The following is a 52,585-nucleotide window of genomic DNA, read 5'->3' as shown; positions in this document are numbered from 1 at the left end:
GCTGAGTTTTGAAGACCAAGCGGCGCAAGAGAAAATCTACCTACACGCGCAAAAAGACTTAGATGCTTTGGTGCTCAATGACGCCACGGCGCACATCAAGCACGACCAGCACCTCACGGTGGATAACGACCAATTCACGCACGTTAAACATAACCACCTCACGGTGGAGGGCGAAAGCCGCGATAACATAACCAAAGATAGCAGTGTAGAGATTAGCGGGTCATTACAGCATAAAGTGGCCAAACTGACCGCGATAGAAACAGGGCGCGAAATCAGCCTTAAAGTGGGAGCTAAAATCGTTGTAGAAGCTGGGGCTGAAGTGACTTTAAAAGCGGGTGGCAGCTTTGTCAAAGTGGATGCCGGTGGCGTGCACATCGTTGGTCCTGCGATTAACCTCAATGCTGGCGGAAGTGCGGGCAGCGGTAGTGCTTATGGTGGGCAATCCGCCATGTTGGCAACCCCACTACTTGATATGAAAGCTCCGGCCGAATTACAAGCGAGTGCTATTAGCGCGACCATGCAAAGCGGCCAAGCGAATGTGATCACTCATTTTGAGGCTGCCGCAGTACAATCCGTTGCGCAGAAATCATCTGCATCACCACAAAAGCAGTCAGAATCTAAGGCGGCAGAAAAGAGCGCTCAGGAAGAGAGCCCAAAAGAGGATGCACAAAACGAAGATAAAGCATCACTGCTACAATCGGATGTGTTGAAACCTTCAGAAGAGCTGGAAAAGTTAGCGAAGAAACAAGCCAGCGCTTTCAGAAAAGGCAACAATGGCGAAGAAGTGAGCTTGATTCAGCAAGCGTTAATCAAAATGAAATTTGATTTGCAAGCCGATGGTGATTTCGGTAATAAAACCAAAACGGCCATCGAACAGTTCCAAAAAAGTTATCAACCCAGCCATCAAACGCATCCGTCATACAGCATTGGCCCCGTTGATGGTATTGTTGGCCAAGGGACATTGTTAGGTTTAGATGAAGCGCTGGTCGATGGATGGGTTTATGGTGTGGTTATTAAAACTACAGTAATTAAGCTTACACGGAAGTGGCAAACATCTGAATCTACTATCGGAGAGTACTTTATTGAAGGAACAGATGTTAAAGGTTACATACTTGAAGAAAAAGGTCCAGATACAACGGAAGCCGGAAAAGAACAAAGAGTTCCTGAAGGGGAATACGCTCTTGAGTTACATTATGGGAGTAGGTTTAAAGGTGTTTTAAAGCTGTCTAATGATTCTGTTTCAAGATCAAGAGCAATCCTTATCCATTCAGGGAATACAGCAAGAGATACGGAGGGTTGTTTGTTGCCTGGAAAAACAAAAGGTAAAAATTTTGTTGGAAACAGTAGAATTGCATTAGAAGAAATTATCAACATTGTTAACGCCAATGGAGTTGAAAATGCAAAAATCATTATTAGCTCTAATTATGAGGAATAAAATGAGAACCAAGATATTAGGATGGTGTTTATTAGTTATTTCGTTAAGCGTTCAAGGTGCTCAATCGATTGATCCAAATAGCAAATGGTTTAAGCCTTATGGTGCTTCATATGATTCAAGCTGTTTGTTAGAAACTTATGTAAAGATTGAAAATAATATTGATCTTATAAAAAATAATAGATTATTCATTGATTGTTTTCCTAAAAACTTTGACCGTTTTGTGGATATTTTTGGCTATCAAGTTAGTAGCTATTTCGATGTTGAAAAGCACAGCGGATTCTTAGCTGAGAATGAAAAATCACCAGATATTATTAGCCATTTTTTTAAACTTGGAGGTAATGATGACAATATTTATCAAATCTTGTCTATAGGTGTAAATGGCTTTTGGCAGTTAGATAATGTGGGTTTGTATCAATATTACTTGAGAGATTTTATAAAAGAGAATCAGAGTGAGTCGTTTAATTTTTTGGATGATCTAAGTCAGAGAGACTTAGATAGTTTTTGGTTCTTTTTCTTTGATGGCAGATATCCTGATAAAGAGTTACCCCATTATCTTAATAATAATCAATATATATCTAAAAGAGTACTTGATTCAGCTACTAAAGCATATAAAAACTCGCTCGAAAAATGATTACTATTGTTTTAATTATTATGTAAATAGACTGCCTAGTAAATGCTAGGCAGTCTATTGAAACCAATCCTAAAAAATACAATGCTTAGCGAAGTCGCCAGCCTCATTCGCTGTCCAATCACCTTTTGGCTTGTCTTTCATATCTTCACACCACGCGTCGCTGCCAATTTGTGATTGGAAGACACAGTGCTTTGCATAATCCACCGCCTGCCCGGCGTTCCATTCGCCTTTTGGTTTCTCTTTCATATCTTGACACCATGCTTCGCTGCCCACTTCTGAGCAGGCGGCGAGTGAGAATGCAGTAAACAATACCAAGGCTATTTTTTTCATGTTTGAGTTCCAAATGGATGCGATTTTTGTTCGGAGTGACTATACCGAAAATCACGGTCTCAGTGTTAATCCTATGCTAAAAATGGGCATCTAATGATAAATCACTCAGTGATGGTCCTCACTCTTTTTTACTCCTCAGCTCACTAATCAACGATCAAAATCACATTACCTATTTTCGCATCGTGCAAATTATTTTTGCTACGCTAGGATTCATCGAAACGTTTCGATGAGATTTTCTTGAACGATTCAAGAGTGATAGAAAGGTGTCAAAAAGCGAAACATAAAGCCTAACGTGAAGGTATAACAATGAAAAAAAGTACCCTATTAAACTCAGAACTCTCTTACTTGGTGGCTACTTTAGGGCATACCGACGAAATCACAATTTGTGATGCAGGTTTGCCCATTCCTGATGAAGTGCAGCGTATTGATTTAGCATTAACTCACGGTATTCCCGGTTTTATTGACACGGTCCGCGTGATTCTTTCTGAATCTCAAATTGAAGGTGTGATCATTGCTGAAGAGTTTGCACAAGTAAGCCCTGAGCATCACAAAGCGCTGCTTGCTGAGCTGAAAGCGGAAGAGGAGTTGTGCGAGAAAGCGATTGCTGTCACTTACCTCTCTCATCAAGATTTTAAAGAGCGCACTATGCGTAGCCGCGCCGTGGTAAGAACAGGCGAATGTACGCCGTATGCGAATGTTATTTTTCAAGCAGGCGTCGTGTTTTAAGCCGCGATTGAGGATCCACTATGACTCAAGCAATTTTAGCGCTCAGTGAGATTGAAAAAGCGTTCCCCGGCGTGAAAGCGCTCGATAAAGCTAGCCTCAATGTTTACCCCGGCCGCGTGATGGCGTTGATGGGCGAAAACGGCGCGGGTAAATCAACTTTAATGAAAGTGTTGACGGGTATCTATTCATTGGATGCGGGTTCTATCACTTACCAAGGAAAACCAGCCGCCTTTAAAGGCCCACGAGATTCACAACAAGCGGGCATCAGCATTATTCACCAAGAGTTGAATTTGATTCCGGAATTAACCATTGCTGAAAACATTTTTCTGGGTAGAGAGATAACCGGTGCGATGGGGCGAATTTTATGGAATGAAATGTACCAAGCAGCCGACAAACTACTGGCTCGCTTAAATGTTAAACACAGCTCCAAGACCTTGTTGGGTGACTTAAGCCTTGGTGAGCAACAGATGGTTGAGATTGCAAAAGCGCTCTCATTTGAGTCGAAAGTGATCATCATGGATGAGCCGACGGATGCGCTGACGGATACCGAAACTGAATCGTTATTTAATGTGATTAACGAGCTGCGTGAACAAGGTTGCGGCATTGTTTATATCTCACATCGGTTGAAAGAAATTTTTGAAATTTGTGACGACATTACTGTGTTACGTGATGGCAAATTCATTGGCCAGTGCAAAGTGTCTGACACCAATGAAGATGGCCTGATTGAGATGATGGTCGGCCGGAAATTAGAAGAACAGTACCCACGTATTGAGGTAAAGCACGGCGACACTTGTCTTGAAGTGATAGGCCTTACGGGCTCAGGTGTGCATGACATTAATTTTACGCTCAAACGAGGTGAAATCCTCGGTGTCTCGGGTTTGATGGGCGCAGGGCGCACTGAATTAATGAAAGTGATTTACGGCGCGCTGCCCAGTGAGCGAGGCGTGATTAACCTTGAGAACAAAACCATCAACCCAGTCAGCCCACAAGATGGCCTTGCAAACGGTATCGCGTATATTTCAGAAGATCGCAAAGGGGACGGTTTGGTTCTTGGCCTGTCGGTGAAAGAGAACATGTCACTGTGTGCGTTGAATAAATTTAGCAAAGGCGTACAGATTCAACACAGTGATGAAGTCATCGCAGTGGAAGATTTCATTCGCCTATTCAACATCAAAACGCCATCTCGTGATCAAATCATTGGCAATTTATCCGGTGGCAATCAGCAAAAAGTAGCGATTGCCAAAGGGTTGATGACACGCCCTAAAGTCTTGATTTTGGATGAACCCACACGCGGTGTTGACGTGGGAGCCAAAAAAGAGATTTACCAATTGATTAACCAATTTAAAGCCGAAGGGATGAGTATTATTTTGGTTTCGTCAGAGATGCCAGAAGTGCTAGGGATGAGTGACCGAATTTTGGTGATGCATGAAGGTCGAATCAGCGGCGAATTCAGTGCCAAACAAGCCAACCAAGAGATTCTACTCGCCTGTGCGGTAGGCAAAAAGATCAATGAGGAAGCAGCATGAGCAGTAACAGCATGAGTAATTCAACCCAAACTAACCGCAGAAAATGGATCAGTAAAGAGTGGCTCATTGAGCAAAAATCACTGATTGCTTTGCTTTTTTTAGTGGTCGTTGTCTCTTTTTTAAACCCCAATTTCTTCACGGTTGACAACATACTGAACATTTTGCGCCAAACCTCAGTCAACGCCATTATCGCTGTGGGGATGACCTTGGTTATTCTAACGGCAGGTATCGATTTGAGTGTTGGCTCGGTACTGGCGTTGTGCGGCGCTTTTGCTGCAACCATGATTGGTCTTGAGATTCCTGTCATTATCGCAGTCCCTACAGCGTTACTTGCTGGCGCGGCACTGGGTGCGATTAGCGGCATCATTATCGCCAAAGGTAAAGTGCAGGCGTTTATTGCCACCTTAGTCACTATGACCTTACTGCGTGGTGTGACCATGGTTTATACCGATGGGCGTCCAATTTCGACAGGTTTTACCGATACTGCAGATGCTTTTGCTTGGTTTGGTACAGGTTACGCGTTGGGTATTCCCGTTCCGGTGTGGATGATGATGGTGGTTTTTGCTGCGGTTTGGTACTTACTCAACCATACACGTTTTGGCCGCTATGTTTACGCGCTAGGTGGCAATGAGTCTGCGACTCGATTGTCAGGTATTAATGTGGATCGCGTGAAAATTGGTGTGTACGCCATCTGTGGTCTATTGGCTGCGCTGGCTGGCATCATCGTCACGTCTCGCCTCTCTTCTGCGCAACCGACTGCTGGTATGGGTTATGAACTGGATGCCATCGCTGCCGTCGTACTTGGTGGTACCAGCTTGATGGGTGGTAAAGGACGCATTATGGGCACGTTAATTGGGGCGCTGATCATCGGCTTTCTTAATAACGCGCTGAACCTGCTTGATGTCTCTTCTTACTACCAAATGATTGCGAAAGCCGTGGTTATTTTGCTCGCGGTACTCGTGGATAACAAAAATAAGTAACACGATAGAAAACCTCCGTTTTAAAGCGAGCCATATTAGCTTTAAAACGGCCCCTACAAAAAGGACTATAAAGATGAAAAAACTTGCAACTTTAATCTCTGCTGCTCTACTTTCCACCACTGTCTCTGTGGCTGCGCATGCGCAAGACACCATGGCGATTGTACTATCCACTCTGAACAACCCATTTTTTGTCACCATGAAAGATGGCGCAGAAGCGAAAGCAAAAGAGCTAGGCTACAACCTGATCGTCTTGGATTCACAAAATGATCCAAGCAAAGAGCTATCAAACGTAGAAGACTTAACCGTTCGTGGCGTTAAAGCGATTTTGATCAACCCAACCGATTCTGATGCCGTCTCTAACGCCATTCGTATGGCCAACCGCGCTAAAGTGCCAGTGTTGACACTGGATCGCGGTGCAAGCCGTGGTGATGTTGTGAGCCACATCGCTTCTGATAACGTAGTCGGTGGTGAAATGGCCGGTCACTTTATCGTCGAAAAAATCGGTGCAAAAGCCAAAGTCATTCAACTGGAAGGGATTGCCGGCACATCGGCCGCTCGTGAGCGTGGAGAAGGTTTCATGAACGCGGTGAAAGGCAGTGAAATGGAACTGCTTGCTAGCCAGCCTGCTGATTTTGACCGTACTAAAGGTTTGAATGTAATGGAAAATCTGCTAGCGGCAAACCCAGATGTTCAAGCCGTATTTGCCCAAAATGATGAAATGGCATTGGGTGCACTTCGCGCCGTTCAAGCATCAGGTAAAGAGGTGATGATCATCGGTTTTGATGGTACCGACGATGGTATCGCGGCGGTAGAACGCGGCCAACTTGCTGCGACTGTTGCTCAGCAACCAGACATGATCGGTGCACTTGGCATTGAAACGGCCGATAAAATGCTAAAAGGCGAACAAGTGGATGAGTACATTCCGGTTCCTCTAAAAATCATCAGCAAATAATCTTTGCTGTAGGTAGCTCTTTACTGGCTCGTAGAGAGCTACCTCTTCTCTATAACCCCTCAGCCATTAATAACCAGTAATCAGGCTCGATAGGTTTGTTTTTTCAGGTGAAGCCACAAAAGCCAAACCTCTCCAGCTCTATTTCAAACATGTTCACTCATGAACAAAGGACAAATTATGAATCAGTTAGTGGTATTAGGTAGTGTTAACGCTGACCATGTTTTGCAAGTGCCTTCATTTCCTCGCCCGGGCGAGACGCTGCATGGTCGTCATTATCAAGTTATTCCCGGTGGTAAAGGGGCCAACCAAGCTGTAGCGGCCGCGCGATTAAAAGCGGACATCGGTTTTATTGCCTGCGTGGGTGACGACGCATTCGGTATCAATATTCGTGAGAATTTTAAGCTCGATGGTATCAACATTGCGGGAGTTAAAATGCAGCCCAATTGTCCGACGGGCATTGCGATGATCCAAGTCTCGGACAGCGGAGAAAACAGCATCTGTATTTCGGCAGAGGCGAATGACAAGCTGACGGCTGATGCCATTGAACCGGATTTAGCCGCCATTGGTGCGGCCAAATATTTATTGATGCAATTAGAGACGCCAATCGATGGCATTATTAAAGCTGCGCAAATCGCCAAACAAAATCGTACCAATGTGATTTTAAACCCAGCGCCTGCCAGAGATCTGCCTGATACTCTGCTAGAATGTGTCGATGTGATCACACCAAACGAAACGGAAGCGCAGCGCTTAACGGGGATCACGGTTGATGATGATCACTCGGCGCAATTAGCGGCCAATGAACTGCATAAAAAAGGGATTGAAATCGTCTTGATCACCTTAGGTGCAAAAGGCGTTTGGCTAAGCCAAAATGGGCGTGGTCAACTGATTGCTGGTTTTAAAGTCGATGTGACAGACACCACTGCGGCAGGTGATACGTTTAACGGTGCTTTGGTCACGGGTTTGTTGGAAGATATGCCTTTAGAATCAGCCATTAAATTTGCGCATGCTGCGGCAGCCATTTCTGTTACCCGTTTTGGCGCGCAAACCTCAATACCCACCCGAGTAGAAGTGGACGCGTTTCTCGCTCAGCATCAATAGAATAGGAAAAACAGACATGGCGACAATGAAAGATATTGCAAGATTAGCCGGCGTATCCACGTCTACCGTCAGCCATGTCATTAATAAATCTCGCTATGTGAGCGATGAAATTGCTGAGCGTGTCAATAAAGCCGCGCAAGATCTGAACTATGCCCCGTCAGCATTGGCTCGCAGTCTCAAAATGAACCGAACGCGCACCATTGGTATGTTAGTGACCACTTCGACGAACCCTTTTTTTGGCGAAGTGGTCAAAGGGGTAGAGCGCAGTTGCTACCACAAAGGTTATAACCTTATTTTGTGTAATACCGAAGGGGATAGCCAGCGAATGCAAGCCTCTATCAACACGCTGCTGCAAAAGCGCGTTGATGGCTTACTTTTGATGTGTTCCACCTTAGAAGGTGAGCGGATTGACGTTTTTGAACGCTACCCAGATATCCCTGTCGTGGTGATGGATTGGGGCCCAATGCTCTTTCCTAGCGATAAAATACAAGATAACTCTTTACGTGGTGGTTATATTGCGGCGAACTATTTGATTGAGTGCGGTCATAAAGAAATCGGTTGCATTACCGGGCCATTGATTCGACATCAAGCTCAAATGCGTTATGAAGGCTATAAGCGCGCTGTCTTGGAAGCAGGTTTGGACATTTATCCCAATTGGATTGTGGAATCCGATTTTGAATGTGAAGGTGGCTACGAAGCGTTCAATAAAATGTTAGCTAAAGGGCCATTGCCGAGTGCGATTTTTGTCTCTAATGACATGATGGCAATGGGTGTGATTAATGCAGCTAATGAAAAAGGGATCCGCATTCCTGAAGATCTTTCGCTGATGGGGTATGACGATATTCACATCGCCCGTTTTATGTCGCCAGCTCTAACCACTATTCATCAACCCAAATATCGTTTAGGTAAAGCAGCAGTTGACACCTTACTTGCCCGTTTAGAAAACGAAGCGCTCGAACCGCAAATTGTCCAATTAGAGCCGACTTTAGTGGTGCGTAAAAGCATCAAAATGATGAACAAGTAGATGGAAAAATCCCTCTCTTTAGTCAAGAGAGGGATGAGGCACTAATTACTGAGTCATATTTTTCCAGAAATCAGCCCATTGCTGCGGTCGATTATAGAAATGGCTAACAGATACGGTTCGCCATTGCCCCTCTGCTTCATACACAATCGAGGGAAAACCAGAAAGCTGATATTGCGCCATTAAGCTTTGCGTCTGCTCTAACTGCTCTGGTAACTGAGCTTTGGCTTGCTCCATCGCTTGTTCCCATTGATTTGGCTCTAGGTCAAGCGATTGGGCTAACAGTGCCAATGTGTCAGTATCGGCCACAGGCAAACCTTGCTGGTAGTGCGCTTGTTGAATGCTTTTGAGCATAACACTTGGCGATACACCGAGTAATTGCGCTGCAATAATGGCTTGAGCAGTAACGTATGAGTCCAATATCACGGTTTCGCCACTTTTGATTTTGGCGATGTAACCTTCCCCAAATACGGCTCCTGTTTGCTGAGCAATGCGCTGATCAGCTTGCAGTACATGTTGGCGAAAACCATCTGAAAGAGGCGATCGCTCGATCATTCCACCCGGATGAAGGTGCAGTTTTACTCCGCTCATTTCATTCAACTGCTGAATCAGAGAGGTTGCTCCGTAACACCAGCCACACATTGGGTCGAAAATATAGTGGACGTTTACCATTTCATCTCACCCATGTGAACTTTGGCACCAATTTCTAAAGCCATTGGTAGGCCAGCATTAGGGTAAAGGTTTTGCATGGTTTGAATTAACTGAGCGCTGTCTTTGCTGTTTGCTTTGGCTTTAGCAAAATCCATAAGATATTGTTGTGCAAATTCAATTGAAGAAGCATCAAGCGCTGTTCCAGAAGTCATATGCCCCGGGATCACTACGTTTGGTTTGAGTGCTTTCATTTGATCAAGTTGTTGCGCCCAAGCTTGGCGGCTCGCATCACTTTGTGCATCGGCCATCCATAAATGAACATTTCCGTATACCGCGACGTTACCTAAAATCGCTTTATTGGCTGGTATCCATAAATAAGGACGATGCGCTAATGCTCCATCCGCATCGCGAATTTCAATAGTTTGCCCATCAATGGTTAAGGTTTTGCCATTATAAGCTGTTGGTAGTATCGGTTTTACAGGGGCATTTGCCCCCATTTTTGGAGCCCAAAATGCCAGTTTACCTTCGAGTTTTTCTGCAATCGTTGCACGTACGCCAGGAGTCGTCAGCACTTCCGCTTGTGGAAACATGTCATGCAGTACTTCAGCGCCAAAGTAGTAATCAGGGTCAGCTTGGCTAATAAAAATCGTGGTTAAGTTTTTGCCAGAGTCGAGTACTTTTGCTGCAATACGGAGTGCGTCGGCTTTAGTAAAGCCAGTGTCAACCACCATCGCTTCTGTTTCGCCATAAACCAAAGTGGAGTTGACATGGAAGCTATTGCCACCTGCATTGTAGACGTCAAGTGTCAAAGGTTGTTGTGCTGCAAACGCGGTGCTGCTGATGAGTGTGGTTGCTGTAAATAGAGTCAGTGTTTTCATGATTATTTATCCAAAGAGTATGTTATCGGTTCGGGAGCTATCATACGAATTAGATTGGTTCGGATATATAGCGAATAACCAACATCATTGTTTCTTAATTTGAACTAATGAGGAATAAATTAACCAACAAACGAGAGTTTTTGGATATAGAATTCGCTTAACGCGTTCGTGCTATAGCTACAGTTAAATGGCAGAGGTTTATCGCTAGCAGTACAAGCTTTGATTGAATGTCAGAAAGAGTATTTCATGAATCATGATTGGCAAACGATATGACTATAGGTGAGGTAGAGAGGAGTGATAAGCAGAGCGTGTTGCCACACTCTGCTTATGGATTATGCTACTGCGCCTTGTTTCTGCGCTTGTTGCACTAATGCCTGACGTTGAGCTTCCATAGCAGATTGAACTTCATTTTCCCTATGAGTGTCTTCTTCCACAGCCTGTGGGACAAGTACATAGAACTTATTGATGGTCATCTTTGGATCTCATGTAGTTTTGGAAACAAAAAAATAGAGGATGTTAACCTAGTTAACATCCTCCATGACGGTCAAATTATAGGCGTAGATGAAGGGGCTTAGCTAGTCCTTTTTTCATCGTAAGCCGAATTTTTTATACGTCGTAAGTGGTAGACGCCGTATTTCCGCCTGTACCAGTCCAGTTTGTGTGGAAGAATTCACCACGTGGACGGTCAGTACGCTCATAAGTGTGAGCACCAAAGTAATCACGTTGGGCTTGCAGTAAATTAGCCGGTAAGCGAGCGGTAGTGTAGCCATCTAAGAAAGTGAGCGCGGAGGTCATACATGGCATTGGAATGCCGACTTCCATTGATTTGGCCGCTACTTTACGCCAAGCCGCTAGGCAGTTATCCAAAATGCCCTTGAAGTAGGCATCTGAACCTAAGAAGGCGATTTCTGGGTTAGCTTCGAACGCATCACGAATGTTGCTCAGGAATGCGGAGCGGATGATACAACCACCACGCCACATCAATGCCACGTTACCGTAGTTAAGATTCCAACCATTCTCGTTAGACGCTTGGCGCATTAGCATAAAGCCTTGTGCGTAAGAGATGATCTTAGACGCAAGTAGCGCTTGACGAAGTGCGTCAACCCACTCTTGTTTATCACCTTCGATCTGCATATTGCTCTTACCAAACAGCGCTTCGGCAGCAACGCGCTGATCTTTCAATGCTGAAAGGCAACGAGAGAAAACTGACTCAGTGATCAGCGTCAGCGGAATACCCATATCGAGTGCGTTAATGCCCGTCCATTTCCCTGTGCCTTTTTGGCCAGCAGTATCGAGGATTTTCTCAACCAGAGCTTCACCATCTTCGTCTTTGTAGCCTAAGATATCAGCGGTGATTTCCACTAGGTAGCTATCGAGCTCGGTCTTATTCCAATCAGCAAACACTTTTTGCATTTCATCATGGTTTAAACCCAAGCCGTCTTTCATAAACTGATAAGCTTCGGTAATTAGCTGCATGTCGCCATATTCGATACCGTTGTGTACCATTTTAACGAAGTGGCCCGCGCCGTCGTTACCCACCCAATCACAGCAAGGTTCACCAGCTTCGGTTTTTGCTGAGATACCTTGGAAAATTGGCTTCACGGCTTCCCAAGCTTCAGGTGCGCCACCTGGCATGATAGATGGGCCAAAACGTGCCCCTTCTTCGCCGCCAGAAACGCCTGTACCGATAAAGTGAATACCTTTTTCACGCAGTGCTGCAACACGGCGGTTGGTGTCTGGGAAGTTCGTGTTACCACCGTCGATAATGATGTCACCTTTATCGAGTAGCGGAACCAGTTGGTCGATGAAATCATCCACGACTTGGCCCGCACGCACCATCAGCATCACTTTGCGAGGTGTCGCCAGTTTATCGACTAACTCTTGCAGTGAATAAGCACCAACAATATTGGTGTCTTTCGCTGGACCTGCTAGGAACTCATCGACTTTTGCCGCGGTACGGTTGTGAGCTACCACTTTAAAACCGTGGTCGTTCATATTTAGGATAAGGTTTTGGCCCATCACTGCTAGGCCGATTACACCGATATCACCTTTCATTTATTTCTCTCCTTCACGCAATCTTTGTTGCGGCATCTGAATCTAAAAACCACTCTGTTTCGCCAGTTGTTGATTTAACTTTGGCAGCCGGATAAGGAAGATCCTCGGCTTTCGTGGTGTGAATTTCGTGTACGATCTCGGCTTTACCTGAGCCAAGAACGAGGTAACTAATGCGTTTTGCAGCTTCCAACACTTTCGCTGTTTTAGAGACACGAAGTTGGCCTGATTCCGGATGCGTTGCCACTAAAGATAAATTCTCATCCTCGTAGTCGGTCACATTAGGGAACAGGGATGCCGTATGGCCATCTGCGCCAACACCGAGCAAAATCCAATCAAAAACAGGAGTACCGTTGACGGATGGAATGACTTTTGCCATCTCATCGGCAAAGCGCTTAGCTTCGGTTTGTGGATCATCTTCGCCGCGAATACGGTGAATATTTTGAGGTGGAATGTTCACTTGGCTAAACAGCAGTGTATTGGCTTCACCAAAGTTGCTTTCGGCATCGTCAGGAGCGACACAGCGTTCATCACCCCACCAGAAATGCAGGTTTTGCCATGCAATCGCCTGTGCATAAGGTTCACTGGCCAATAATTTGAACAGCATTTTGGGTGTGCTGCCACCGGAAAGGGAGATATGAACTGGCTGACCTTGCTCGCTATAGCGTTGCATTTCATTGGCGAGCGTTTCAACCACCTGTTCTGGGGTTTGAAAAATTTTATGATTGATCATAATTCGCAGTAATCCGTATCGGTCAAGTTTTTACACGGGAAGCGCCACGCGCGGCCATCATTGTGTAGCAGCAAATCGGACTCTTTTGGTCCCCACGTGCCACAGGCATAGCCAAACAGCGATTGAGGGTCTTGTTTAAAATCCAAAATAGGTTGCACGAACTTCCAACACGCTTCTACGGCATCGGTACGCGCAAATAAAGTTGCATCACCGTTGAGCGCATCCAAAAGGAGCCGTTCATAAGCGGTCAACATCTTGGTTTCTTCCAGTGATGTGTAATGGAAGTTCATAGAGACTTCTTTGGCTTTAAAGCCCGCACCCGGCTCCTTCAAACCAAAGCTCATTTGAATGCCTTCATCGGGCTGAATGCGGATGATGAGCTTGTTTTCAGGGGCATTTTGTCCAAAAACAGGGTGTGGCGTACGCTTAAAGTGAATGACCACTTCGGTGACGCGCGTTGGTAAACGTTTACCTGAACGCACATAAAATGGCACACCATTCCAGCGCCAGTTATTGATAAACATTTTCAAACCGACATAGGTTTCAGTGCGCGAATCTGCTGCCACACCATGTTCATCACGGTAACTGGGTAAAAACTGGCCACGAACTTCCGATTCCGTATATTGCCCCAGTACGAGGTTGTGGCGTAGGTCATCATCAGAGAGCGGTTGCAGGCTTTGCAGCACTTTATTGACTTCGTTACGAATTGAATCGGCATTAATGGCGGCTGGTGGTTCCATGCTAACCATAGCTAACACTTGCAGTAAATGGTTTTGGAACATATCACGCACCGCACCAGAACCGTCGTAATAGCCACCGCGTTCTTCGACGCCCAAAAATTCTGCGCCTGTAATTTCGACATAGTCAATGAAATTGCGGTTCCACAAAGGTTCGAACATCCCGTTAGCAAAACGGAAAACCAACAGGTTTTGTACCGTCTCTTTGCCTAAATAATGGTCGATACGGTAGATCTGGTGTTCTTGGAAATGGCGATGAATTTCGATATCAAGGCTTTGAGCCGATGCGAGGTCATAACCAAACGGTTTTTCGATGATCAAACGCTTCCAACCTTGCGCTTCGCTATTTAATCCATGCGCTGCGAGATTGGCCGGGATGACGCCATAAAGGCTCGGCGGCGTCGCGAGATAGAACAGAGTGTTGCGTTGCGTGAATTGGTATTGCTCAGCCAAAGAGTCAAGACGCGTGGCGAGCTGCGCGTATTCTGCAACATCTGAAGTATTGATCGCTTGATAATGCAAGTGCTCGCAAAAGGCGTCGAGAATATCTGGGACGGTCTTTTCCATTTCCTGAAGAGAGCGCTTTAATTTTTCACGGTATGACTCATCGCTGTATTGGGTTCGGCTGACACCCAGAATAGCAAAGGATTTCGGCAGTTGATCACTGGCGAACAAGTGATACAGAGCAGGTATAAGCTTGCGATAGGTTAAGTCGCCTGAAGCACCAAAAATCACAATACTGCTGTTTTCAGGTATTACCATCATCTTTCCCTTAAAAACGAGGTATTTAGCATGCGCCAACGGTAGCAGCGTCATGCAAAAATAGAAAATAGGCTCTAACTATAATGTCGATAGTTAAAACCAATGCGCTCCTCCAAAAGTGCAGAACGCAGTCTAGGGATCGCCCCTAGACTCGGGTGCGTATTGTCTACGACAATTTGACATACATCAACTATTGATAACGCAATCGATTAAATTCTCATGCCATCTCGACACATTTTCAGGGTGAGAGGTTACGTTCTGCCTAAGTCTCATCCCCTGACCACAGCACGTTACTTATAGCGGCTGTGAATGATGCTAGGTGGTCAGTCTTATCCGGAATGGTAACTCTATGGTGATTATTCAGTTGAACAATGACAGTTTGACGACGGAACTTGAGCCTGTACTTGGTTATAACGTTTGAGTTGGTTGAAATAGTGGTGCGCTTTTTGTACGTGTTCGAACTCCAACATCCAAGTCGCACTGCGCTGCGCTGAACAAAAAGCACCCATATGTTTGAGCAAGTCATCGCTTTGTTTGGTGAGTACGTTGGCAAGGCGGTTAACCAAGGCGTTGGGCTCAATCGCAGTAAACTGCAGCAGAGCATAAGATTGATTTAAGACATCAAAGGCTTGTTTATGCTGGCCCAAGTGGTTGAAAATTTCAGATTGAGAAACAGCAGCATCACATAGCCCAGAGATCAAGCACACCAACTGGCAAGGTTTTGTATGTTCGCAGTTTAGCGCTGATTGAATATGGCTTGGTATATGATGCAGTACATCTTCAAACAAACAGTGTGCTTGTGGCCAATGCCCCTGCGCTAATAGTTGTTCAGCCTTGAGATAGCTTGTCCAGCACTGTTGTAAGTCCATACTCAATTCTCCAGAATGACGGCGTTCACTTATTTAAATGCAATTTATTATCAATTGCAAATAATTGTTATTTGCAATTTTAAGTGTGGCGATTGTTTATTATTTGTTCGGTTAAACGCGAATAAGGTGTAACTCGCTAAAATATAAATGAATTGCTTCTACACTTAGGTCAAACTACAACAAGAATCCAAAAGCTAAGGAGCGGAGTGATGGCGATTCAACGATTGAATGCAGAGCAGCTCTACCACGTTGCCCAGTTAGAAAAACTCCCTTGTAAATCAACTAAGGAGTTAGACCCAGTTGATGAGATTGTGGGGCAAGAACGGGCGCAAAAAGCGGTCGAATTTGCAATGTCGATCAAAGAGAAGGGTTACAACATCTACGCTATTGGCCGTAATGGGTTGGGCAAACGTACGATGATTTTGCGCTATTTAAACCGCCATCAGCATGATGTCGATGCGTTGTTTGATTGGTGTTATGTGGCCAATTTCAGCGATATTCGAACCCCAAAAGTGCTGAAGTTACCTTCGGGTATTGGGGTTAAACTCAAGCAAGACATTGAAAAGTTAATGAATAAGTTGGTCAATGCGATCCCGTTAGCTTTTGATAACGAGATTTACTTTGCTCGTGCCGATAAACTGAAAAATCAGATGGCACAAAAACAGCAAAGTGAATTGGATAGCATCAGTAAAGAAGCCAAAGATAAAGGCATTAGCTTAACCATCACCACTCAAGGCGATTATCAATTTGTTGCGATGAACGGTGAAGAGATGCACACCGAAGAGTCCTTTGACGCCTTGTCTAAAAAAGAGCAAGAGCACTTTAGCCATACCATTGATGAGCTAGAAATCAGCCTACGCAATATGGTACGTCAACTGACAGAATGGGAAGACTCCTACAGTGAGAAGATCAAAAAGCTCAATGATGAAGTAACGCTTGGCGTCATTACCCACTTTATTAAGCAGCTTAAGCAAGATTATTCTGGCTACCCAGACATCAAAACGTATCTCACGGAGTTACAAAAAGACATCGTCGATAATGCAGACATTTTCTTAGATGAAGACAGTGAGCAAGGCGAAGTCGCGACAGCTTCTTTAGATAAGCGTCTGCCGCGTCGCTACAAAGTCAATGTGCTGGTCAGCCAGCCTTCAGACAAGCTACCGATCGTGGTGGAAGAGAACCCGAACTACCACTCTCTATTTGGTTATATCGAAACGGCGACTTTTAAAGGCACAGTATTTACCGATTTTTCGTTGATTCGAGCGGGTAGTTTACATAAAGCCAATGGTGGTGTGCTGTTGATGGATGCGGTGAAAGTGCTTGAACAGCCCTATGTTTGGGACGGTTTAAAGCGTGCTCTGCGTTCACGTCAAATGAGTTTTACCTCTTTGGAAAAAGAGGTCACGCTAACAGGGACGGTTTCACTTGACCCAGAGCCTATCCCGCTAAATGTGAAAATCATCCTATTTGGTGATTACCACACCTATCAGCTGCTGACTCATTACGATCCTGAATTTAGCGAATTGTTTCGAGTAACGGCCGATTTTGAAGATGAAATGAAACGTACGCCCGATACCGAGCTACATTACGCGCGTTTTATTTCGAGCATAGTGCACGACAACAATATGCTGCATTGCGACCGTAAAGCGATTGCACGCATCATTGAACACAGTTCACGTACAACGGGCGATCAAGGCAAACTGTCACTTCATTCGGCGCATATTGCCAATTTGCTACGCGAATCTAACTATGTGGCGAAGCAGGCGAATTCAAACATGATCCGCCAGAATCATGTCGAAGAGGCGCTCAGCAACCAAGAGATGCGTGTGAGCCGCCTGCAAGACAGTGTGATGGAGTCGTATGTTAACGGTACAACGCTAATCCAAACGCAAGGCATGGCGGTCGGGCAGGTGAATGCGCTGTCGGTATTGAGCACCAGCGATCATATGTTTGGTGCGCCAAACCGTATTACCGCCACCACTTCCTATGGCGATGGTGACATTATCGATATCGAGCGCAGTGTCGATCTGGGTGGCAGTATCCACTCTAAAGGTGTGATGATTTTATCCGCGTATCTCTCTTCGGTATTTGGCCGTACGGCGCGCGTACCACTCACCACGACCATCACATTTGAGCAATCATACGGTGGTGTGGATGGTGATAGTGCCAGCATGGCCGAATTCTGTGCGATTGTGTCTGCGTTTTCTAAACGGCCTAATCGCCAAGATATTGCGATCACAGGTTCGATGAACCAATTTGGTGAGTCGCAGCCGATTGGCGGTGTGAATGAGAAAATTGAAGGTTTCTTTGATGTGTGTGCAATCAAAGGGCGAACCAGCCAGCAAGGTGTCATCATTCCTCGTTCAAACATGCACAATCTGATGCTACGCGCTGACGTTGTTAAAGCGGTCGAGAAAGGGGAGTTCAATATCTGGGCTATTGAACATGTCACTGAAGCGGTTGAGCTCTTTACTGGCAAACCCGCAGGCGAAGCAACAGAAGATGGCAGCTACCCGGTTGATACCATCTTCGGTTTAGCACAAGCCAAACTGAATGCGCTTAGAAAATAGCCTTATCGAAGAATAAATTCTTCAGTACTAACCACCTCAATGACCACCTAGCAAGTGGTCATTTTTCTTCATAAATCATCATAATTTAACTTATATTGTCTTATTGGTATCTAGTCATTGTGTTGACGACTATATGCTCATAACTATATGAATTGCATTATATTATTTCATGGACAAAAATGTGAATTTTGTCTATTGTTTGCTCTTGTTTAGTCCGTGGGATTAGTCCCAAGGCATGGATGCGAATGTTATTTTAATCGAGGCTTTTAAATGCATTTTTCACTGAAAAATTTGTCAATTCGCGTACAAGTTTTATTACCCGTTTTGTTAACCACTTTCGCTTTACTTATTGCATTGTGGATAACCAAAAGTAATCTCCAAAATGAACAAATCAAAGTGTCGAACAGTACTGATCGGCTCGTTGAATATAAAGATGCTCTTGCCAGTGTGGACGATACCGTTTATCCGCTGCGTATTAGTGCGGTATACGCTATTTATGATCCCGCTCGTCGCGCTACATTCTTAGCTGAGTTAAAAAATGGCCTGGAAGAAGTAGAGCGCAATTTGAGCAAAATGCGACAAGATGAGCTTTATCGGAGCGATGTTGAGGTAGTTCATAAAAGCATCGGACATTACGTTGATATGTCGACGAAAATGGTGGAATTTTTTAACCGTCGCGATCAAGGGATGGCCTCTGAAGCTGAATACACAGCATTTATTGCGCAATTTCGTCAAAGTGGTGAGCAAATGGTCAATGCGATAAATGATCTTTCGCAGCAAGTGAACCAACAAGCGATGCAGTCATTGGCTCAAAGCGACAAAGACAACATTCGTGTTATGAACACGGCTATGGTCACTGTTCTGTCTGTACTTTCGCTCTCTCTTGCGATGGCTTGGATCCTTTCAAATATGATTGTGGCCCCGATTCAGAAGTTACAAGCTGTAATGCGTGAATTAGCGCAGGGGAACTTAACCATTCGCGCTGATGCGGATGGCGAGAATGAAATCTCAAAGTTGGGTAAAGATGTCAATACGACTACCTCTCAGTTACATGCTACGGTAGATCATTTAAACCGTATTAGTGAAGAAGTGGCGTCAGCTTCAACCGAGCTGGCTGCGGTGATGACGCAAGCAGAGTCAAATGCACAACAAGAGTTGAGTGAAATTGAACAAGTTGCTTCGGCGGTGAATGAACTTGCGAGCACAGCAAACAACGTGAGTGATAACGCAACGGTCGCTGATTCAACCGCTCGCGAAGCGGATGAACTTGCTAAATCAGGCTTAGCTATTTTTAAAGAGAGCGCCCAAGCGAGCTTACAAATGTCAGAAGCGCTGAATCATGCTGCGAGCGTAGTTCTGCGTCTAAAAGAGCAATCAGAGCAGATCAACGATGTCGTTGAAGTGATCCGAGGTGTCTCTGAACAAACCAACTTATTGGCACTGAATGCGGCTATTGAAGCGGCACGTGCAGGTGAGACTGGTCGTGGTTTTGCGGTCGTGGCTGATGAAGTTCGCATGCTTGCTGCACGTACTGAGAGTTCAACTAAAGAGATTCGAGTTATCATTGAAGAGCTGCAAAGCCAATCGATTCTTGCAAACGATAGTATGCAAACCAGCATTGAGATGCTTGCGCGTAACGGTGAGCTAACGCAACGAGCAAATGATGCACTCGTTGGGATCACGGAATCGGTTTCAGACATCAATGATTCAAATACCCAAGTGGCGACTGCGGCAGAAGAGCAGTCGCAAGTCACGCAAGATATTAACCGTAACGTGGTTAATATGTCTGAGCTTGTAAATCAAAACGTAACGGGTATCAGCCAGAGCGCCAGTGCCAGTGCCGAACTGTCACAATTGGCCGAGAAGCAAAAAGCGCAGCTCGCCTTCTTCAAACTATAAATCGACTACTATTTCCTAGTCTCAACCGCATAACTCGAAAGGTTATGCGGTTTTTTTATGAATCAAAGAATATCTAACCATCCGAAATAACTAGGTTTTTTGGGTTTATCTGTTTGTTTTTATGATTCGATCTCCCTCGTATAAAAAACACTATCTTTATTAACATTATCTTCATATATTGACCCAATAAGAACTAGAAATGTGATGTTCATCGTGTGAACGCATGGTCAAGTGGCTGAAAGTAAGGAGTGTTTTTATGGCGAAAGAGGAAAGCTTATTTCGTTTAGAAAGGGTAAAAAGGTTTAATTTTTCAGTGTGGACGGTATTAACCGGAACATTGATTGTTCGTACCAGTTTTTTCATGGCATGGCCATTTTTGATCGTGTTTCTTTACCAAGATTATGGTGCATCGCCGATTGAAGTGGGTGGAATGCTGGCGACCTCTGCTGTTGTAGGAGCAATTACTGGGCTGTATTCAGGGTATCTTTCCGACAAATTTGGTCGCAAGTGGGTGATGGTTCTTGGCAGTGTGATGGCTGCATTTGCCTACAGTGGCATTGGTGTGGCTGATCAAATCTGGCAGTTTTACGTGCTTATCGTCCTTACTGGTTTAATGCGACCAATGATTGAAGCGCCGGGCAAAGCAGTGATTGGTGATAACTTGCCGAATTTGAAAGATCGCGAGCTGGCGCTTAACATCCGCTATTTCCTACTCAATCTAGGTGGTGCCATTGGGCCACTGCTTGGGATTACGTTTGGGCTTTCTCATCCACAAACTCTCTTTTTCTTTACTGGCGGCACGTATTTATTGTTTGGTTTCTGGCTGCTGCTCGGTATTGAACGTAAAGGGCGCTACACCAAACCCGATCGCTCTGGTTTGCCTAATTTTTCTTCGACGCTAAGAGTGATCAGTAAAGATAATATTTTTGTGAAGTTGATGGTGGCGAACTTCATCATGATGTTCATCTATGGGCAGGTAGAATCGTCTATTCCACAAGTGATTGTACGCACCAGTGCCGCCGATGCAGCGCAAATTGTCGCAGGGTTAGTGCTGGTAAATACCATGACCATTATCATCTTCCAATTTCCAATGCTGAAGTGGTTGGAAAACGTCCCGCTGTTTGTACGAACTCGGATCGGTATGTTATTGATGGGGCTTGCGCAACTCGGCTTTCTGTTTACCCCCGCAGATTTACCGATTGGTTGGGCGCTTGCTTGCTTTGTTTTGAGTATGGGCGAAGTCATTGCTTTTCCAACCTTAAACGTACAAATAGACCGCATGGCTCCCGCCCATTTGCGTGGTTCTTACTTTGGTGCCGCCGCGCTTTATTCGTTAGGTTTTGCGATTGCGCCACTGGTTGGGGGGGCGGTGATTGGATACCTCAATTCAAACTGGCTGTTTGGCCTTTGCTTTGTGCTGTGCTTAGTGATGATTTGGCTTTACTGGGTCGCAGAGCATCAGCCCGATACGGTCGAGCGTGAACCCATTACTCAAGCTTAATTTGCTCTTTTTGTAAGGCTCTCATCGAGAGCCTTAACATCGCTATTTTTTTATCGCTACGCCAACTTCCAACTTATCTAGCCATTCCAAAAATCGTTGAACATCATCGCCCCGAAAAATAGCGCCATGTTGCGGACACATCATCTCAATATCTAGCTGGCTGACTCGCTCAATCCAATCACTTTTGGCGCGGTTAGATGGCATCCAACGTTGATGAAAATAAGTCATTTTTGGAATATGGCTTTGAAAATCTTCTACAAAAAAAGAGGCGTTAGGGCTGTCGAGCGCGGCACCAATATCGCCAGACATCAATATTTTTGCATCAGGGTCGTAAACCGAAAAGTTACCAGAAGAGTGCATGTAATGTGCTGGGATAAAGTGCAGGTCGTGACCTGATAAGGACACTTTTCCACCTTCATCTTTGATGGGGGAGAATTGAATTGACTCCATACCAAAATGGCGGATAAACCCTTCCCACAACCAAGGTGAATGTAATGTTGCACTGGGCAGTGCTTTATCCCATAAACCGAGGGAAGAGATGATGTCTGGATCTTGGTGAGAGGCAAAAAGATGCTTGATATGTTCAATCGGCACTTCTTTCACGACGCAACCGAGCATCGCCGAAAACAGTTCAATGCCACCGGGGTCTAGCAATATCGCTTGATCACGATTGACTATCATATATTGGTTGGTATCAATGATTTTTTCTGGTTTGTTTGGATCGCGAGCAAACATCACCCAGCGATGATGGCCGCGTTCAAATAGTATTTTTGATTGCATAGTTCACCTGAGAAAAGAGAGAGAATGTTTTGAGCGATAGCATGACGTGAGCTTGAATTTCTTTTGCCAGTTCAGCGACGTTATTCGCAATGCTTTGCAGTTGGGCTTGATATCGCTCATCTGCTTGAGAGGCTTCCACGCTCAGCATGATCGAGATGATTTGTGCAATGCGCAGGTTGTCGTATAAGGTTTGCAATAACTCGTGCAGGTTTTGAGCTTCAGAGTAGAAACTGTGACTGAGTTTGCTATATTCCTCTTGGTTTTGATGATGTACGACATCCAAACTGTGTAAATGCCGAGCGTTATGCGCTTGTATATACACATTTTCAAAACGTTCAAGCGCAGCGCGTGCACGAGTCCTTGCAGTTGCGAGTTGGCTGATACGCTGCGCCTTCAAGTTGATGGTGTGCGACGCCTCTAGCGTGACGCGGACTAAATCGTCAATCGAATCAGTAATTGGCCGAAAACCTGCGGCACTTTCGCCCGCACGCAGAGCCAGAGCTCTGGCATTGCTGGCGACAAGCAGTAATTTTTTTGCAATGAGTACGCTTTGGTTTAGCTCTGCTGCCACTTCCGCCGCAATTACGAAAACCGGTTTGTTGTCCATAGTTATCGAAAATATTCATCAACTTAACGTGTGTTAACTATAGACCAGATTCATATTTTTGAGACTAGATTGCTCGTTTGGGCTCTGTGTTACCCAAACTCAATGGTTTTTCTGCTGCTCAACTTGCCGAAGTGCACGTTGGTACATCGCCCACGCGGCAAGGCCTGCGAGGATATTACCGACCAACGCCCCGATAAACAGGCCATGCAGCGCCGCTATTTGAGCGCCAACCCATAAACAGGGCAAGAAGAACACAAACAGGCGCAGCGCGGAAATGGTTAAGGCGGTGTATGATTTTGCCAACGCATTAGAAACCGAGACCATTAACATGCAGATACCAAGCGGCCCTAAACTGATTGGCACGATCATTAAGTGCCAGTGCAAAATGGATTCGACACTTTGTTCGCTGGTCATCAGCGCTGCAAGGTGGCCGGATAATAGATAGGTCACTACGGCGATGATGAGCTGAAACCCAAGAATAAATTGGCACGCAACACGAACCAATTTTCGAATGTCTTGTAATTGGCCTGCGCCAAGCAAACGACCCACCATCGGTGGCATCGACATAGTTAATGCCAATATTGCGACCATCGCAAAAAACTCAAAACGAGATCCTAACGCCCAGGCTGCGACAGCTGCGGTGCCGAAACTGGCCAATAGTTTGGTTGCCAGCATCGAAGAAAGCGGTGGAAGAAGCTGGCTTATCATGGCCGGCCCCATGATATGGCTGATAGAGCGAATACTTTTCCCTACATCCAAATCTGACCAATCAAACAACATCCAGTGTCTTTTCGACACCTTGGGCGCAACCACGAATACGCCAATCCCAAAGGCTAGAATGGTCGCCAGCGCTGCACCTTCAATACCCAAATCAAAAGTGAAGATAAAAATAGGGTCTAAAATCAGGTTTAAAATGCTGGTGACCATCATCATAGTACCCGGCAACATGGTATTACCATTAGCTCGACACAGACTGTATAAAAAGTACAGCACCGCACCCACCCAAGCACTGATTAACCAATAAATCCAGTAGCTGTCGACGATCTGATACACAGATTCAGGAGTGCTGAGTAGCGCTAAGATAGGGTGACGCAGTAAATAGATAATGACTGAAAACAGAGCAACCCCAATGCTGCCAATAGCGACGACCAACCCACCAAGCTGCTTCGCGTAGCGAATTTGGTTCGCACCCAATGCGCGAGCAATCACCGCTGTGGTCGCAATGCCAAGCCCAACCTGAAGGCCAATAATGATCATCTGAATGGGTAATGTAAACCCTTGCGCGGCAAGGGGTAACACGCCAAGTTGGCCGATAAACGCACTATCGACCAGTTGGAAGCTCATGAGGGACAGCACACCAAACATCATCGGCCAAGTCATTTGCAAGAGTTGGCGCGTGAGTGACGGTGGAGATAACGGGGTGGTGTTTGACATTGCTCGGCTCAACTATATGGGTAGAGGTTTTAATATGTGGCCTCTGCGGTGAAAAACAAGCTCAGAATAGTTTGTACGTTATGTGCGTTGAGTATGTTAACAGCTATACGTGAAGAGAGCGACGTTCATCCCCATCGAGTTGTTCCGTGCAATGACATGAAAATCATCATATTGATGAAATATTTCATAAAATCCTAACCATTTGGTGAATACTTGAGCGTTAATCTCGTGATGAACTCGTCCTATTTCTATGAAATGAAACCGATTTCATTTCTGTTTTGTGAATCAATTTGCGTTTAATGTATTGATGGTGTTAATAAAAAATAACAATAACGCTCTTCCTCAGTTTCATCGCCAAAAGCAGTCGAGCGCGCTGTGAAGCGACACCTAATTTTCACTTGTTTCATTTTTTAAACTGACCACAGAACAAAAACAAACCAAGTGATTAATAGGACTTAACATGAAAAATTATAAGCTTCTACCTCTATCCCTAGCTGTGGCTGCCGTACTCTCTTCTGCTCCTTCTTTTGCCAATGATCCAATGCCAAATCCTGAGGTGTTGGATCAAGATCAACAACCACTGGTGCTGACACCAGATATAAACGTTCCTGCGGGTATCGTATTTTCTGGTTATGCTCGCTATGGCGCAGCCTACCAAAATAGCGATGTCAAACTGGTTGAAACCAATGGTCGTTTAAACGGTAACTCAACAGGCCGTTTAGGTAACGAAGGTAACGGTGGTGAGTTCCAATTTGGTAAAGGATTCGTCAGTGACAGCGGTGCTATTTGGGATGTGGTGGTGATGTTCAACCATTGGGGTGATGAGGTGGGTGTGCCTAAAGCTTACGCTGGCGGAACCAACATTTTTGAAAGCCAACCTGAACTTTATGTATGGGCTGGTCGAGACTTTCACCAACGTATTTCAACGAATTTGAACGACTATTTTTGGATGACGCATGATGGGCAAGGTGGTGGTTTCTACAACCTTAATCTAGGAGGCATTAAATTCGACGCCAGTGTCGTCAGTGCAACGGGGGCTTCTCCTAGCGATCATCCAGATGGTAATTACGCATTGACCACCAAAATCCACGGCATTCAATTTTCTGATACAACCAATCTCAGTATTTATGCTAACTACGGCTTTGATGACAATTCGGATCCAACGGCCAAAAAACTCAACGCGTTTCAAGTGGCGGGTGAATTGAAGTTTGGGGATGACCGTTTGGTGGTGCGTTATGCTGATAACGCCAAAGACAGTGTTTTTTGGAAAACGGAGAATCAATCAGCGTTGTTGGTGAGCTTTGATGGGAGTAAGGCGCTGGGAGACAATGCGGCGATCGAATACTTAGCGGCTTATCAAGCCTACGAAGATGGTGCATACAAACAGTATGACCGTACTAACTACAACGTGTTGGTTCGACCGATGTATTTTTGGGATGAGACCAACTCAACGTGGTTAGAAGCTGGCTATGATGTTGTGGATTTTGACAACATCGACGCCACCAACTCTTCTTGGAAAGTGACACTATCGCAGAACATTTCGTTTGGTAAAGGTGCAGGCGCTCGACCAATGCTCCGTTTCTATGCCACTTTGGGTGATGCCGATAACGAAACTGTGATCGACAAAGACGGCCTATTTAAAGCCGCAAGTAACCCAGATACGGTAACGATTGGCGCGATGTGGGAAGCGTGGTGGTAACCCCATATTTGATCATTAACTGTCCATTCTTTTTTCACGGCTCGCTCGATGCCTGCCGTGGTTTTTAACCTCCAGCGATACACTTACGCTTTCGGGCCACATTAGTGGCCCTTTTTTATTTACGGTAATCGGCCATCATCTTTTTCTCTCTTCCGATTGCCATGAAACAGTTTCATGGCTGCCTGGGAAACTGCTGTGGCTTTCAATGTTTAGATAATTGTCATTTGTGTGCCTAGTTCGATGTGATTTCTCTCACGCTAAAGCGAGGGGATATCTTGAATACTAGCTCATGAAAGCGGTTTCTTGTTGGTTTTGTCAGTAATGTTGTGAGGCGAGAGTGGCGACAATTAAAGATGTGTCTGAACATGCAGGTGTATCGCAAGCGACGGTGTCGCGGGTGATTAATGGAACTAGCCGTGTTAGCCACGATAAAAAACTCAGAGTCGAAAAGGCGATTAAAGATCTTGGTTACCGCCCCAATTCTATTGCTCAAGCACTGGCCTCAAGCCGTACGGGGAGCATCGGCATCATAGTACCGGAATTAGGGGGCCCTTTTTATTCAAGCATTTTGCACAACATTGAAGAGCAATTGCGTAAGTTTGGCTACCACGTCGTCGTGACGGCAGGCTCGAACACCGAGCAAGGACAAAAAGAGTCGGTGCAATTTCTGCTAGGTCGCCGAGTCGATGCATTAATTCTCCATACTCAACATCTAACCGATGACTACTTGATTGAATTGGATCAACAAGGGGTTCATTTGGTGCTAGTGAACCGTTTTATTCCTGAAATGGCCAGCAGCTGTATTGACATTGATAACGAGATAGGTGGCTTTTTGGCAACACAGTATTTACTCAGTCAGGGTCATCAACGAATTGCTTGTATTACTGGGCCATTGGATAAATCTGATGCGCGAGGCCGTTTGCAAGGCTACCGAAAAGCGTTGGAAGAGGCTGGGCTTGACTATGAAGAAGCGCTCGTGTCTGAAGCTGGTTTTACCGAAGAATCCGGCGTCAAAGCGATGCGCAAATTACTGATGCGTCACTGTGAATTTAGCGCCGTATTTGCTTCAAACGATCATATGGCATTTGGTGCATTTGAAGAGTTGCGCCGTGTCGGGTTGCAAATACCACAACACATATCCTTGGTTGGATTTGACGATATTTTATTCGCGCGTTACCTCACCCCAGCGTTAACGACCGTGAATTTCCCTCTTGAACAGATGAGCTTAGAAGCGGTTCAGCTCGTTATTCAAAAGCTGCACAAAAACAAACGCGACGTGAACTTCAAATTATCCCCTTCGTTGGTGATACGAGACTCCGTCAAAAATTTACTCAACACCCTATAAACCTAACAATAAAGATATTAAGGATGAATCATGAAATTTAAGACCTTAGTGCTATCAAGCGCCGTGGCTTTAGGATTTTCTTCGCTTACATATGCTGCCGACCACACCATCCGTTTAGACGGTTTCCCCGACTTTGATAGCAGTTTGAAAGTCTTATTGCCGGACTTTGAACAAAAGAGTGGTATCAAGGTTGACTATTTAATGAATAACCACGGCGACCACCACACCAAGCTGACGACGAACCTTGCCACAGGCTCCGGAGCGGGGGATGTGATTGTGGTTGATGTAGAGAAAATTGGCCCCTTTGTTGCCTCCGGTGGCTTAGTCAATTTGTCGGAAAAATATGGCGCGGACAAATTCCAAGACCGTTTCGCACCTTATGCTTGGGCACAAGGTAAGGGGGGGGATGGCCATATGTATGGCATTCCTGTCGATCTTGGCCCAGGCGTTATGTACTACCGAACCGATGTGTTTGAAAAGGCGGGGATTGACATCAATCAAGCGATAAAAGATTGGGACTCCTACATCAAAGCCGGTGAAATATTGAAGAAACAAAACGTACAGCTGATTGCATCCGCCGCTGATGTAGCACAAGCGATCATTTTTACCACGGTTCCTGACGGCGAAGGATTGTATTTTGATAGTAAGGGAAATTCAGTCGTCACTTCCGAACGTTTTGTACATGCATTTGAAGTGGCAAAAACGATTCGTGAAAAAGGGCTAGATGGCCGAATTTTAGCGTGGTCTAACGAATGGTATGAGGGTTTCCGTAACGGTACTTTTGCCACTCAGCTTTCTGGTGCGTGGTTACTCGGACATCTGAAAAACTGGATTGCGCCAGATACAGCAGGCAAATGGGCCGTATCAAACCTTCCTGATGGTATTTACGGCAGTTGGGGCGGTTCATTTCTCTCAATCCCTACTCAGTCAAAACATCAAGATGACGCGTGGAAGCTGATTGAGTACATGACAACCAACCGTGATGTGCAGCTTAAAGCGTTCGAAACGATTGCCGCGTTCCCCTCTAATGTCACGACTTACGATGACCCAATGTTCAATGAAGAAATTGAATTTCTAGGTGGTCAAAAAGCGCGTTTGTTGTTTGCGAATGTGGCAAAAAACATCAAACCAGTCGCGCCTGCGAAAGGCGACCATGTGGCTCGTTCTATCATCTTAGAAAATGCACTGATGGAAGTGTTGGATGAAGGCAAAGACATCAAAGCCGCACTGAAAGATGCAGAACGTTTAATTCAGCGTCGTACCCGTAATATGCAATAGCACGGTCATCATTAAAAAGAACCGCCAGCGGTGCTGGTGGTTCACTAAGCGTAAGTTATAGAAGGCATGATGTTATGCCTAAGAGGTCGTTATTATGAATCACGTTACGAGCAACGCTGTGCAAGCGCCATCGGGTCGACGTTTTTTTTCTCACCTGAGTTTGAAAGCGCTTACACCGTACGGGTTTCTATTGCCGTTTTTGATTATTTTTTCTGTTTTTGGAGTTTTTCCTCTCCTGTTTTCTGTCTATCTCTCTTTTCATGCGTGGAACCCCGTCGAAGGGGTTGCCGCCATGAATTATGTGGGATTTGATAACTACCAAGTTGCATTGACCGACCCTTGGTTGTGGCGTTCATTAAGCAATACATTGTGGTTGGCGATAACCTCGGGCGTCGCTCAACATTTAGTGGCTATTCCAGTGGCCTATATTTTGGTTTCATTGGGCGATCGGCTGCGTCATTGGCTGACATCCGCTTATTTTTTGCCATTCATTACCTCAACGGTGGCGGCGTCGCTCATCTTCTTCAATATGTATTCACCCAATTCGGGCATCATCAACCAAAGCTTAATGGCTTTAGCTAATAGCAGTGTCTTTGGCTGGGCATTTTCTTGGCTTAATGAGTATCAACCTATCCGTTGGTTAGATGATGCCAACATGATCAAACCCTCGATTGCCATCATGGTTTTTTGGAAATACACCGGTTTTAACATCGTGTTGTACACCACGGGTTTAATGACCATTCCCAAAGAAATTTTAGAAGCCGCGCGGATGGATGGTGCCAACGCCTTTCGCCGTTTTTGGAATATCTCACTGCCGATGATTCGCCCTTTCGTTTTCTTTGCCGTCACCATGACCATCATTGGCAACTTACAACTGTTTGAAGAACCGTTTGTATTAACGCGCGGCACCGGAGGCGTAGGCCAAGCAGGCTTAACTATCTCAATGTACCTCTACAAAGTGGGTTGGGAGTGGCTAGAGATGGGCACGGCATCCGCTATTTCTTGGCTGCTGTTTGCGCTGATTGCAACTTGTACTGCGATTCAGTTTTTCTTCTTTGGTAAAAAAGGGTTGGGGGAGTAATAGCATGTCAATCCACGCTTTAAAACTCAGTGATCGCAGCATTGAACTCATCACTAAAGTAATGATGGCGCTACTGGCGGTTGTATTGATTGTCTCGGCGCTTATCACAGTTTTCCCATTTTTGTGGTCAGCGCTGCTGTCAACGCGCGATCGTACGGAAATCTTCGGTTCAGGCATCAGCTTTGCCATTGGGGATAGCTTAGCCATTAACTATGCAAAGCTGTTGCAGATTATGCCATTTTGGCAGGCGATGTTTAACTCTATCTACATTGCCTTTTTAGGCACCACTATCTCACTGTTGTTTTGCAGTATGGGCGGTTACGCATTTGCTGTGTTTCAGTTCAAAGGTAAGAACGCGCTATTTGGCATGTTGGTGGCTTCCATGATGATCCCACCCGTCTTGAGCTTGATCCCCTATTTTATGATCGTGAAATTTCTGGGTTTGATGGATAACCACATGGCGGTTTGGCTGCCGTTTACCACCACTCCATTTGGGATTTTTCTAATGCGCCAACACGTGATGGCCTCTATTCCTAAAGAGTTATTAGAAGCGGCCAAACTCGATGGCGCGGGAGAGTTTCGTACCTACTGGAGCGTTGTTTTGCCGTTGATGAAACCAGCGTTGGCAACACTGGCGATTGTACAGTTTGTCTTTTTCTGGAACAGCTTTATGAACCCGTTAGTGGTGCTCACATCGCCAGAAAACTACGTTATTACTCAGGCGTTACGTAGCGTGCAAGGCATTCCAAATACGCCTTGGGGTGCGGTGATGCTTGGCACCACCATTTCTATATTGCCACTGGTGACTATCTATCTCTTTGCGTCCAAACAGATGATAAGCGGCTTAACATCCGGTGCAGTAAAAGGCTAATTGGCCTTTAATCCCTCATTTTAGTTACTCATGCTGGCGTGGTTTTGTTGAAAGAAGGCGCAGTGTGAAGGAGAAAAATTATGGCAAAAGTTGAATTTAAGAACATTAAGAAGTCGTTTGGTCATGTGGATGTTGTTAGGCATTTTGATTTCACGGTGAATGATGGTGAGTTTGTGGTATTTCTTGGCCCATCGGGTTGCGGAAAATCAACCACATTACGCATGTTGGCGGGGCTGGAGTCGATTACTGCCGGTGATATTTACGTTGGTGACAAGTGGATGAATAACGTAGATGCCAAAGATAGAGACTTAGCGATGGTGTTCCAAAGTTATGCGCTTTACCCACATATGAGCGTGTATGAAAACATCGCGTTTGCATTGAAGTTAAAAGGCATGTCAAAAACTGAAATCGATAAGGAAGTGCGTAAAGCGGCAAAAATGTTAGAGCTTGACCCACTCCTTGATCGTAAGCCTAAAGAGTTATCCGGCGGTCAACGCCAACGCGTGGCGATGGGGCGTGCCATGGTGCGTACGCCAAAAGTGTTCTTGTTTGATGAGCCACTTTCTAACTTAGATGCCAAACTTCGTGGTGTGATGCGCGAAGAGATCAAGCAGTTACATCGTCAGCTTAAAACTACCACTATTTATGTTACGCATGATCAAATTGAGGCCATGACGCTCGCTGATCGCATTGTGATCCTCAAAGATGGTTATGTTGCACAAGTCGGTACGCCAACAGAGGTGTTTCAACGCCCGGCGAACAAATTTGTGGCGCAGTTTATTGGTAACCCTTCGATGAACATGCTTGATGCACAACTTATCCAGCAAGATGGCGAATGGCTTATCCAACTGGGTGACATCTTTATCCCGCTTCCCGAGCGATTTAAAGCGCATGCGTCTAAAAACCTCGCATTGCATGTCGGTATTCGCCCCACCGATATTCACTTACGCGCAGAACAAGTTAACCATGAACGCGTGTTGCCAATTGCCGTCACGCTCAAAGATAAAGAGTTGCTCGGTGCGAGTATTTTGTTGAAAACCCATGTTGCAGGCCAGCCTTTGATGGTGGAAACCCAAGCGGCAGAGGTAGAGGTGACGAAGGTTACACTCTATCTCGACCTAGATGCGATTCATATTTTTGATGCGCTGAGTGAAAACTCATTGGCTAGTTTTTAATGGTGAACAAGACGATGACAATAATAAAGCAAGCCCCTTATTTCGACGTTTGGCCCAAAATAGAATCAGCAATCAAAGCTGACCCTGAAATTGAACAGCAAGTAGCAAGAATCGTAGGGTTGATGACCTTAGAAGAAAAAATTGGCCAGATTATCCAACCAGAAATCCGCGATATTACACCGCAAGAAATCATCGATTATAAGATTGGTACGGTACTCAATGGTGGTGGCTCTTGGCCAAACAGCAATAAACATGCACCAGCCAGTGAATGGGTAGCGAAAGCAGATGAATACTGGTTTGCCGCAGAAAAAGCTTATCAAGGTCGCCCATTTCATATTCCGTTTATGTGGGGGACTGACGCAGTACACGGCCACAATAACGTCTTTGGTGCAACCGTATTTCCGCACAATATTGGGTTGGGGTGCGCGCGCAATCCTGCCTTAATTCGCAAAATTGGCCGTATTACCGCGCTGGAAATCGCCGCGACGGGTATTGATTGGACCTTTGCACCAACCGTAGCCACCCCTCGTGATTTGCGTTGGGGGCGCTGCTATGAAGGTTACTCTGAAGACCCCGAAGTGACTTATGTTTATGCCAGTGAAATGGTCGCAGGTTTGCAAGGTGACGCCATTGACTTACAAGGTGAGCATCATGTGATCTCAAACGTCAAACATTGGGTGGGCGATGGCGGCACAGTGAATGGTGTTGATCGCGGCAGCAATACTTACAGTGAAGATCTGCTGCGTAACGTGCATGCCATGGGCTATTTCAGTGGCCTTAATGCCGGTGCGCAAGTGGTGATGTCTTCATTTAATTCGTGGGATAACCAAGCGAACTACGATCACGCACCGCACATTTCAGGTGATTACAACCTCAAAATTCATGGCAGTAAGTACCTACTCACTGATGTTTTGAAAGATCAAATGGGCTTTGATGGATTAGTTGTAACCGATTGGCATGGTCATTCTGAAGTCAGTAAATGTACCGATGGTAATGCGACTTACGCTATCAATGCGGGTAACGATATTTTAATGATCCCTATTCGTGAGCATTGGCAATCAGCCTATCGTCAAGCGGTGAGCGATGCCAAAAGTGGAGTACTGAGCCAGAGCCGAATTGATGATGCTGTGACGCGTATTTTACGGGTGAAAATGCGCGCGGGTTTATGGAAAAAACCGCATCCTTCAGCGCGAGCTTTGGCTGGTCAGCAGTCACTGATTGGTTGCTCTGAACATCGTGCTATCGCTCGCCAAGCCGTGCAGCAATCGATGGTACTGTTGAAAAATAACAAGGGTATTTTACCGCTCAAACGTGGGTGCAAGGTTGTGTTAACGGGCAGCGGTGCCAATGATTTGCAAAAGCAAGCGGGCGGGTGGAACCTCACTTGGCAAGGGGATGAAAATAACTTAGCCGATTTCCCCGGAGCCACCACAGTGAAAATGGCGTTAGAAGCCGAATTGGGCATAGATAATGTTTACTACGATCCAGAATTAACGGGTGATTGGCAAGCGGGTGATATTGCGGTTGTGGTGTTTGGTGAAGATCCTTATTCTGAAATGATGGGTGACATCAAAGCGTGGCAATCTTTGGAGTTTTCAACCTTGAAACGTCGCTACCGAGCAGATAGCGAAAAAATCAAAGCATTTCATAAGCGCGGCGTAAAAGTGGTATCGATTTTCTTTAGCGGTCGTCCACTGTTTGTCAATGAAGAAATATCCTTGTCTGATGCTTTTGTTGCGGCATTTTTACCCGGCAGCGAAGGACGTGGCATTACTGATGTTTTAGTGGCTAAAGAGAATGGTGAAGTTAATATCGACTTCTCTGGTACCTTGTCATTCAGTTGGCCCAATAAAAAGCGCAGCACCTGTGTGAACCGTATTCCTCCTCATATTCCCAACTATGTCGTGCCTGAATGTGAGCAGTCTCCTGTTGGGGAACATGCTCCTTTATTTGAATACGGTTATGGGCTTAATTACGCTGAAAAAAAACAAACTCGAGATTTGGATAACCTTGATCTAGATATCGACTCAGAAGAAGTAAAATGGCAAGCAACACATGCAGAGCATCTGTATGGCATTATGGCGACGATAGGCGATTATCAACTTAAAGTGTCGGATGCTGAACATTGGATGGGTGTGGATGTCTCACGCAACAACGTGATGAAACTCGGTGCTGTCCGAACTAAGCCGTATAACTACCAGCAGCAGCAAGACGCCGTTGAGGTAGAAATTCTGGGGGGGGGAGCAATGGTTTATGCGCAAACGGGGCTAGGGCAAGCGGAAGATTTCAGCCATTACGATAATGCGCATGGTGTGGTCAGTTTTGAGATTAAAGTGCTCAGAGCGGCAACAGAACCTGTTTATTTGGCACTGCAACGCGCCGTTGTTCCTGGATGTTTGGGGGATATTGATAACGTGGTTAAAGTGGACGTCAGCCACTACTTTTCCACCATCAATGATAGCTTTACGCGCGTGAACATTGCTTGTTCACATTTCTCAGCGCAGGGATTAAGTTTTACTCATCTCGACACGCCCTTCTCATTATTTACTAATGGTGAGTGTCAATTTGTGATCGCCAATATATGTTGGGATACACAGTAAAAAGAAACGATAGACTCCTTCTCTGTGTGGAGAAGGAGTGCTTCTAAAGGGCCAAACATCGCCATGAGAAAATCAAAGAAAGCACCCACTGTTTATGATGTCGCTAAGCTTGCCGAAGTTTCGGCAAGCACTGTCTCTCGTTTTTTGAATCGCACAACTTACGTATCGGATGAAAAAAGCCAAAATATTGAACGTGCAATTAAAACCCTTGGCTACAAACCTAGTTACCCAACCAGTCATCTAGGCAATAAGCGTTCGATGACTATTGGTGTATTAGTGCAGCACGCAGAGAGCCCTCACACCAGTCGAATTCTGAATGACATGGAGAAGGTATTAATGACCCAAGGGTATTCACTGGTGATTGCCACAGGTCAGTGGCAGAAAAACTTGGAAGCACATGCACTGGAGTATCTTGCCAGAAGCAATGTCGATGGAATGATCATAGTGACAGGCAGTTTAAAAAGCGATCAAATCCTCAAATATGCTCAATCGATTCCCATCATTGCTGTCGGCCACCAAATTGTTAGTAATAATGTACGTTGCATTAATGTGGACAATGTACTCGGCGGTTATATTGCCACCTTGCACCTATTGCAATTAGGGCACGTGAACATTGCTCATATAAAAGGGCTCGCTAATCAGCCTGATTCAACCGCACGTTTCACTGGCTACCAAAAAGCGCTTCGTGAAGCGGGAATTAAGCCTATGCCTAAACTCATTAAACAAGGTGACTTTAGCTCTGAATGTGGGTATGAAAAGACGGTTGAACTGTTGCAGTCGAAAGTCCATTTCTCGGCGATTTTTGCTGCTAATGATCAAACGGCTTATGGTGCCATTAAGGCGTTAACTGATCACGGTGTGCGAGTGCCAGATGATGTTTCAGTAATTGGTTTTGATGACTTACCTGTCTCTCAGTATTTCACTCCGGCCCTAACGACATTGCGCCAACCAATTGAAGAGATCGGTGCGGTGTGTGCGCATTCCATTCTCAACTTGCTCAGTGGTGAGAGGCACGATGCTAGGTTACCCCCTATCGATTTAATTGTGCGAGAGTCCACAAAGTCTATCTACCGTTAATAAAAGCCCTCGTTAGAGGGCTAGTCGGACATGAAATTATAACCGTCGGAATTGGCGAACTAATGTGCCTTGAGAGCTAAGGTTTACCACTAAATCCTCACATTCATCTCGTGTATCACTGGCCAAAATATTGGTCGCAACACAGACATCACTGATCGATTGAACGCTTGAATTCATATCTTCAGTCACGCGTGCCATCTCTTCTACGGCGGTGGCAATTTGTTCATTTCTATCCGTAATATCAATCACTTGTGTAAGTAGCATATTGAGTTTATCGCCAGAGACATTAGCACTATTAACACATAATTTAGATAACTGTGCGCCTTCATGCATCGCATCGACAGCTTGGTGGGTGCTGGTTTGAATCAGCGCAATGACATTTTGGATCTCTTTAGTGGACTCATGGCTGCGTTGTGCCAAGGTGCGAACTTCGTCGGCAACGACCGCAAATCCACGGCCTTGCTCGCCAGCCCGAGCAGCTTCAATAGCGGCGTTAAGTGCAAGCAGGTTGGTTTGCTCAGCGACAGATTGGATCACAATTAACACTTGGCCAATGGTTTTTCCGTGGTCTGCCAATTGTGTGACAACCGATGAAGCGCTGTCTAGTTGGGTTGCGAGCTGTTGCATTGCATTCAATGTATCTTTTACCGAATCCATACCTTCTTCGGCGGCCAATTTTGCTTTCTCTGTTGCGTCTGATGCACTTTGCGCATTTTGTGCAATTTCATTCGCGGTAGAGTGCATTTCATTGATCGCGGCGGCAACTTGTTCTGTTTCTCGTGTTTGACCTTCTAAATTGGTCGCAGTTGTTTTGCAGTTTTTTGAAGATGAATTGGCCGCTTCACCAATTTGTTGGTTTGAATCTTGAATGCGTCCCACCACAGCATTGAGTTCGGATTGGCGCATTTTTAACGCAAGTTTGATTTCAGAAATGTCATCAATATGGCCGTTATACACCAATTCCATTAGTGGGTTATCAAATATCTTGCGTGCTTCGGCACTGAGCGATTCTAAACGGCGAGTTAAATAATAACCTGCAACCATGGACAGTAATAACATCAATACTAAGCCTATTCCCGGAAGAAGAGTGTCAGCCACAAAGCTGATGCCTGCAATCGGAACTAAGGCGATGGCCAAACGTTGCCACAGGCGAGTCCGAGGCAGCTTTAACTGCCTGGGTGTTTTGCCTGCTTTAAGCTGCGCGTAGATTTTTTCTGCGTTGGTGATGTGTTCTCGACTTGGACACAAACGTACCGACTGAAACTCAACCGTTTTGCCATTTTCGACTATCGGAGAAGCAAACGCATCAACCCAATAATGATCGCCATTTTTACATCTATTTTTGACGATACCCATCCAAGATTGGCCGCGTTTTAAATGCTCCCACATATCTTTAAACGCTTCTGCTGGCATGTCTGGGTGACGAACTAGGTTGTGAGGCTGGTTGATAAGCTCTTCTAATGAGTAGCCCGCCACTTCACAAAACTCTTTACTGGCATAAGTGATATGGCTGCTTGGTTTAGTGACCGATAATAAGTTATAGCTAGGTGGAAACTTGACTTCTTTTTGTGTGACAGGTTGGTTGGTACGCATGATTACCTCGAATTAAATAAGTTAAAAACAAATTAAGCCAAGTTTCTCTAGCGTTAGATGAGGGTGTTATTTATTATTTTTGTTTCCACTGTTATAGATTCAAATCGCTAAGAACGCAATAGAATTAACCAGTATAGAATACCTAATTGGTATCATTACTTTTGATGTGGACATATGGCCGATTTATAACGTAAATATAACTTACGGCTTGACCTTACGAGTAAGCTTGCCACAATGTGCGCATGCAATAACTGTAGGGAAAACAGTATGATATTTTATTCTTTTGGGCGGCTAAAACCCATCGCGTTACTCTTAACTTCTTTACTTTCATCAACCTCTTTCGCTGCTATCAGTGATGCGCCTGTGGTTGGCGGGCTGTTCAATTCGGCGCAAATATTGAAAAATCAAATGGCGTCGTCTTTAAGCTATTCAACGCGCTTTGCCCGTGATTCGACCTTATTTACCATCGCCGGGGTAACACTCGATAGCTATATCCTTATGTTGCCTTTAGATGCAAAAACAAAAGCTCGCGTTATTGCACAAATTTCTAACCCAACTTACGCCATCCCGCTGGGCTATTTTTTATATCAATATTATGATCGTTATACGGGGTTAGAAAATGATGATGTATTTAAACAGTATTTAAGTACTGTTTATGACGCAAAGGTTTTAAAGGGATTCGAGCATAGCCTCTACCATTATGGGGAAGAGGTGGTGAGTGAACAAAAAGAAAATATTAAAGATCAAGGGCATCATGAAGGGATTAAAGTGGATGCCCAATTTATTGCGGCCATGGTGACTGTGTATGATGCCTTGGTTGAAATTGGTGAGTGGCAACAGCTTGAGAGATTGCCGGATCACTATCAATATCTGACGTCAAGTGAACCCGATCGATTACTGATTAATAAAATCCAACCGATAGTGATCCAAATTATTAGTCAGGCTGCTAATGGGATGGATGAAGGAGAGATGAAGCAAGCCCTTTTTGGGGTATTAGAAGATGCAAAGCCAGAAAATACAGCACGTGTGAACAACAAAGCAGAGGCAATCACGGTTACTTTGATTGATTTTGTGCGTATGAACGTATTAAAAGGCTACCGCCAATTTGTCTATCAGCAAGAGCGAGAACAAGCACTAAATTCCTGGTTACAAAAAGCATTTGATGATGATCCTCTAGCATTGATTGCGTTTCTCCGCTCTCAGCAACAACGTCGTATGGCAGTGCAGATCACCGTGGATGGTTTGCAACAAGGGCTGATCGAAGGTTTAGTTGACCCGAGTAAGCCATTTATCCGCAAAGCTCACCAAGATCACAACAATCGATTGAGCACTAAGCCTTCTTCAATGGCGGTGGTTCAACCCGAACATCAGCAGCAAGTACGTTTCATGCAGATATTGGCTGAGCAGCCTTATCACGATCCACATTACTTGCCGTTTTTTAAACGCTTGTATCATGATCATCGCGCTTCTATTACTCAAGTGGGCATTTCATCAACACCAACGATCAGTGTGCGTAATCTACCGATCATAAAAACAGGAGCTAAGGTGTCCGGCCAAGGTGGTACTGGCATACCCAATTTCCACTTTGTTGATCGCCCAACCGACCGAGCTTATTACTTTTTTGGTAATGATGCACTGCAGCTTGATCGCTTACTGGCTAAAAATCAAGTACAAACGATGTTTGATCGCCTCGCTTACCTCAACACCCTCAACTGCAATGCACAATACGATTGGAATGCTCATACCACTTATGATGGTTTAGTGAATTTGGGGGCGGGTGAGGCATTACGTGATTTTGGTGAAAAGCGGTGTGTGCGTGAGCTGAAAGAGCGCGCGATTGTCGAACGTGAACTCCAACAGTTGCGAGCGACATTAGTTGAAGAGGTCACGCGCTATCAGCAGATAAGCAAGTGGGATTTTTATACTCGCTGGACTCGCCATCAAGTGCTTGCTCACCAGTTGAAACAACTTGCACAAAAAGAACTGAAAGGAATGCCCGACTATACGCTGATTTATAATCCATGGCCGGATCATTTTGCTCATTTTAGCGGCCCATTCAGCGATGAAGTCATCATGCCAACTGGGGAGCTAAACCGCCTCGATTACTGGCTAGCGCAAATAGAAGCAACCTATCAAGACGCGGGAGTATATAACCGCACGTTATGGGGCATGGCTGGCGATCATGGTTTAGCGCCTGTTTATTTCTCCCTCAACCCAGAAAAACAGATCTTTGAGCCGCTAGCGTCACAACTGGGAATAAAACTCAACGTGAAAAAAATCTCATCGGATGAGGGAGAAGGGCCAAAAATGACGAATGCGATTAACGCGCCGTCAAACAAAGGGATTGATGTGGTCGTCGCTTCCACTGCGGGTGGAAATTTTATGATGGATTTCTTTAATGCAGAAGCTGGATGGGAAGTTCAACCGGTTTATCAAGAGCTGATCCGTTGGCAACCGATCCATTCTAAGCCAGGGCAGCAGGTTGATGTGATCGATGAAACCGTAGCGCGACTTGCTGAAAGCCTAGATTATTTAGTTGTGAGAGAAAAACCATGTGATTTAACGGACTGTTCTGTACGGTTGGTTGGCGAGCGGCAAGGTAAACGAGTGGATGAATGGATTGAAAAAAAGGGTGATAAACTGCGCTATTTTGCTAAATCGGAACAGCCATTACTGCTTGGCGTTCAGCAGCTAAATGCTTATTTGTCGCCTCCTTCATCTGACGAGCTAGAACATTATGCAAAACTCGTCGAACGTTGCGTTTATCACGCTAAAGCGAATCAACCTGAGACGTGGTGCTCAAGTGCGCAGTGGCGAGAGTTAACACGTTTTACGCCCCGTCCAGATTCGGTTAATCAGCTCGCTGCTATTTATGAAGACGACCGTGCGGGCACCATTAACCTATTTCCTAAAGAGGGCGTTGGCTTTAATACTAAAGTTCCGGGACGTCATGCGGGTGAAAGCTATCTAGAAAAAGATGCTTTTATCGGTTTTTGGGGGAGCCCGATTGGCAATCAAGCCACGCCGCTCGGTTCAGTCGAAAATGGCTCACTTGCGCCCACTCTTTATCACTATTTAACGGGAGACGAAGTTAAAGTTGGTGAAGATGGTTGGGGTTACCCATCGGTTCTTAAACAGCTGGATATTCGCTAGCGAGACTTAACCGTTATGACTGCCAATGAAATAAGTGAGCGTTATGCTCTATTGAGTGAAGAACGTTCGCTTGTTTCATTGGCTTCGATTGCAGCCTTAAGTGGCAGGTTGATCAGCACGTTTAAACTTCAAACGATTTTTCACATCTCGGCTGCTCAGAATACGTTGGCTGTGATCAATATCGAGCTTGGATTTTGCTAAGCGATCATACAGCAGCACATTGACGCTCGCGGCCAAATTCATGCAACCAATTGTTGGGATGTATACAACCTCGCTGGCTTGGTTGACTATCTCTTGTGGAATAGAACCATCTTCAGGGCCAAACACATACAGCGCTTTTTCCGGGTGAATAAACTCGGGCAGTGGTGTGGCCCCTTCTGCCAGTTCAACACAGACGATTTTCATCTCACTTGGCAAGTCCTGCGTGATCTCCACCATCGCGGTGAGCGGGATTTTACTTTGAATGTTTTTTGTGTCGGTTTGAAATTTCACTGCGCGATCATAACGCTCACCACTGTAGCGAACCGCGCACGCTTGGTAGCAACCTGCTGCGCGCATCACACCACCTACGTTGGTTGGGCTTTTAGGGTTACACAAACCAATGATCACTGACATTTCACGTTCCACAAAAAATCCTCTCACAATTTGGGGCGGGCAGTATAACGCTAAAATTTGCCTTGAAAGAAAAAATATCGATAAATCGTTCAATAGTTTTTATATTTTTCGTGACCTTTCTTGGAGTACTCAAACTGTCGTATTTCTTACATCAATATTTCATAGGGGGATGGCTTAATTTATTTTTTCACAGTTAAAGGATGAAAACGTGAAGATTATTAATAAAGTCATGCTATTTGGGTTGTCTCTTGCTGCTCATGCGGTATTGGCGGACACCGATATTTATTTAACCAATAACTCTGCGCTGCCGATGTCTATTACTGTGAAACAGACCGGATCTGATCAGTTGCAACAAGGCAGTGAATGGCAGCAACACAGTGAAACGTTAGGCCCGTGGGAAACCAAAATGGTGCTCGGCTTTAACCGCTGGCAAGGGGTGAAATCTGGCAAAACGTACCAATTTGAAACCATGGTGACTTTGCCGCAAGGGCAGGTTTTCTCTTTACAGCAGAAGATGGAAGGTCATTGGTATAACTCAAGCATTGAGCATGGGGTACAAGCACGAGATATTCCTCTTCAGTGGCAAAATGATCGTGCGGTTCACCGTTATTACTCAACGCAGTTGATTGAACGTCCAACCGAGCTTGCGTTTAAATCCGTCAGCACCACTCGTTACGACGATATTTATTACACCATTACGCCAACGAATACAGAAGAAACACCCGACGCTGAGACCTTAAAAGTGATGACCTATAACGTTTGGGCGTTACCTGTAATTGCTTCAAATATTGCCGAGCGTTTTGCTATCATCCCTCAGCATATCAAAGGATATGATGCCGTAATGCTGCAAGAAGTGTTTGCTGCGGGGCGTGATGCCTTTCTTCGAGAGCTGGCAAAAGAGTATCCGTACCAAACGAAGATGCTCGATAAGTCTGGGGTGAATATCCATGACGGCGGAGTGATGATCGTCAGCCGCTACCCAATTGTTAACCAAGGACAATATGTTTTCCCTGATTGCTCGGGAACTGACTGTTTTGCTGATAAAGGGGTGAATTATGCTGAAATTATCAAAAATGGTCAGGCTTATCATCTGTTTGCAACGCATACTGCCTCGTTTGATACCGATACCGCTCGCGATTATCGCCAACGTCAGTTCAGACAGATGCGCAGTTTTGCGCAATCGTTCTCTATTCCCAGCACAGAAACGGTGATTTATGGCGGTGATTTTAACGTGAATAAACGTAAATTTGCCGATGACTATCAAAACATGCTCGCGAATCTTGCGTCAACCGAACCTAGCTACGCAGGCTATACCGAATCAACGTTTGATCCGCGTATCAATGATTTTGCAGGAGAAGCCTTATCCGGTGGTGAAAACGTGGAGTACCTCGATTATGTGGTGGTAAGTCAAGAGTTTGCACAACCAAGCGAACAACAAAACCGCAATACTGTGCTGGTGCCAAGAACCACGGACGAGCGTTTATGGCAGCATTACAATTTATCGGATCACTTTCCGGTTAAAGCTGAGATCCGCTAGATGCGTTGGGTTAGGTTATTGATCTGCGTTGCCTTAGTCGGCAGCGCAAGTTATTGGTGGGTGAAGAGGGATGAGTTTCCCACTATCCAAACACCCCCCAATAGAATTGAGGTTGCATTGCCGGGCACGGTGCGTTTGCCAGAGCAAAGTAGCGTTGCTTTGCTGGCTAATCGCGATCATCAAACCCATGAAGAGTGGACACTCGTTGGTGAAACGCTGCAAACAGAAATAGGCAAAGCGCTGAGAGAGAGAATAGAGCAGTTTTGGCAACAGTGTCGTCAGCAAAATGTGTGCGCTGCGCGGCTACAACAATTACAAACGCAGTTGCCCCATGAACGCTATGAGCTGGTTGCACTCTATTGGCAAAAACAGGCGCAACGTGACGCGTTGCTTGGAATGGAACTCATCAGTCAGGATACGGAATTAGGTGACAAAATGGCTTATGTAAAATCGATTGATCAACAAGTATGGGGGCGACAAGCGGATATCTTGTTTGCTGATCAGTACGCTTATGATGATTTTGTACAGCAACCCAATGACTACGAAGGCATTGCTTCCGTAGAAGAGGCGTTGCAGAGCATTGAACAGCGGCTTACACAGCATCAATATCAATGGGATGCCTTTTCATTAAACACAGGTAATGCACGCTATGAACAAGCGATTCGGCTGATCCCTCAACATTTATCGTTAGAACAGCGCTTAGAAGTACAACAAGGTTTGGCCGAACTTTACTTAAATGAACATGAGCGCAGTGAGGTGGCCCATCGCCAAATCGAGCAACAAGCGCAGGCTGCTCAAGTCATTGACTACCAGCAAGCGTTAGCGCAGTTAGAAAAGACGCTCTCAAACCAGAGAAAGACAGCCTATGCCACCCTTTCGACAGAAGAGTGGGTACGCTACGCGGCAAAGCAGCGTTATGAGTTTAGAAAAGCATTTTTTGCTCGTTAGGATGAATAAGATAACTACAGCGCTCTTTATTCACTCGCCATGAACCGTTAAACTCACCAGCAAATAACTGACTTGGATTGATCATGGCAACCTTATCTCTACAAGAGCAAATGCTAAAAGCGGGTTTAGTTAACGCCAAAAAACTCAGCAAAGCGAAAAAGAGCTCTAAAAAATCGCGCGTGCAAGCACGTGAAGTGAAAGCGGCAGTAGAAGCGAATAAAGTCGAGCAACAAGAGCGCGACAAGGCACTAAATAAACAGCAAAAAGAGCAGTTGTTGAGCAAAGAAATTCGCGCTCAAGTAAAACAACTGATTGAGATGAATAAGCTGGATCTAAAACACGGTGAAATCAAATACAACTTTGTTGATGGTAAGTTGGTGAAGTCACTTTATGTCGATTCACTGGTTCGTGATCAACTGAGTAAAGGAATCCTGGCTATCGCGCGTTATGAAGATGGCTATGCTGTCATCCCGGGTGTGGTAGCGGATAAAATCTTCATGCGTGATGAAGAGAGCATTATCGAAAATAAAACCGCCGATGAATCTCTACCTGCTGAAGATGATCCGTACGCGGATTTCGTAGTCCCTGATGATTTGATGTGGTAATTCCTTCCGGCTCTCCTTCTCAACGGAGGAGGGCTCTCGTTCTCCCTTCCTACCTCTACTTTCCACTCTACAATAACGTTATCCGCGATAGTGGGTAGTGGTTCTTTTTCCGTTGAAGCTGTGGCTTGAGTCGAACTCAATACAATTGCCGCTATTAAGCCAAGTAGACGTATTAATAATAGAAGAGTGGCTGCAACACAAAGTATCATTGGCTGATTCTTAAAGAAGATAAATGATACTTTTTGTCGGATGTTGCATGGGTGATGCTGCTAGACTTGTTCATGAACTTATTCATAGGAGAAAACAATGAACTCGACGATTTTTAGCTCGGCCATCGTCACCACGACGTTAACCACCAGCTTATTATTTACAGGGATGGCAAACGCTCTGCAACTCAGCAGCCGTGATATCCAAGAAGGCCACCCGATGGCAAAAACCTTTGAATTTTCAGGTTGGGGTTGTTCTGGGGAGAATCTTTCGCCGCACTTAATTTGGACTGATGCACCACAAGGAACCAAAAGCTTTGCTATTACGGTTTTTGATCCAGATGCTCCGACAGGAAGTGGCTTTTGGCATTGGATTGCGCTGGATATTCCAGCGACAGTGAGTGAGCTAGCACGTGGGGTTGAAGTCAAAAAACTCGGTGCAATAGAAACACGTATCGATTATGGCAGCGTTGGTTTTGGTGGTGCTTGTCCACCAGAAGGGCACGGAATGCACCGTTACCAGTTTACGGTATGGGCTCTCCCGACGGAAAAACTCAATTTGGCGGCCGATGTATCACCTGCGGTGGTTGGTTTTACCCTCAATAGTTTGGCGTTAGAAAAAGCGACGCTGACCGCAACCTATACACGCTAATTCAGGGGGGAGTGATGAATCACCAATACCAAGTCACCACCTTTCGAGCCGCTCAGCAACAAAGGCTGAGAAATGTGAGGATTCACTCTCCAAGCTTGATTCAGATCCAATCTGGCAGTAAAAAACTGTTTCATAAAGAAGAGGCCACTAATCTATCGAGCACTTCGTTATTGTTGTGTGAGGCCTCAGCTTCGCTCAGTTTCGAAAATTTACCAGAACACGGTTACTTCTCGTCAAGGCTGTTCAGTTTCACCTACCGCCCGACCGAGGCGATGCTTACGTTAAGCGCAAGTCATGAGCGCCCAGTTATGTGGCCTGTGATTTCAACCAACTCTTCACTGAAAAGTTCGCTCAATGCGCTCGCCTCGTTCGATCTTTCGTTAATCAGCCAAGAAACCCAAGCCTATCTACTGATGGTGTTATACCAACAATTGGCTGAGCAAGGTGCACTGCATTGGCTCTTTGAGAGTAATTCTCTACCCTTTGAGCAGAAGCTGAGAAACTACCTCGCCCAGTCACCAGAAGAAGAACATCCACTTGAGCGGGTAGCAACGCACTTTGCCATGAGCCGCGCGACCTTAATTCGACGCTTAAAGCAACATGGCACCCGTTACCGTGAGGTTTTGGCTGAAGTGCGTGTGAATCACGCGCTGAACTTAATGCAAAGTGGCCAACGAAATATAGCGATATTGGCACAGTGTTGCGGCTACCAATCGGAACAACGATTTAATCAACGCTTTCGCAGTCAGTTTGGTTTAAGCCCCAAAGCGTATTTACAAACTCTTGGTATGCGAGGCAAAGGTACGCCAGATAAAGAGACAAAAAAACAGCCCATTTTATCCAATGGGCTATTTTAAGATTGAGAGTAGATCAAAGCGGTTTAGACACTTCATCAACCAAATACAAAATGGATTGATATGGAATGCCGCTGTGGTGCGACAGGCCAATTTCACAGGTACGGCTATTACTGAATCCGCGTTCGCAGTGAGCAGGGACTTGCTCTTTGAGCGGATGAACGGCCGCCGCATTCAGTTCTGGCGTGGTAAAGCCTTTATCGCCCGCCCAGCCGCAGCATTGAATATGCTCTGGCACAATCACTGTGCTGACGCAGGTTTGGGTCAATTTGAGCATGTCGGCTTCCAACCCCATTTTGCGCGCACTACAGGTGATATGCAGCATCACAGTTTCTTCTTTGGCTTTGATCGCTAAAGAATCCAGCAGATACTTATTGACAAAACCGACGGGTTCTAAGATCTCCAGTGGTTTAGTAAATTGTTCAATACTGCGTTTTGCACACGGGCTAGTGTCCATCAATACCGGATATCGCCCTTGTTGGCTAGCTTGCCATAACGCGGCTTCTAACTGCTGCGCTTTTGACTGTGCAAGCTCATTCATTCCCTTGCTGTCATAGGGCATACCACAACATTGGCTGTTGAGCTCGTTAGGTAGGATCACCTCATATCCTGCTTTGTTAAGCAGCGATAAGGTCACTTCGGTTAATGGCCGCTGATCGCCTGCGCTGTTTTGTTGGCCCATATTTCGGCTTGCACAAGAGGGTAGATAGACCACTTTTTTCTCACGGCGCGGCAGGTTTTCTACTGCAATGGTTAAGTTCTGATGATTGGCTTGCGGCAGTTGTGGATACCAAATAGGCGTTTTGCCTTTGCTGAGTTTACGCAAGCCGTTGGTTGCGCCGCCGACTAACTTCTCGCCCAGCCATTTGCTCGCCAATTGGTTGGCACTGAGGCCGATTTTAGCCACGGCTGTGGTGGCGGCAAAGTGATCCGCCGTCCATGTAGCAATGGGGATGAATTTTTGGTATTTCGCGGTGCGCAGCTTTTTCACTAAATCGCCAGTGTTGATACCAACAGGGCAGCGCTCAGCGCATAAGCCAGTTGCGGCGCAGGTGTCTAATCCTTGGTATTCAAAGACTTTTTCAAGCTCAGAAGCTTCTACCGTTTCACCTTGCGCGCGTCGACGTTGTAGCTCGCGGTACAAGACGATTCGTTGACGGGGCGAGAGTGATAGTGTGCGAGATGGACAAACAGGTTCGCAAAACCCGCATTCGATGCAGCGATCGACCAAGGCATCGGCCGCTGGCATCGGCTTTAGGTTAGCTAGGTGAGAACGCGGATCATCGTTGATTATAACGCCGGGGTTGAGCAAGCCTTGTGGATCAAACAGTGTTTTGATTTGTTGCATTAAGGCGTAACCGTCTTTGCCCCATTCCAATTCCACATACGGTGCCATGTTACGGCCCGTGCCGTGCTCGGCTTTGAGTGAACCCTGATATTTCACTGCCACCAGCTCGGCCACTTCATCCATAAATGCGCCGTAGCGGTCGATTTCACTTTGGCTATCAAAGCCTTGTGTAAAGACAAAATGCAAGTTGCCTTCCAGAGCGTGGCCGAAGATGATGGCTTCGTGATAGTGGTAGTGATCAAACAAAGCCTGCAAGTCGCGCACACCATTAGCAAGGCTTTCTACCGGAAACGCCACATCTTCAATGATGACGGTTGTCCCCACTTCGCGCACTGCGCCCACGGCAGGAAACATCCCTTTGCGAATGCCCCATAAGGTTGCCACCGTTTTGGTATCAGAGGTGAATGGTACGGATTCGATGATCTGGTAGTCGCTTAGTGCTGCCATCACGGCGCTGCATTGTGAATGAAGGGCCGCGTGATCGCTGGCGTGAGACTCAATTAGCAGCGCCGCGGCTTCTAGATCCAATTGCGCAATAAATGCGGGCATGCCAGCTTTGTCAGCGACAGAGCGCATCGCGCGTCCATCCATCATTTCCACTGCCGCAACTGGGGTTTTGGACAGGGTCGTAACCGCTTGGCTAGCCTGCTCAATATCAGCAAAGACAAGCAGCGCAGAGGCTTTGTGCGCGTGCTCAATGACGGTGTTGTAGGTGATGTCGGCAATAAAACCGAGTGTGCCTTCCGACCCAATCATCAAATGTTCAATAATTTCAATCGGGTCAGAGTAATCAACGAGAGCATTTAGGGCGTAGCCAGTGGTGTTTTTTAGGCGATATTTGTGGTGAATAAGCTTTGATAGTGTGTGATTTTGCGCCGTTTGTGCATGAAGTTGAGCAATACCTTCAATCAATTCGGGTTTAGCGATTTTGAATGCAGCGATGCTTTCTGGGTTTGCGGTGTCGAGCACGGAACCGTCTGCGAAGACGATCTTCATACTATCGACAGTGCGGTAAGAGTTTTGCGCGGTGCCGCAGCACATACCACTGGCGTTATTGGCGGCGATTCCACCAATTTTGCAGGTGTTAATTGAGGCTGGATCTGGGCCGATTTTGCGTTGAAAAGGGGCAAGGTATTTGTTGGCATCGGCTCCGATGACCCCCGGTTGTAGGGTGATTTTTTTGCCCTCATCGTGAATGCGATGGCCTCGCCAGTCATCGGTTAAGGCGATCAAAACCGAATCAGAAACTGCCTGACCAGATAAACTGGTGCCAGCGGCGCGAAACGTGCAGTGAACGCCAAGCTCGCGGCAGCTTTTAATGGCAAAAATGACCTCATCAAGGCTTTGCAAGCGCAGCACAATTTTCGGCACCAAGCGATAGAAACTGGCATCAGTGCCATAAGCAAGGCGTTTTGCCTGCTGCGTGATGATGCGCTCAAGGTCGATGCGTGTAGCGAGTTGCGTTTCCAGTTGACGATAGGTGGCGTCTGAAAGAGTGCTGGCCATCATTGTTTCCCATTTTAAATTGAGGTTGTGGATAGGTTAACGTGCGGCTACCGTTGGTTTGTCATCATGAGATTAAAGTTTGACTAACGAGTCTCGTGACAAATCGGCAATGGTTTTCGCTCCGGTTAAGGTCATGGCAACGCGCATCTCTTTTTCATACAAATCGAGCAAGTTCTCAACGCCGCTTTGACCTTGCGCCGCCAATGCATAAACAAACGAGCGACCCAGCAGCGTGCAGTCCGCGCCCAGCGCCAGCATGCGTACCACATCAAGCCCAGTGCGAATCCCTGAATCGACCAGAATTTTCAGGTCACCCTTCACCGCATCAGCAATTGCAGGTAAGGCTTTGGCGGTTGACAACACTCCATCAAGCTGGCGACCACCGTGGTTGGATACGATAATGCCATCAGCGCCAAAGCGCACCGCGTCTTTGGCATCTTCTGTATCTAGAATGCCTTTAATGATCATCGGGCCGTCCCAAAAGTCGCGGATCCACTCTAAATCTTTCCATGAAATGGAAGGATCAAAATTCTCACCAAGCCAACCAATGTAGTCTTCCAACTTAGTCGGCGTGCCACGGTAGGCAGAAATATTGCCTAAATCGTGTGGTTTACCGAGCAAGCCAACATCCCACGCCCAGCTTGGGTGTTTCATCGCTTGAAACACTCGGCGCATCGCCGCATTAGGGCCGCTCATGCCAGAATGCATGTCGCGGTAACGCGCGCCGGGAACGGGCATATCCACGGTAAACACGAGGTTTTTTACCCCCGCGGCTTTGGCGCGCTCCAACACATTTTTCATAAAACCGCGATCTTTGAGCACGTAGAGTTGAAACCAAATCGGCCGAGCCAGCGCCGATGATACTTCTTCGATCGGGCAAACCGATACGGTGGACAGTGTAAAAGGAATGCCTTTATTTTCAGCCGCGCGCGCCGCTTGCACTTCGCCGCGCCGAGCGTACATACCAGTTAAACCAACAGGGGCAAGGGCAATCGGCATTGCAAGCTGTTCGCCAAACAGTTGTGTTTCTAAACTGAGCTCTGACATGTCATTAAGCACGCGTTGGCGCAGTGCGATGTCAGCTAAATCCGCGGTATTGCGTGTGAGCGTGTGCTCACCGTATGAGCCACCATCAATATAATGAAACAGAAAAGGAGGCAATTTCGCTTTCGCGGCAGCGCGATAGTCGGTGGAGGCTGAAATAATCATAGATTGAATCCTAATTTGTACAGAGCCGCCGCCTAGCGAGCTCTGCATTTATTACACAAGATTAATGGTTATAAAAACCAAGTTGATACCAAATCACATCACCAAACTTAGGGTTGCTGGGTCATTAGTACGTCGGTCATATTAAAGCCGTAAATCACCACTAAACCGATAAGGCCAGTCATCACAAGGTAGTAGAAAGTCGGGATAATGGTTTTGCGCAGCGTGGCTCCTTCACGGCCCAATAAACCGACCGTTGCTGATGCCGCGACGACGTTGTGAATCGCAATCATATTGCCCGCCGCTGCGCCAACAGCTTGTAGCGCAATGATCATCACACTGGAAATAGAGAGTGTTTGCGCCACTTCAAACTGGAATTGACTGAACATCATGTTCGACACCGTATTTGAGCCTGCGATGAACGCCCCAAGTGCGCCAACGGTGGCACTTAATGCAGGGAAGGCATCACCGACTAAACCCGCGGCAAAATTGGCGGTAGTGACAGGCATGCTCGCAAGCTCTGCGCCATTGACGCCAGAGTTAATAAAAATACGCACCATAGGGATAGTAAATACCAACACAAAGCCCGCGCCGATCAGCGTTTTGCTTGATTCACCGAATGCTTTGATGAGTGGTGTCGCACTGCGTGACTGCAATATTACTGCCAGTAACGCGACAAAAACCAAGATGCCACCGGGAAGATAAAGCGGTTGAATGGCCGTGCTGACGCCCGTTTCAGCCAGAATGTTGTTAAAGGATAGGCTCACTCCAGCCAGCAGTGACTTAAATTCGCTGCTCACACGGCTTGCCACAAGGATAACCGCGAGCAGAACATAGGGAGTCCAAGCTAATGCAAGGCCCATCGGTTTAGCCTTGATCTCTTCAATATCAATTTTTAATGAGCCTAACCACTCTGCGGGCCACGATTTCTCTTCTGGAAAATCCCATTGTGATTTGGGTACTAAAAAGCCTTTTTTCGCAGCCGTGACAACCAGTGCCAAGCTGATCAAGCCACCGATTAATGAGGGAAATTCTGGGCCAAGAAAGACGCCCGTTAGCGCGTAAGGCACAGTAAAAGCCAAGCCAGAGAAAATCGCAAAAGGCAAAATATCTAACCCTTCGGTCCAGCTTTTGTTTTTACCGAAAAAGCGCGTCAACATCATCGCCATTAATACTGGCATCAATGTACCGACTATCGCATGGGTGATGGCGACACTGGCGGTGATTTGCTGTAAATACACATCCCAACTTGAACCGTTGCTGATCAGCGTTTCGGTGATGTTGTGCGTATCTAACCCCTTGTTTACCCCAACAATAATGGGCGTTCCCACTGCGCCGAAAGAGACAGGAGTGGATTGGATCATCATTCCCATCAATACGGCAGCCAACGCCGGAAAGCCAATCGCAACCAGCAACGGAGCCGCGATAGCCGCCGGTGTACCAAAACCAGAAGCGCCTTCAATAAAAGAGCCAAAACACCACGCAATGATAATGGCTTGCACACGGCGATCAGCCGAAACATCAGTAAAACCGTTACGAATGGTGGTGATAGCACCAGTGTGTTTTAAGGTGTTGAGTAGGAAGATTGCGCCAAACACAATCCAGAGCACGGAAATCGTGATACCGAACCCTTGCAAAACAGAAGCGAGCACGCGGTTTGCCGACATATCCCAAAATGTGAGGGCGATGGCCACGGTTAACGCAAAAGCCACGGGCATCGCCTTTTTCGCAGGCCAGTTGAGCCCGACTAAAAGAATCGCTGCCACCACAATGGGGGAGAAGGCCACTAGTGCCAGTAAGGTTTCGTTCATTGGATACTTCCTCGTAAAGTGTGCTCTTCGTACTAGCTCTAAATAGTAGGATAGTTGAGGAGCAGACATCCTGTAGGGGCTACAGACCTTTCGGCCACGTCGGGTAGCTAAATTATTATATTTGTGATGTTTTTGTTAATTCGGGGTGAATTTACTCCTTTATTTTTTATGAATATAGGGAAATAATGAAAATAATTAATTCCAAAATTGACATAATAAAATGCGAGCAGACGACCTAATATTGTTTTCACAAGTGATGGAACTGGGAAGTTTTAGTAAAGTAGCAGAACAGAATAGCCTTACAAATTCGGTAGTTAGTAAAAGAATGGCGCGTTTAGAAGAAGAGTTAGGCGTGCAGCTATTATATCGAACTACGCGTAAATTAACTCTGACTGAAGCGGGCAAGGCACTGTTACAGGGTGCGAAAAATGTGAAGCTTGCCACTCAAGAAGCCGTCGATGCGGTGGCTGGATTTGGTGAAAATGTCAGCGGCCACATCAAAATGTCGGTACCCACCATATCAGGCGATCTAATATTGGCCGACGCGGTTGCGGAATTTTGCAATTTACACCCCGGTTTAACGGTAGACATGTCGCTTGATAACCGTTTTGTTGATTTAGTGGAAGGGGGTTTTGACCTAGTGATCCGCACTGGTTACTTGGAAGATTCAAGCCTAATTGCGCGGCATATTTTAGACTCACAGTGGGTTGTGTGTGCTTCTCCCTCTTATATTGCGAAAAATGGAAAACCGTTAAAACCGGAAGATTTAGTCAACCACAACTGTTTTCAATATGCCTACCAAACCACAGGCGCGAGCGAGTGGGAATTTAAAGGTCGCAAAGGAAACTACATTGTCACAGTCTCGGGCTGCTTTTCTACGGATAACGCCACGGCATTGAGAAAAGCGGCTTTAGGCGGCCACGGCATTGCTTATGTACCGCGCTGTTTGGTTTATCATGATTTTCGTAACGGCCAACTAGTGGATATTTTCCCGGAACAAGTGGGCAAAAAATTGGGTATATACGCCGTGTATCCCTTTACTCGCCAACCCCCGAATAAAGTCCGCTTGCTGATAGAGCACATCCGTGCCCGCTATTTGACTATTTCACACTATTTTTGAGTGCCAACTTATGTAAAGCATGCCTTCGGTCTGTATACCGTTCTGTTCTTTCCTCTTTTAGGGGAGGTTAGGAGGGGGTACTGCCAGCAACCAAGAAACACCCCACCCTAATCCTGTCTCTTATACACAAATC

Annotated in this window: 41 protein-coding genes and 1 pseudogene; 26 read left to right on the top strand and 16 right to left on the bottom strand. The window is 45.9% G+C overall.

Going from position 1 to position 52,585, the window contains the following annotated elements:
- Together DD616_RS04245 and DD616_RS04240 are read left to right on the top strand one after the other, a co-directional pair.
- Positions 1–1,318 (top strand): annotated as a pseudogene (locus DD616_RS04245) (DUF5675 family protein); the annotation flags it as partial.
- A 79-nt stretch (positions 1,319–1,397) separates the two neighbouring features.
- Positions 1,398–2,066, top strand: coding sequence for a hypothetical protein (locus tag DD616_RS04240; RefSeq protein WP_208871507.1), 669 nt, complete (start codon positions 1,398–1,400; stop codon positions 2,064–2,066).
- A gap of 69 nt (positions 2,067–2,135) precedes the next feature.
- On the opposite strand, the gene DD616_RS04235 is transcribed toward DD616_RS04240, so the two are convergent.
- Entirely contained in the window at positions 2,136–2,396 is a 261-nt protein-coding gene (locus DD616_RS04235) for a DUF3012 domain-containing protein (protein ID WP_017050233.1), read from the bottom strand.
- A gap of 306 nt (positions 2,397–2,702) precedes the next feature.
- On the opposite strand from DD616_RS04235, the gene rbsD reads away from it, so the two are divergent.
- The 6 genes from rbsD to DD616_RS04205 all read left to right on the top strand — a co-directional run bounded on the left by rbsD (position 2,703) and on the right by DD616_RS04205 (position 8,702).
- A complete protein-coding gene (gene rbsD, locus DD616_RS04230) occupies positions 2,703–3,122 on the top strand; it encodes a D-ribose pyranase (protein WP_013868176.1) in 420 nt (139 codons plus the stop codon).
- Positions 3,123–3,142: 20 nt separating this feature from the next.
- The gene (gene rbsA / locus DD616_RS04225) at positions 3,143–4,648 is read left to right on the top strand and encodes a ribose ABC transporter ATP-binding protein RbsA (RefSeq protein ID WP_013868175.1); all 1,506 of its coding nucleotides are present in this window, start codon (positions 3,143–3,145) and stop codon (positions 4,646–4,648) included.
- 11 nt (positions 4,649–4,659) lie between these two features.
- Positions 4,660–5,628 (top strand): ribose ABC transporter permease, encoded by a 969-nt coding sequence (gene rbsC, locus DD616_RS04220; RefSeq protein WP_370685851.1) that lies wholly within the window; start codon positions 4,660–4,662, stop codon positions 5,626–5,628.
- Between the two features lie 73 nt (positions 5,629–5,701).
- Positions 5,702–6,580 carry a ribose ABC transporter substrate-binding protein RbsB gene (gene rbsB, locus DD616_RS04215; RefSeq protein WP_010320543.1) on the top strand — a complete coding sequence of 293 codons (879 nt, stop codon included), beginning with the start codon at positions 5,702–5,704 and terminating at the stop codon, positions 6,578–6,580.
- 177 nt (positions 6,581–6,757) lie between these two features.
- Entirely contained in the window at positions 6,758–7,678 is a 921-nt protein-coding gene (gene rbsK / locus DD616_RS04210; protein WP_026028869.1) for a ribokinase, read from the top strand.
- Positions 7,679–7,694: 16 nt separating this feature from the next.
- Positions 7,695–8,702: a substrate-binding domain-containing protein gene (locus DD616_RS04205; protein WP_013868172.1), complete on the top strand. Its 1,008-nt coding sequence runs from the start codon at positions 7,695–7,697 to the stop codon at positions 8,700–8,702.
- 45 nt (positions 8,703–8,747) lie between these two features.
- Here DD616_RS04205 and DD616_RS04200 read toward each other — a convergent pair whose 3' ends face one another.
- The 7 genes from DD616_RS04200 to DD616_RS04170 all read right to left on the bottom strand — a co-directional run bounded on the left by DD616_RS04200 (position 8,748) and on the right by DD616_RS04170 (position 15,381).
- Positions 8,748–9,371 (bottom strand): DsbA family protein, encoded by a 624-nt coding sequence (locus DD616_RS04200; protein ID WP_017043848.1) that lies wholly within the window; start codon positions 9,369–9,371, stop codon positions 8,748–8,750.
- Entirely contained in the window at positions 9,365–10,228 is an 864-nt protein-coding gene (locus DD616_RS04195; RefSeq protein WP_208871505.1) for an MBL fold metallo-hydrolase, read from the bottom strand. Before DD616_RS04195 ends, DD616_RS04200 begins: the two co-directional genes overlap by 7 nt.
- A gap of 332 nt (positions 10,229–10,560) precedes the next feature.
- Positions 10,561–10,701: a hypothetical protein gene (locus tag DD616_RS04190; protein WP_017050239.1), complete on the bottom strand. Its 141-nt coding sequence runs from the start codon at positions 10,699–10,701 to the stop codon at positions 10,561–10,563.
- 133 nt (positions 10,702–10,834) lie between these two features.
- Positions 10,835–12,283 carry a decarboxylating NADP(+)-dependent phosphogluconate dehydrogenase gene (gene gnd, locus DD616_RS04185; RefSeq protein WP_017044907.1) on the bottom strand — a complete coding sequence of 483 codons (1,449 nt, stop codon included), beginning with the start codon at positions 12,281–12,283 and terminating at the stop codon, positions 10,835–10,837.
- A gap of 13 nt (positions 12,284–12,296) precedes the next feature.
- Positions 12,297–13,013, bottom strand: coding sequence for a 6-phosphogluconolactonase (gene pgl / locus DD616_RS04180; RefSeq protein WP_013868167.1), 717 nt, complete (start codon positions 13,011–13,013; stop codon positions 12,297–12,299).
- Complete coding sequence (zwf, locus tag DD616_RS04175) at positions 13,010–14,512, bottom strand: glucose-6-phosphate dehydrogenase (RefSeq protein WP_026027771.1); 1,503 nt, start codon at positions 14,510–14,512, stop codon at positions 13,010–13,012. Before zwf ends, pgl begins: the two co-directional genes overlap by 4 nt.
- 356 nt (positions 14,513–14,868) lie before the next feature.
- The gene (locus DD616_RS04170) at positions 14,869–15,381 is read right to left on the bottom strand and encodes a hypothetical protein (protein ID WP_170894914.1); all 513 of its coding nucleotides are present in this window, start codon (positions 15,379–15,381) and stop codon (positions 14,869–14,871) included.
- Between the two features lie 209 nt (positions 15,382–15,590).
- Here DD616_RS04170 and DD616_RS04165 point away from each other — a divergent pair, with 209 nt between their 5' ends.
- The 3 genes from DD616_RS04165 (at position 15,591) to DD616_RS04155 (ending at position 21,351) form a co-directional block, all read left to right on the top strand.
- Complete coding sequence (locus DD616_RS04165; protein ID WP_026027772.1) at positions 15,591–17,951, top strand: Lon protease family protein; 2,361 nt, start codon at positions 15,591–15,593, stop codon at positions 17,949–17,951.
- 270 nt (positions 17,952–18,221) lie between these two features.
- Positions 18,222–19,850: a methyl-accepting chemotaxis protein gene (locus DD616_RS04160; RefSeq protein WP_208871504.1), complete on the top strand. Its 1,629-nt coding sequence runs from the start codon at positions 18,222–18,224 to the stop codon at positions 19,848–19,850.
- Positions 19,851–20,106: 256 nt separating this feature from the next.
- Entirely contained in the window at positions 20,107–21,351 is a 1,245-nt protein-coding gene (locus DD616_RS04155; RefSeq protein ID WP_208871503.1) for an MDR family MFS transporter, read from the top strand.
- Between the two features lie 42 nt (positions 21,352–21,393).
- On the opposite strand, the gene DD616_RS04150 is transcribed toward DD616_RS04155, so the two are convergent.
- The 3 genes from DD616_RS04150 to DD616_RS04140 form a co-directional block, all read right to left on the bottom strand.
- Positions 21,394–22,131 carry an oxygen-binding di-iron domain-containing protein gene (locus DD616_RS04150; protein WP_013868161.1) on the bottom strand — a complete coding sequence of 246 codons (738 nt, stop codon included), beginning with the start codon at positions 22,129–22,131 and terminating at the stop codon, positions 21,394–21,396.
- A complete protein-coding gene (locus DD616_RS04145) occupies positions 22,109–22,738 on the bottom strand; it encodes a hypothetical protein (protein WP_017043842.1) in 630 nt (209 codons plus the stop codon). The genes DD616_RS04150 and DD616_RS04145 overlap by 23 nt, the downstream gene beginning before the upstream one ends.
- Positions 22,739–22,837: 99 nt before the next feature.
- On the bottom strand, positions 22,838–24,172 hold the full coding sequence (locus DD616_RS04140) for an MATE family efflux transporter (RefSeq protein WP_208871502.1): 1,335 nt from the start codon (positions 24,170–24,172) through the stop codon (positions 22,838–22,840).
- Positions 24,173–24,632: 460 nt separating this feature from the next.
- Here DD616_RS04140 and DD616_RS04135 point away from each other — a divergent pair, with 460 nt between their 5' ends.
- The 8 genes from DD616_RS04135 to DD616_RS04100 all read left to right on the top strand — a co-directional run bounded on the left by DD616_RS04135 (position 24,633) and on the right by DD616_RS04100 (position 35,298).
- Complete coding sequence (locus DD616_RS04135; RefSeq protein WP_208871501.1) at positions 24,633–25,871, top strand: carbohydrate porin; 1,239 nt, start codon at positions 24,633–24,635, stop codon at positions 25,869–25,871.
- Positions 25,872–26,208: 337 nt separating this feature from the next.
- On the top strand, positions 26,209–27,216 hold the full coding sequence (locus tag DD616_RS04130; protein WP_017044901.1) for a LacI family DNA-binding transcriptional regulator: 1,008 nt from the start codon (positions 26,209–26,211) through the stop codon (positions 27,214–27,216).
- 30 nt (positions 27,217–27,246) lie between these two features.
- On the top strand, positions 27,247–28,494 hold the full coding sequence (locus tag DD616_RS04125; protein WP_094130044.1) for an extracellular solute-binding protein: 1,248 nt from the start codon (positions 27,247–27,249) through the stop codon (positions 28,492–28,494).
- A gap of 94 nt (positions 28,495–28,588) precedes the next feature.
- Positions 28,589–29,575, top strand: a complete 987-nt coding sequence (locus DD616_RS04120) for a carbohydrate ABC transporter permease (protein ID WP_094130047.1) — start codon at positions 28,589–28,591, stop codon at positions 29,573–29,575.
- A 4-nt stretch (positions 29,576–29,579) separates the two neighbouring features.
- Complete coding sequence (locus DD616_RS04115) at positions 29,580–30,446, top strand: carbohydrate ABC transporter permease (RefSeq protein WP_017044900.1); 867 nt, start codon at positions 29,580–29,582, stop codon at positions 30,444–30,446.
- 80 nt (positions 30,447–30,526) lie between these two features.
- On the top strand, positions 30,527–31,621 hold the full coding sequence (locus DD616_RS04110) for an ABC transporter ATP-binding protein (protein WP_088733558.1): 1,095 nt from the start codon (positions 30,527–30,529) through the stop codon (positions 31,619–31,621).
- Complete coding sequence (locus tag DD616_RS04105; RefSeq protein WP_208871500.1) at positions 31,621–34,221, top strand: glycoside hydrolase family 3 protein; 2,601 nt, start codon at positions 31,621–31,623, stop codon at positions 34,219–34,221. The genes DD616_RS04110 and DD616_RS04105 overlap by 1 nt, the downstream gene beginning before the upstream one ends.
- A gap of 63 nt (positions 34,222–34,284) precedes the next feature.
- Entirely contained in the window at positions 34,285–35,298 is a 1,014-nt protein-coding gene (locus tag DD616_RS04100; protein ID WP_026027775.1) for a LacI family DNA-binding transcriptional regulator, read from the top strand.
- Between the two features lie 36 nt (positions 35,299–35,334).
- On the opposite strand, the gene DD616_RS04095 is transcribed toward DD616_RS04100, so the two are convergent.
- Positions 35,335–36,891 carry a methyl-accepting chemotaxis protein gene (locus DD616_RS04095; protein ID WP_208871499.1) on the bottom strand — a complete coding sequence of 519 codons (1,557 nt, stop codon included), beginning with the start codon at positions 36,889–36,891 and terminating at the stop codon, positions 35,335–35,337.
- Positions 36,892–37,125: 234 nt separating this feature from the next.
- Here DD616_RS04095 and DD616_RS04090 point away from each other — a divergent pair, with 234 nt between their 5' ends.
- Positions 37,126–40,044, top strand: coding sequence for an alkaline phosphatase family protein (locus DD616_RS04090; protein WP_208871498.1), 2,919 nt, complete (start codon positions 37,126–37,128; stop codon positions 40,042–40,044).
- A 96-nt stretch (positions 40,045–40,140) separates the two neighbouring features.
- Here the strand turns inward: DD616_RS04090 and DD616_RS04085 are convergent, their stop codons facing one another.
- Positions 40,141–40,671, bottom strand: coding sequence for an RNA methyltransferase (locus DD616_RS04085; protein WP_370685849.1), 531 nt, complete (start codon positions 40,669–40,671; stop codon positions 40,141–40,143).
- A 196-nt stretch (positions 40,672–40,867) separates the two neighbouring features.
- Between DD616_RS04085 and DD616_RS04080 the strand changes: the two genes are divergently transcribed.
- The 5 genes from DD616_RS04080 (at position 40,868) to DD616_RS04060 (ending at position 45,464) form a co-directional block, all read left to right on the top strand.
- Entirely contained in the window at positions 40,868–42,196 is a 1,329-nt protein-coding gene (locus DD616_RS04080) for a sphingomyelin phosphodiesterase (RefSeq protein ID WP_088733549.1), read from the top strand.
- Positions 42,197–43,144 (top strand): hypothetical protein, encoded by a 948-nt coding sequence (locus DD616_RS04075; protein ID WP_231140454.1) that lies wholly within the window; start codon positions 42,197–42,199, stop codon positions 43,142–43,144.
- 83 nt (positions 43,145–43,227) lie between these two features.
- Positions 43,228–43,749 (top strand): DUF2058 domain-containing protein, encoded by a 522-nt coding sequence (locus tag DD616_RS04070; RefSeq protein WP_026027777.1) that lies wholly within the window; start codon positions 43,228–43,230, stop codon positions 43,747–43,749.
- A 306-nt stretch (positions 43,750–44,055) separates the two neighbouring features.
- Positions 44,056–44,607 (top strand): YbhB/YbcL family Raf kinase inhibitor-like protein, encoded by a 552-nt coding sequence (locus DD616_RS04065; protein WP_199871082.1) that lies wholly within the window; start codon positions 44,056–44,058, stop codon positions 44,605–44,607.
- A gap of 14 nt (positions 44,608–44,621) precedes the next feature.
- Positions 44,622–45,464, top strand: a complete 843-nt coding sequence (locus DD616_RS04060; RefSeq protein ID WP_231140453.1) for a helix-turn-helix transcriptional regulator — start codon at positions 44,622–44,624, stop codon at positions 45,462–45,464.
- A gap of 13 nt (positions 45,465–45,477) precedes the next feature.
- On the opposite strand, the gene DD616_RS04055 is transcribed toward DD616_RS04060, so the two are convergent.
- The 3 genes from DD616_RS04055 to DD616_RS04045 form a co-directional block, all read right to left on the bottom strand.
- Positions 45,478–48,318 carry an FAD-binding and (Fe-S)-binding domain-containing protein gene (locus DD616_RS04055; RefSeq protein WP_370685848.1) on the bottom strand — a complete coding sequence of 947 codons (2,841 nt, stop codon included), beginning with the start codon at positions 48,316–48,318 and terminating at the stop codon, positions 45,478–45,480.
- A gap of 69 nt (positions 48,319–48,387) precedes the next feature.
- Positions 48,388–49,524, bottom strand: coding sequence for an FMN-dependent L-lactate dehydrogenase LldD (gene lldD, locus DD616_RS04050; protein WP_094130067.1), 1,137 nt, complete (start codon positions 49,522–49,524; stop codon positions 48,388–48,390).
- Positions 49,525–49,631: 107 nt separating this feature from the next.
- A complete protein-coding gene (locus tag DD616_RS04045; RefSeq protein WP_208871496.1) occupies positions 49,632–51,332 on the bottom strand; it encodes an L-lactate permease in 1,701 nt (566 codons plus the stop codon).
- A gap of 220 nt (positions 51,333–51,552) precedes the next feature.
- On the opposite strand from DD616_RS04045, the gene DD616_RS04040 reads away from it, so the two are divergent.
- Entirely contained in the window at positions 51,553–52,452 is a 900-nt protein-coding gene (locus DD616_RS04040; RefSeq protein WP_013868134.1) for a LysR family transcriptional regulator, read from the top strand.
- Positions 52,453–52,585: the final 133 nt, after the last annotated feature.

It is taken from the genome of Vibrio anguillarum (assembly GCF_003390515.1).
Taxonomy (GTDB): Bacteria; Pseudomonadota; Gammaproteobacteria; order Enterobacterales; family Vibrionaceae; genus Vibrio; species Vibrio anguillarum.
Note: the sequence above shows the minus strand (reverse complement) of the source record. Positions and strands in the feature narration are given on the sequence as shown.

Excerpts from the sequence above, each read along its gene's own strand:
- DD616_RS04090 (WP_208871498.1), top strand. The coding sequence starts at position 37,126 with ATGTGCGCATGCAATAACTGTAGGGAAAACAGTATGATATTTTATTCT.
- DD616_RS04110 (WP_088733558.1), top strand. The coding sequence starts at position 30,527 with ATGGCAAAAGTTGAATTTAAGAACATTAAGAAGTCGTTTGGTCATGTG.
- DD616_RS04105 (WP_208871500.1), top strand. The coding sequence starts at position 31,621 with ATGGTGAACAAGACGATGACAATAATAAAGCAAGCCCCTTATTTCGAC.
- rbsA (WP_013868175.1), top strand. The coding sequence starts at position 3,143 with ATGACTCAAGCAATTTTAGCGCTCAGTGAGATTGAAAAAGCGTTCCCC.
- zwf (WP_026027771.1), bottom strand. The coding sequence starts at position 14,512 with ATGGTAATACCTGAAAACAGCAGTATTGTGATTTTTGGTGCTTCAGGC.
- DD616_RS04075 (WP_231140454.1), top strand. The coding sequence starts at position 42,197 with ATGCGTTGGGTTAGGTTATTGATCTGCGTTGCCTTAGTCGGCAGCGCA.
- DD616_RS04055 (WP_370685848.1), bottom strand. The coding sequence starts at position 48,318 with ATGATGGCCAGCACTCTTTCAGACGCCACCTATCGTCAACTGGAAACG.
- DD616_RS04100 (WP_026027775.1), top strand. The coding sequence starts at position 34,285 with ATGAGAAAATCAAAGAAAGCACCCACTGTTTATGATGTCGCTAAGCTT.
- DD616_RS04190 (WP_017050239.1), bottom strand. The coding sequence starts at position 10,701 with ATGACCATCAATAAGTTCTATGTACTTGTCCCACAGGCTGTGGAAGAA.
- lldD (WP_094130067.1), bottom strand. The coding sequence starts at position 49,524 with ATGATTATTTCAGCCTCCACCGACTATCGCGCTGCCGCGAAAGCGAAA.
- DD616_RS04150 (WP_013868161.1), bottom strand. The coding sequence starts at position 22,131 with ATGCAATCAAAAATACTATTTGAACGCGGCCATCATCGCTGGGTGATG.
- DD616_RS04170 (WP_170894914.1), bottom strand. The coding sequence starts at position 15,381 with ATGGACTTACAACAGTGCTGGACAAGCTATCTCAAGGCTGAACAACTA.
- DD616_RS04165 (WP_026027772.1), top strand. The coding sequence starts at position 15,591 with ATGGCGATTCAACGATTGAATGCAGAGCAGCTCTACCACGTTGCCCAG.
- rbsB (WP_010320543.1), top strand. The coding sequence starts at position 5,702 with ATGAAAAAACTTGCAACTTTAATCTCTGCTGCTCTACTTTCCACCACT.
- DD616_RS04155 (WP_208871503.1), top strand. The coding sequence starts at position 20,107 with ATGGCGAAAGAGGAAAGCTTATTTCGTTTAGAAAGGGTAAAAAGGTTT.
- pgl (WP_013868167.1), bottom strand. The coding sequence starts at position 13,013 with ATGATCAATCATAAAATTTTTCAAACCCCAGAACAGGTGGTTGAAACG.
- DD616_RS04235 (WP_017050233.1), bottom strand. The coding sequence starts at position 2,396 with ATGAAAAAAATAGCCTTGGTATTGTTTACTGCATTCTCACTCGCCGCC.
- DD616_RS04240 (WP_208871507.1), top strand. The coding sequence starts at position 1,398 with ATGCAAAAATCATTATTAGCTCTAATTATGAGGAATAAAATGAGAACC.
- DD616_RS04145 (WP_017043842.1), bottom strand. The coding sequence starts at position 22,738 with ATGGACAACAAACCGGTTTTCGTAATTGCGGCGGAAGTGGCAGCAGAG.
- DD616_RS04065 (WP_199871082.1), top strand. The coding sequence starts at position 44,056 with ATGAACTCGACGATTTTTAGCTCGGCCATCGTCACCACGACGTTAACC.
- DD616_RS04120 (WP_094130047.1), top strand. The coding sequence starts at position 28,589 with ATGAATCACGTTACGAGCAACGCTGTGCAAGCGCCATCGGGTCGACGT.
- rbsD (WP_013868176.1), top strand. The coding sequence starts at position 2,703 with ATGAAAAAAAGTACCCTATTAAACTCAGAACTCTCTTACTTGGTGGCT.
- DD616_RS04070 (WP_026027777.1), top strand. The coding sequence starts at position 43,228 with ATGGCAACCTTATCTCTACAAGAGCAAATGCTAAAAGCGGGTTTAGTT.
- DD616_RS04060 (WP_231140453.1), top strand. The coding sequence starts at position 44,622 with ATGAATCACCAATACCAAGTCACCACCTTTCGAGCCGCTCAGCAACAA.
- DD616_RS04040 (WP_013868134.1), top strand. The coding sequence starts at position 51,553 with ATGCGAGCAGACGACCTAATATTGTTTTCACAAGTGATGGAACTGGGA.
- DD616_RS04160 (WP_208871504.1), top strand. The coding sequence starts at position 18,222 with ATGCATTTTTCACTGAAAAATTTGTCAATTCGCGTACAAGTTTTATTA.
- gnd (WP_017044907.1), bottom strand. The coding sequence starts at position 12,283 with ATGAAAGGTGATATCGGTGTAATCGGCCTAGCAGTGATGGGCCAAAAC.
- DD616_RS04045 (WP_208871496.1), bottom strand. The coding sequence starts at position 51,332 with ATGAACGAAACCTTACTGGCACTAGTGGCCTTCTCCCCCATTGTGGTG.
- DD616_RS04135 (WP_208871501.1), top strand. The coding sequence starts at position 24,633 with ATGAAAAATTATAAGCTTCTACCTCTATCCCTAGCTGTGGCTGCCGTA.
- DD616_RS04095 (WP_208871499.1), bottom strand. The coding sequence starts at position 36,891 with ATGCGTACCAACCAACCTGTCACACAAAAAGAAGTCAAGTTTCCACCT.
- rbsC (WP_370685851.1), top strand. The coding sequence starts at position 4,660 with ATGAGTAATTCAACCCAAACTAACCGCAGAAAATGGATCAGTAAAGAG.
- DD616_RS04200 (WP_017043848.1), bottom strand. The coding sequence starts at position 9,371 with ATGGTAAACGTCCACTATATTTTCGACCCAATGTGTGGCTGGTGTTAC.
- DD616_RS04205 (WP_013868172.1), top strand. The coding sequence starts at position 7,695 with ATGGCGACAATGAAAGATATTGCAAGATTAGCCGGCGTATCCACGTCT.
- DD616_RS04195 (WP_208871505.1), bottom strand. The coding sequence starts at position 10,228 with ATGAAAACACTGACTCTATTTACAGCAACCACACTCATCAGCAGCACC.
- DD616_RS04115 (WP_017044900.1), top strand. The coding sequence starts at position 29,580 with ATGTCAATCCACGCTTTAAAACTCAGTGATCGCAGCATTGAACTCATC.
- DD616_RS04140 (WP_208871502.1), bottom strand. The coding sequence starts at position 24,172 with ATGTCAAACACCACCCCGTTATCTCCACCGTCACTCACGCGCCAACTC.
- DD616_RS04125 (WP_094130044.1), top strand. The coding sequence starts at position 27,247 with ATGAAATTTAAGACCTTAGTGCTATCAAGCGCCGTGGCTTTAGGATTT.
- rbsK (WP_026028869.1), top strand. The coding sequence starts at position 6,758 with ATGAATCAGTTAGTGGTATTAGGTAGTGTTAACGCTGACCATGTTTTG.